At 43.6% G+C, this 57,671-nt stretch carries 49 protein-coding genes (2 of these 49 cut by a window edge); 27 read left to right on the top strand and 22 right to left on the bottom strand.

Annotation, left to right across the window (positions count from 1 at the left end; all coding sequences use genetic code 11):
• From EO95_RS09480 to EO95_RS09460, 5 genes are all read left to right on the top strand, one after another.
• A protein-coding gene (locus EO95_RS09480; protein ID WP_048134185.1) for an MBL fold metallo-hydrolase crosses the window boundary here: on the top strand, nucleotides 1-306 show its 3' end. It extends 435 nt beyond the left edge of the window; 306 of the gene's 741 nt are visible here — the last part of the coding sequence; the start codon falls outside the window, past its left edge; it ends in the stop codon at nucleotides 304-306.
• Between the two features lie 174 nt (nucleotides 307-480).
• Nucleotides 481-1,596 carry an IS200/IS605 family element RNA-guided endonuclease TnpB gene (tnpB, locus tag EO95_RS09475; RefSeq protein ID WP_048134183.1) on the top strand — a complete coding sequence of 372 codons (1,116 nt, stop codon included), beginning with the start codon at nucleotides 481-483 and terminating at the stop codon, nucleotides 1,594-1,596.
• 146 nt (nucleotides 1,597-1,742) lie between these two features.
• The gene (locus EO95_RS09470) at nucleotides 1,743-3,173 is read left to right on the top strand and encodes a deoxyribodipyrimidine photo-lyase (RefSeq protein ID WP_235282945.1); all 1,431 of its coding nucleotides are present in this window, start codon (nucleotides 1,743-1,745) and stop codon (nucleotides 3,171-3,173) included.
• A 297-nt stretch (nucleotides 3,174-3,470) separates the two neighbouring features.
• Nucleotides 3,471-3,797, top strand: coding sequence for a hypothetical protein (locus EO95_RS09465; protein ID WP_048134179.1), 327 nt, complete (start codon nucleotides 3,471-3,473; stop codon nucleotides 3,795-3,797).
• A 525-nt stretch (nucleotides 3,798-4,322) separates the two neighbouring features.
• Nucleotides 4,323-4,556, top strand: coding sequence for a DUF378 domain-containing protein (locus tag EO95_RS09460; RefSeq protein WP_048134177.1), 234 nt, complete (start codon nucleotides 4,323-4,325; stop codon nucleotides 4,554-4,556).
• Nucleotides 4,557-4,805: 249 nt separating this feature from the next.
• Here EO95_RS09460 and EO95_RS09455 read toward each other — a convergent pair whose 3' ends face one another.
• Both EO95_RS09455 and EO95_RS09450 read right to left on the bottom strand, forming a co-directional pair.
• Complete coding sequence (locus EO95_RS09455; RefSeq protein WP_048134175.1) at nucleotides 4,806-5,288, bottom strand: peroxiredoxin; 483 nt, start codon at nucleotides 5,286-5,288, stop codon at nucleotides 4,806-4,808.
• A gap of 156 nt (nucleotides 5,289-5,444) precedes the next feature.
• A complete protein-coding gene (locus tag EO95_RS09450; RefSeq protein ID WP_048134173.1) occupies nucleotides 5,445-6,470 on the bottom strand; it encodes a hypothetical protein in 1,026 nt (341 codons plus the stop codon).
• Nucleotides 6,471-6,609: 139 nt separating this feature from the next.
• Between EO95_RS09450 and EO95_RS09445 the strand changes: the two genes are divergently transcribed.
• The 6 genes from EO95_RS09445 (at nucleotide 6,610) to nikR (ending at nucleotide 11,129) form a co-directional block, all read left to right on the top strand.
• Complete coding sequence (locus tag EO95_RS09445; protein ID WP_048134170.1) at nucleotides 6,610-6,939, top strand: pyrimidine dimer DNA glycosylase/endonuclease V; 330 nt, start codon at nucleotides 6,610-6,612, stop codon at nucleotides 6,937-6,939.
• 328 nt (nucleotides 6,940-7,267) lie between these two features.
• A complete protein-coding gene (locus EO95_RS09440; RefSeq protein ID WP_048134168.1) occupies nucleotides 7,268-7,864 on the top strand; it encodes a hypothetical protein in 597 nt (198 codons plus the stop codon).
• A gap of 51 nt (nucleotides 7,865-7,915) precedes the next feature.
• Complete coding sequence (locus tag EO95_RS09435; protein ID WP_048134166.1) at nucleotides 7,916-8,245, top strand: carboxymuconolactone decarboxylase family protein; 330 nt, start codon at nucleotides 7,916-7,918, stop codon at nucleotides 8,243-8,245.
• Nucleotides 8,246-8,264: 19 nt separating this feature from the next.
• Nucleotides 8,265-8,663 carry a hypothetical protein gene (locus EO95_RS09430; protein ID WP_048134164.1) on the top strand — a complete coding sequence of 133 codons (399 nt, stop codon included), beginning with the start codon at nucleotides 8,265-8,267 and terminating at the stop codon, nucleotides 8,661-8,663.
• 214 nt (nucleotides 8,664-8,877) lie between these two features.
• On the top strand, nucleotides 8,878-10,236 hold the full coding sequence (gene ftsA, locus EO95_RS09425; protein WP_082105997.1) for a coenzyme F390 synthetase: 1,359 nt from the start codon (nucleotides 8,878-8,880) through the stop codon (nucleotides 10,234-10,236).
• Between the two features lie 470 nt (nucleotides 10,237-10,706).
• The gene (gene nikR, locus EO95_RS09420) at nucleotides 10,707-11,129 is read left to right on the top strand and encodes a nickel-responsive transcriptional regulator NikR (protein WP_048134162.1); all 423 of its coding nucleotides are present in this window, start codon (nucleotides 10,707-10,709) and stop codon (nucleotides 11,127-11,129) included.
• Nucleotides 11,130-11,232: 103 nt separating this feature from the next.
• Here the strand turns inward: nikR and EO95_RS09415 are convergent, their stop codons facing one another.
• The 3 genes from EO95_RS09415 to EO95_RS09405 form a co-directional block, all read right to left on the bottom strand.
• Nucleotides 11,233-11,589, bottom strand: coding sequence for a helix-turn-helix transcriptional regulator (locus tag EO95_RS09415; RefSeq protein WP_048134160.1), 357 nt, complete (start codon nucleotides 11,587-11,589; stop codon nucleotides 11,233-11,235).
• Nucleotides 11,590-11,674: 85 nt separating this feature from the next.
• Entirely contained in the window at nucleotides 11,675-13,405 is a 1,731-nt protein-coding gene (locus EO95_RS09410; protein WP_268767896.1) for a flippase-like domain-containing protein, read from the bottom strand.
• A gap of 370 nt (nucleotides 13,406-13,775) precedes the next feature.
• Nucleotides 13,776-15,941, bottom strand: coding sequence for a DUF2298 domain-containing protein (locus EO95_RS09405; protein WP_048134156.1), 2,166 nt, complete (start codon nucleotides 15,939-15,941; stop codon nucleotides 13,776-13,778).
• A gap of 388 nt (nucleotides 15,942-16,329) precedes the next feature.
• Here EO95_RS09405 and EO95_RS09400 point away from each other — a divergent pair, with 388 nt between their 5' ends.
• Nucleotides 16,330-17,769, top strand: a complete 1,440-nt coding sequence (locus tag EO95_RS09400; protein ID WP_048134154.1) for an aldehyde dehydrogenase — start codon at nucleotides 16,330-16,332, stop codon at nucleotides 17,767-17,769.
• A 210-nt stretch (nucleotides 17,770-17,979) separates the two neighbouring features.
• Here the strand turns inward: EO95_RS09400 and EO95_RS09395 are convergent, their stop codons facing one another.
• Nucleotides 17,980-18,249, bottom strand: coding sequence for a DUF3303 domain-containing protein (locus tag EO95_RS09395; protein WP_048134152.1), 270 nt, complete (start codon nucleotides 18,247-18,249; stop codon nucleotides 17,980-17,982).
• A gap of 861 nt (nucleotides 18,250-19,110) precedes the next feature.
• Between EO95_RS09395 and purL the strand changes: the two genes are divergently transcribed.
• From purL to EO95_RS09365, 5 genes are all read left to right on the top strand, one after another.
• Nucleotides 19,111-21,258 (top strand): phosphoribosylformylglycinamidine synthase subunit PurL, encoded by a 2,148-nt coding sequence (purL, locus tag EO95_RS09385; RefSeq protein ID WP_048134148.1) that lies wholly within the window; start codon nucleotides 19,111-19,113, stop codon nucleotides 21,256-21,258.
• A 354-nt stretch (nucleotides 21,259-21,612) separates the two neighbouring features.
• Entirely contained in the window at nucleotides 21,613-22,749 is a 1,137-nt protein-coding gene (locus tag EO95_RS09380; protein WP_048134146.1) for a glycoside hydrolase family 57 protein, read from the top strand.
• A complete protein-coding gene (locus EO95_RS09375) occupies nucleotides 22,746-23,936 on the top strand; it encodes a glycoside hydrolase family 57 protein (RefSeq protein WP_048134144.1) in 1,191 nt (396 codons plus the stop codon). Before EO95_RS09380 ends, EO95_RS09375 begins: the two co-directional genes overlap by 4 nt.
• A gap of 44 nt (nucleotides 23,937-23,980) precedes the next feature.
• On the top strand, nucleotides 23,981-24,787 hold the full coding sequence (locus EO95_RS09370; RefSeq protein WP_048134142.1) for a V4R domain-containing protein: 807 nt from the start codon (nucleotides 23,981-23,983) through the stop codon (nucleotides 24,785-24,787).
• Nucleotides 24,784-26,760, top strand: coding sequence for a glycoside hydrolase family 15 protein (locus EO95_RS09365; RefSeq protein WP_048134140.1), 1,977 nt, complete (start codon nucleotides 24,784-24,786; stop codon nucleotides 26,758-26,760). Before EO95_RS09370 ends, EO95_RS09365 begins: the two co-directional genes overlap by 4 nt.
• Before the next feature lie 172 nt (nucleotides 26,761-26,932).
• Here EO95_RS09365 and serS read toward each other — a convergent pair whose 3' ends face one another.
• Both serS and sppA read right to left on the bottom strand, forming a co-directional pair.
• On the bottom strand, nucleotides 26,933-28,198 hold the full coding sequence (gene serS / locus EO95_RS09360) for a serine--tRNA ligase (protein WP_048134138.1): 1,266 nt from the start codon (nucleotides 28,196-28,198) through the stop codon (nucleotides 26,933-26,935).
• Between the two features lie 139 nt (nucleotides 28,199-28,337).
• On the bottom strand, nucleotides 28,338-29,567 hold the full coding sequence (gene sppA, locus EO95_RS09355) for a signal peptide peptidase SppA (RefSeq protein ID WP_048134136.1): 1,230 nt from the start codon (nucleotides 29,565-29,567) through the stop codon (nucleotides 28,338-28,340).
• Nucleotides 29,568-29,900: 333 nt separating this feature from the next.
• Between sppA and metG the strand changes: the two genes are divergently transcribed.
• Nucleotides 29,901-32,036, top strand: coding sequence for a methionine--tRNA ligase (metG, locus tag EO95_RS09350; RefSeq protein WP_048134134.1), 2,136 nt, complete (start codon nucleotides 29,901-29,903; stop codon nucleotides 32,034-32,036).
• Nucleotides 32,037-32,196: 160 nt separating this feature from the next.
• Here the strand turns inward: metG and cyaB are convergent, their stop codons facing one another.
• The 5 genes from cyaB to EO95_RS09325 all read right to left on the bottom strand — a co-directional run bounded on the left by cyaB (nucleotide 32,197) and on the right by EO95_RS09325 (nucleotide 36,246).
• The gene (cyaB, locus tag EO95_RS09345; RefSeq protein WP_048134132.1) at nucleotides 32,197-32,730 is read right to left on the bottom strand and encodes a class IV adenylate cyclase; all 534 of its coding nucleotides are present in this window, start codon (nucleotides 32,728-32,730) and stop codon (nucleotides 32,197-32,199) included.
• A 90-nt stretch (nucleotides 32,731-32,820) separates the two neighbouring features.
• Nucleotides 32,821-33,219 carry a Zn-ribbon domain-containing OB-fold protein gene (locus EO95_RS09340; protein ID WP_048134130.1) on the bottom strand — a complete coding sequence of 133 codons (399 nt, stop codon included), beginning with the start codon at nucleotides 33,217-33,219 and terminating at the stop codon, nucleotides 32,821-32,823.
• A gap of 6 nt (nucleotides 33,220-33,225) precedes the next feature.
• Nucleotides 33,226-34,398 (bottom strand): thiolase domain-containing protein, encoded by a 1,173-nt coding sequence (locus tag EO95_RS09335; RefSeq protein ID WP_048134129.1) that lies wholly within the window; start codon nucleotides 34,396-34,398, stop codon nucleotides 33,226-33,228.
• A 15-nt stretch (nucleotides 34,399-34,413) separates the two neighbouring features.
• On the bottom strand, nucleotides 34,414-35,463 hold the full coding sequence (locus tag EO95_RS09330) for a hydroxymethylglutaryl-CoA synthase (protein ID WP_048134126.1): 1,050 nt from the start codon (nucleotides 35,461-35,463) through the stop codon (nucleotides 34,414-34,416).
• Between the two features lie 42 nt (nucleotides 35,464-35,505).
• Nucleotides 35,506-36,246 (bottom strand): helix-turn-helix domain-containing protein, encoded by a 741-nt coding sequence (locus EO95_RS09325; RefSeq protein WP_048134125.1) that lies wholly within the window; start codon nucleotides 36,244-36,246, stop codon nucleotides 35,506-35,508.
• 142 nt (nucleotides 36,247-36,388) lie between these two features.
• Between EO95_RS09325 and EO95_RS09320 the strand changes: the two genes are divergently transcribed.
• From EO95_RS09320 to EO95_RS09305, 3 genes are all read left to right on the top strand, one after another.
• Nucleotides 36,389-37,207, top strand: a complete 819-nt coding sequence (locus EO95_RS09320; protein ID WP_235282943.1) for a Dna2/Cas4 domain-containing protein — start codon at nucleotides 36,389-36,391, stop codon at nucleotides 37,205-37,207.
• Nucleotides 37,208-37,534: 327 nt separating this feature from the next.
• Nucleotides 37,535-38,902 carry a YncE family protein gene (locus EO95_RS09315; RefSeq protein WP_048134123.1) on the top strand — a complete coding sequence of 456 codons (1,368 nt, stop codon included), beginning with the start codon at nucleotides 37,535-37,537 and terminating at the stop codon, nucleotides 38,900-38,902.
• 547 nt (nucleotides 38,903-39,449) lie between these two features.
• Entirely contained in the window at nucleotides 39,450-41,354 is a 1,905-nt protein-coding gene (locus EO95_RS09305; RefSeq protein ID WP_048134121.1) for a phosphoadenosine phosphosulfate reductase family protein, read from the top strand.
• A gap of 13 nt (nucleotides 41,355-41,367) precedes the next feature.
• Here EO95_RS09305 and EO95_RS17600 read toward each other — a convergent pair whose 3' ends face one another.
• The 3 genes from EO95_RS17600 to dinB form a co-directional block, all read right to left on the bottom strand.
• A complete protein-coding gene (locus EO95_RS17600) occupies nucleotides 41,368-41,532 on the bottom strand; it encodes a hypothetical protein (RefSeq protein WP_156164029.1) in 165 nt (54 codons plus the stop codon).
• Between the two features lie 409 nt (nucleotides 41,533-41,941).
• Entirely contained in the window at nucleotides 41,942-42,196 is a 255-nt protein-coding gene (locus EO95_RS09300) for a protease inhibitor I42 family protein (RefSeq protein WP_048134120.1), read from the bottom strand.
• 592 nt (nucleotides 42,197-42,788) lie between these two features.
• Nucleotides 42,789-43,886, bottom strand: coding sequence for a DNA polymerase IV (gene dinB / locus EO95_RS09295; RefSeq protein WP_048134118.1), 1,098 nt, complete (start codon nucleotides 43,884-43,886; stop codon nucleotides 42,789-42,791).
• Nucleotides 43,887-44,153: 267 nt separating this feature from the next.
• On the opposite strand from dinB, the gene EO95_RS09290 reads away from it, so the two are divergent.
• Both EO95_RS09290 and cbiQ read left to right on the top strand, forming a co-directional pair.
• Nucleotides 44,154-45,137 (top strand): energy-coupling factor ABC transporter ATP-binding protein, encoded by a 984-nt coding sequence (locus EO95_RS09290; RefSeq protein WP_048134116.1) that lies wholly within the window; start codon nucleotides 44,154-44,156, stop codon nucleotides 45,135-45,137.
• A 36-nt stretch (nucleotides 45,138-45,173) separates the two neighbouring features.
• Nucleotides 45,174-45,980 (top strand): cobalt ECF transporter T component CbiQ, encoded by an 807-nt coding sequence (gene cbiQ, locus EO95_RS09285; RefSeq protein WP_048134114.1) that lies wholly within the window; start codon nucleotides 45,174-45,176, stop codon nucleotides 45,978-45,980.
• A gap of 74 nt (nucleotides 45,981-46,054) precedes the next feature.
• Here the strand turns inward: cbiQ and EO95_RS09280 are convergent, their stop codons facing one another.
• The 3 genes from EO95_RS09280 to EO95_RS09270 all read right to left on the bottom strand — a co-directional run bounded on the left by EO95_RS09280 (nucleotide 46,055) and on the right by EO95_RS09270 (nucleotide 48,779).
• Nucleotides 46,055-46,876 carry a nicotianamine synthase family protein gene (locus EO95_RS09280; RefSeq protein WP_048134112.1) on the bottom strand — a complete coding sequence of 274 codons (822 nt, stop codon included), beginning with the start codon at nucleotides 46,874-46,876 and terminating at the stop codon, nucleotides 46,055-46,057.
• Entirely contained in the window at nucleotides 46,869-47,741 is an 873-nt protein-coding gene (locus EO95_RS09275; protein ID WP_048134111.1) for a nicotianamine synthase family protein, read from the bottom strand. Before EO95_RS09275 ends, EO95_RS09280 begins: the two co-directional genes overlap by 8 nt.
• Before the next feature lie 303 nt (nucleotides 47,742-48,044).
• Nucleotides 48,045-48,779 (bottom strand): class I SAM-dependent methyltransferase, encoded by a 735-nt coding sequence (locus tag EO95_RS09270; protein WP_394297364.1) that lies wholly within the window; start codon nucleotides 48,777-48,779, stop codon nucleotides 48,045-48,047.
• Between the two features lie 683 nt (nucleotides 48,780-49,462).
• On the opposite strand from EO95_RS09270, the gene cbiM reads away from it, so the two are divergent.
• Both cbiM and EO95_RS09260 read left to right on the top strand, forming a co-directional pair.
• Nucleotides 49,463-50,128: a cobalt transporter CbiM gene (gene cbiM, locus EO95_RS09265; RefSeq protein WP_048134106.1), complete on the top strand. Its 666-nt coding sequence runs from the start codon at nucleotides 49,463-49,465 to the stop codon at nucleotides 50,126-50,128.
• Nucleotides 50,125-50,430, top strand: a complete 306-nt coding sequence (locus EO95_RS09260; RefSeq protein ID WP_048134103.1) for a PDGLE domain-containing protein — start codon at nucleotides 50,125-50,127, stop codon at nucleotides 50,428-50,430. Before cbiM ends, EO95_RS09260 begins: the two co-directional genes overlap by 4 nt.
• Nucleotides 50,431-50,586: 156 nt before the next feature.
• Here the strand turns inward: EO95_RS09260 and nth are convergent, their stop codons facing one another.
• Nucleotides 50,587-51,291: an endonuclease III gene (gene nth / locus EO95_RS09255; RefSeq protein ID WP_048134101.1), complete on the bottom strand. Its 705-nt coding sequence runs from the start codon at nucleotides 51,289-51,291 to the stop codon at nucleotides 50,587-50,589.
• 404 nt (nucleotides 51,292-51,695) lie between these two features.
• On the opposite strand from nth, the gene purH reads away from it, so the two are divergent.
• Both purH and EO95_RS09245 read left to right on the top strand, forming a co-directional pair.
• The gene (purH, locus tag EO95_RS09250; protein ID WP_048134099.1) at nucleotides 51,696-53,312 is read left to right on the top strand and encodes a bifunctional phosphoribosylaminoimidazolecarboxamide formyltransferase/IMP cyclohydrolase; all 1,617 of its coding nucleotides are present in this window, start codon (nucleotides 51,696-51,698) and stop codon (nucleotides 53,310-53,312) included.
• 823 nt (nucleotides 53,313-54,135) lie between these two features.
• Nucleotides 54,136-54,921 (top strand): winged helix-turn-helix domain-containing protein, encoded by a 786-nt coding sequence (locus tag EO95_RS09245; RefSeq protein ID WP_048134097.1) that lies wholly within the window; start codon nucleotides 54,136-54,138, stop codon nucleotides 54,919-54,921.
• A 321-nt stretch (nucleotides 54,922-55,242) separates the two neighbouring features.
• On the opposite strand, the gene EO95_RS09240 is transcribed toward EO95_RS09245, so the two are convergent.
• Complete coding sequence (locus EO95_RS09240; protein WP_048134091.1) at nucleotides 55,243-56,166, bottom strand: UbiA family prenyltransferase; 924 nt, start codon at nucleotides 56,164-56,166, stop codon at nucleotides 55,243-55,245.
• Between the two features lie 699 nt (nucleotides 56,167-56,865).
• Nucleotides 56,866-57,671 carry the 3' portion of a class I SAM-dependent methyltransferase gene (locus EO95_RS09235; RefSeq protein ID WP_048134090.1) on the bottom strand. 34 nt of this gene lie beyond the right edge of the window, so 806 of the gene's 840 nt are visible here — the last part of the coding sequence; the start codon falls outside the window, past its right edge — the gene reads right to left on this strand; the stop codon is at nucleotides 56,866-56,868.

The raw sequence follows: 57,671 nt of genomic DNA, 5'->3' as shown, positions 1-57,671 counted from the left end.
ACCCCTGCGGGCGTTGTTATCCAGGAGGGGAATACCCGGGTTGTGGTCACCAGTGATACGAACCCGGAGATTCCTGAAAAAAGCCTGGAGTTTATGAAGGAGCCGGATCTTCTTATTGCAGATGCTATAGTTCCTCCGCAAATCCATATCAAGAAACACATGAACTCGGAAGAAGCTATGGCACTTGCACAAAAACTCAATGCAAAAGAAGTGGTCCTGACCCACCTCAGCCATCTCTACCGCCCGCATAATATCGAATCGATGTTTTTGCCCCTGGGGTATGACGGGCAGGTCTTTGAGTTTTAATCTTTTTAACTTGGGAGCGCAGAGGCACAGCGTGAAGTCCCCTTCCTCGGAGGCATCAGCCGACAGGTGGGGGATGAAAGCGCAGCCTCGCACAGTAGTAAATATAACTTTATAACTTAATAAACTACATTTTAGCGAAATGTACATATATCTTTAAAAAGTATAAACTATATTATGTTAAAAGCCTATAAGTACCGAATCTACCCAGACAAAAACCAAGAAGAATTTATAAATCTTCATTTTGGTGCATGTAGATTCGTCTATAATTGGGCTTTAGAACAGAAAATTAAAACTTATCAGCAAACTAAGAAATCAATATCAAGGTTTGACTTACAAAAGATTTTAGTTCACGAAGTAAAACCTTCTAATGAATGGCTGAAAAAAGCTAATTCTCAGGCTCTACTTGCTTGTTTAGTAAACGTAGAATCCGCTTTCACTAAGTTCTTTAGAGAAAAATCTGGATTCCCTAACTTCAAATCAAAGAAAAATCCAGTTCAATCTTATCAAATGCCACAGCATTATACAGTAGATTTTGAAAGAAATGTTATCAAGCTTCCAAAAATGGGTGAAGTTGAAGCAGTTCTTCATAGAAGGTTTGAAGGTACTATGAAGACTGCAACCATTTCAAGGTCATGTACTAGAAAATACTTCATATCTATTCTTGTAGATAATGGAGTAGAACTTCCTGATAAACAAGAAATATCAGAATCTAACACTGTAGGCATTGATGTAGGTATCAAAGATTTTGCAGTTCTTTCTACAGGTGAAAAAGTTGAGAATCCGAAATACCTTAAAAATTCTCTAAAACGAATGAAATGTTTGCAGAAAAGAGTTTCAAAGAAAGTAAAAGGTTCTAATAACCGTACTAAAGCAAGACATCATCTTTCAAAAATCCATGAAACTATTAGCAATCAGAGGAATAATTTCCAACACCAACTCTCTTCTAAACTTATCTGCGAGAACCAAGCTATATCGTTGGAAACTCTGAATGTTAAAGGCATGGTCAAGAATCACTGTCTGGCTCAATCTATTTCAGATGCAGGTTGGAGCAGTTTTGTAACCAAATTAGAATATAAAGCTGATTGGTTAGGTAAGACTATTCTAAGAATCGGTAGATTTGAGCCTTCTTCAAAGATATGTAATGTTTGTGGTTATCACAATTCTAATCTTACCTTGAAAGTTAGAGAATGGGTATGTCCTGATTGCAAAACACAACATGATAGAGATATAAATGCTGCAATCAATATCAAAAAATTCTCTCTTCAAGAACAAAATCTTATAGTTATCTGACACCTACGGAACGTAGGGGATGGGCTTGTGGACTTGCGAACAGTAGTTCGGGGGATGAAGCAAGAAGCCCCTTCCTCGCCATCAGGCAGGGAGGGGGTAGTTCACAACCGGAACTTCTTTTTAAACGCAATTTCTATTTTTATTATTTGGATGTTAGTTCTATATATCCCGGAACTCCAAAACTGGGTATGAACCCTAAACGCATCAGGACTCTTAAACCGGGGAAATCAGGGGAAGGGCCTGTTGTTTACTGGATGAGCCGTGACCAGAGGGTTGAAGACAACTGGGCTCTACTGTTTTCCCGGGCAATAGCACAGGAGGCTGATGTACCGGTAGCCGTGGTTTTCTGCCTGACAGAAGAGTTTTTGGGGGCTGGAAGAAGGCATTATGAATTCATGCTCAAAGGGCTGCAGGAACTTGAGGTTGCCCTTTCCCGGAAAAAGATTCCCTTCTTCTTCCTGGAAGGAGACCCCGGGCAAAGAATTCCTCATTTTGTAACTAAATGCGGAGCAGGGACTCTTGTTACTGATTTCAGCCCGCTTCGCGTAAAGGCTGAGTGGATAGAAAAAGTTCGTTCCGAGATCAAAATTCCATTTTTTGAGGTTGATGCCCACAATGTCGTTCCATGCTGGGAAGCTTCTCCAAAACAGGAGTATGCTGCGCATACTTTTCGCCCTAAACTCTATGGGCACCTCTCCGAGTTTCTGGAGGAATTTCCAGAACTTGAGCCGAACTCCAAATCTTCTGAGATCTCATCCTGCAACGGTATGCAGGAAATTTTATCCAACATACAGGATTCCGGAATTAAAGCCTTTCTTCCTGAGGAAATCTCTGGCAAAGATAATGATTCCCTCTTTGAGCCTGAGCATTTCAAGCCCGGGGAAAAAGCTGCAAGAAAGGTAATGGAGAGTTTTCTTGCAGAGAGGCTTGACTCTTACAATGCCCTGAGGAATGATCCAACAAGGAATGGGGTATCGGGCCTCTCCCCTTACCTGCATTTCGGACAGATTTCGGCTCAGAGAGTTGCACTTGAGGTTGAAAAGGCAAAAACAGACCCAGAGTCTAAGAAAGCTTTCCTGGATGAGATCCTTGTATGGAAGGAGATTGCGGACAATTTTTGTTATTACAATCCTCTGTATGACAGCTTTGAAAGTTTTCCTAACTGGGCAAAGGAATCCCTGAATGCGCACAGGCAGGATAGGAGGAAATACCTCTACACTCCGGAAGAATTCGAAGCCGGGAAGACGCATGACCCCCTCTGGAACGCAAGCCAGATGGAACTTCTCCGTACCGGAAAAATGCATAGTTACATGCGCATGTACTGGGCAAAAAAAATTCTGGAATGGAGCGAATCTCCCGAAAAAGCCCTTGAAATTGCAATCTGCCTGAATGACAGATATGAACTGGACGGAAGAGACCCCAATGGCTATGCTGGAATTGCCTGGAGCATCGGGGGAGTCCATGACCGGGCCTGGAAGGAGAGAGAAGTGATCGGAAAAATCAGATATATGAGTTATGAGGGCTGCAAAAGAAAATTTGATGTTAATTTATATATTGCAAAATATTCAGTTCTGTAGAAATCCTCAATTTTATCTATATAAATTCTTCCAGTTTTTTGTTTATGTTGTATACTATGATTTTAACTTTTACCGATATGCATACAGGCATATTAAAGCTTCAATTTGCGTTTTTCCCCGATAATTGTAGTGTTTTGCCTGCTACCAGACACAGGGATTAAAATGGATCTATTTCTTTAGATAGACTGGCCTTTAAACCTGCCAATCAGCAGATAAACATAATTCGCATTGAAGCATTAAGTTAATATTTATCTTGCCATTTTTATTTTATAAAATGAATTTATACGGTGTACAGGCGTGAATCAGCATTATTTTTCTTTGGCTAATTATTATAAGTATTTCATAGGGCTTGACGGCATTATACTTACTTTCTTAATAATAAAGAGTTATCCAGCTGTTGTTAATTTAGAAACAAAAGCTAGCTTTTTTATTATGTTAGTAGGAGCATTTTGTGTGTTCATTGATAATTGGAACCGAAAATCAATAGCTTACAGATTATATGTTGAACTATACGAAAATGAATATCAAGCTAATTCTGACTACAAAGCTGGTAAAATATTTATAAACTTAATTTTTTATGTAATCTCTATTTATTTAATATCTGGTGTATTCGGTGCTCTCTGACACTCGCCCGTAGGCTTTTTCATGAAGGGCTTATTTAACCTGGGCGGGAGGTGAGAAACCCGCCCGCCAGGTTCGACGAGAGGACAGGCTTATCATACTTTTTTTAATATAGTTTTAAAATCCAACCCTGCTTTTTATAATAAATCTTTGAGAAATTAGAGTAGAATATTAGAATTTAAAGGCTTATTACATCCAACAATGTTTCATGCAGTTGGCTGATATGAAGGAGTTTTTATTATTTCTCTAAGGACTAAAACAACCGTTTAATACAAAATAACCTTTTAACTGAAAGTAGTATATCTACAAATTACTTGAGTTGTCTCAAAATACCCGGTTAGAAGGGTGCTGAAAAATAATAAATTCCTGTACCAAAATAACTATTTATTTTTTATTTTTTCTTTAAGAGGTTCCGATTTTTAGATTAGTCACATATAAATACAAGTACACCCAATTTTAATACAGGGATTTTTATATTTATCCCCGTTATAGAAAACCGGAATATAAAGTAAAAAGGGAGTGATACTTATGGCAGTAAGAAATCCTGTTGACCTGATCGCCCTTATACTTGTTATAGTGGGCGGATTAAACTGGGGGCTTGTAGGACTCTTTGATTTTAACCTTGTAGATACTATCTTCGGGGCAGGGAGCACTCTTTCGAGAATTGTGTACATGATTGTTGGGCTTGCAGCGCTTTATATGATCTATTTCACTGTAAGAGCTGAAACATATCAAACTCATGAGGCCGCAGTACGTCACTAAGGAAAAAAGATTTTAAAAGCTCCTTTCCGGGGTAATACTGTGAAAGGGCCTTAACCAGCAACAATTTTTTTTCAGAAAGCTGGACATAAAATTAAGATAAGGTTATTTTTTCTTCTTAGAAATTTTATTTTTATTTCTTTTACCTTTATTTTTAATATAATTTTTCGATTATACTAAATCTCAGGTTTTACACATTTCAACAAATTTTGATACATTTACTGATATTTACTTTTATGACTTATTCTCATTTCACTTCTCTTTTAGTTTTTTCAGTTCCGAAAGCACCTTTTCGGCGTGCCCTGCAGCTTTAACGTTATCCCATATCCTGACAATCTTTCCTTCCGGATTGATAAGGAAAGTTGTCCGGACAACGCTTATAACATCCTTGCCCCTGAAATGTTTGGGGTGCAGGACATCATATTTTCCGTGGACTTCCGCCTGCTCGTCAGAAAGCAGTTTTATTTTAAGTTCTTTTATTTCTATAAATTTCCTGTGAGATTCCTCACTATCCCTGCTGACTCCCAGAACAACTGCGTTTTCAGCTTCGAAATCTTTTCTCAGGCAGCTGAAATTTTTGGCTTCCAGGCTGCAGCCCGGAGTGTTGTCCCTCGGATAAAAGTACAGGACTACCCATTTTCCCCTGAGGTTCTCAAGGCATGTCCGATTCCCTTCCTGATCAGGAAGACAAAAATCAGGTGCAAGTTGTCCTGATTCCAGTGATGTCTTTGCCATATTTTTCCCCCTGGTAAGTCCGTGCCGCTTATATGCGGTTACTAAATAAATATTTTAAAATCATAGAACCTAATCTTATCATACAAGTTATATTTTTAATAGATTATTATTCTTACTCTGGTTCTCTTATATCTTTTGTTTGCCCCTGCTCTCAGCTCATCTTTTTCTCTTCCAGGGCAGGACTGCCGCTTCAAACGCCAGAATCGGTCCTATGAACCAGCCTGCCCAGAGTAAAAGCCCTGCAAGCCCGAGCCCGAAGAAGTAAAACTGTTTTCGTGTCGATTTTATGCTATACCCTTCATCTTTCAGACTCAGGGCCAGAGCTGTAATTCCAAGCCCAATGCTGGCAAGAGCCAGAAAGACAGTAATGATTACTTCGGGAGAATACGAGCTTCTGCTCAGTGAAACCAGCATCTGTAATATTAATGATAAGCCTGTGCCCAGAAAGAAAATACCTGCAAAAATCCCCGACCAGCGTGCCGGATTGAACCCTGCTGCAGCTTCCTTTTTAAGTGAAATTGCCAGAATTCCGGCTGCAAGAGTTACTCCCAGCGGGAAGAAGATAAAAGGCAGGCTCTGTCCTTCCCAGCGGTAGGTCCTTATCTGGTTTAGAGGAATTAACAGCCACTCGATAAGGGAAAAAATTTCCCTGTATCCCAGAATAACTCCATAATTGCCTCCCCCCTCAATAGAACTCACTGCTGCATAGTATGTGCCGCTTTCCGGGGCCTGGAGGTCTGCTCGGGCAAGGGAGTAGAAGGCGCTCGGTGTAAATCCTTCATATGTTGCGCTTTCAGGTATCTTTCCCGAAAAGACCTTTGCTCCATACCCTTCAGGCACTTCTGCGGTTTCTGGCACTTCTCCTTCTTCAGCAAGCCCGGGTCCCATAAGGAGCAGGTCCGGAGTATAAATCTGGCCGTCCTTCCCGGCAGGGACAATAAGTCCAAGTACGATCCTCTCCCCTTTTTCCATCTTAAAACTGTAGTACTGAACATCTGCGCCTGAAAGCTGTCCGTAAAGGACTCTGGATTTTGTAGGATTTTCTACGGAAGTTGCGGTTTCAGGGCTTTTGCCTCCCTCTCCGAAGGTCGGAACATGAGCAAGCACAGGAGTGAGCAAAAAATACATTCCCGCCACTAAAATAACTATTAAGGCATAATATCTTAATCTCCCTCGTTTCATAGACTATATTCTCACATGCTGTCAGTAAATAGGTATCAGAATCTGGAATAAGAAACAAACCCCCAGACTTAAGTTCAGGCTTAAAAGCTTAGAATTTCCTGCCGAAAGCCCTTTTTAAAATGCATTCAAAATTCATCTTATGAGAATCTGGGACATCCCACCTGAGAACATGTGCAGGCAGCATCTTCTCGGGGAACACCGTGAATTGCACGCCCTGTGGTCCATAATTACCAATAACAAAAAAGCTTATGCCCACCATCCCGAGACCCTGCGCTGGAAGGGAAAACTAAAAGCTCTCTACCTGAGACATGAAGCCCTTGTGGAAGAAATGCTGAGGAGGGGGTATAAGCATCATACCCCTCTTGATCCTGTTCTTGCGACTGGAAACGCTTTTCAGGACGAATTTGTGAATACCTATGAGGAACAGGTCCGGATCCTGAAAGAAAGAGGGTGCGAGTGCAGGGTCTGACTGTAAGCTTCAGAAAACTCGCAGGTCACTTCCCATAAAACACGTAAATCCCGGATTTTCGTCGAGGTTTATCCCAACTTTATTTGAGGATTTCTATTCTTTTTTCTCTAAACCACTGATAATACAACGTTTTTTCTATCCATAACTACATATATAGTTATCGACAATTTTTTATACTATTAACTCATAAGTATAGAGAGACAACCCCTATTCTGAGAAAGGCTGTTCGAGAACGCATGAAGAAGTGAGATCGTGAAAATGTCAGGTGTTGAAGCAGTTCACATTAAAAATGCTAATTCTGGATCAGACGGGGATCTAAGGAACTTCAATGACTCTTGTGCTGAATGAAGAGGAAATATGGGTTCTTGAATGTATAAAAGAGGCCCATATAGACCGGGGCTTTCATATTCGGGACGTAATCAAAAAAGCAAAAGCCGGATATGGGTTATCAAGGTCAACAGTTTACGAAATAGTGGGCTATCTGGAGTTTCACGGCCTTATAAAGACAAATAAAGCCGGGAACAGGGAACTTGACAAGTCCATAGCTTATTTTGTAACGTGCCCGGGGTGCGGGAAGGAAATTCCGGGAAGTGAATACATCAGAGAGAACGGGGGAGCAATCTGTGAGGACTGTTATCTGGAAGGGCACCAGAAAATTAAGTTTGCAGACCCTGTGGCAGTGCGTTCCAAAAAGCTTTTCAGAAAACAGCATGGGTTTGAAGGAACCGACGGACTGACCGAGCTGCAAAAAGAAATCTATAATTTTATCCTGGAGGAAGGAGGGGCTACCCCCGAAAAGATCTCGAAGCTTTTCGAGCTCACCTTACAGGAAACCAGGAACCAGTTTGCAATACTGCGGCACTGTGAGCTTTTGAAGTGGAGAAAAATGGGGGAAGAAATGTACATGGTGCCTTTTGATTCTTAAATTTTTTCATATGATTTATATCTATGAGCTGAAGCACTCAGAGGTGAGAGGTTGACAGAAAAAATCGATATGAATGAAAGGCTGGAAGCAATGGCCGGGCAACTCCCTGAAGTAATGAACGCCCTTATGGGACTCCATTCCGAAGTCGTCAAAGACGGGGCTTTAAGCGCCAGGACAAAAGAGCTGATGATGGTAGGGATTGCAGTTGCCCTGCGCTGTGAGTACTGTCTCTGGAAGCACGTTCCTGAGGCTGTGAGGCTGGGAGCGACCCGTGAAGAGGTTCTGGAGGCTGTAAGCACTGCAATAGTGATGGCTGGAGGGCCTGCCGTAGCTTACGGGTCAGTAGTTGTTCTCAAAATTCTGGATGAACTGGATGTCTGAAACTCCGGAGGGATAAAAGATGGCAGAAGAAATAACCAGTCCTGTCGCGTGTGCGGTCTGTGGGCGTGAACTGGCAGGAGAAGACAGTATCAAAGAAGGAGATCAGGTTTTTTGTGAGGATTGCTATATAGAGGGTCACCATAAAATTCAGGCATGTAATCCCTGGGCAGTCCGTTCTAAAAAAATCTTCAGGGAAGAAGCCGGGCTTGAAGGTACTGATGGCCTTACAGACCTGCAAAAAGCCATTTATGAATTCATTGTTTCCAGGGGTGGGGTAAAAAAGGAAGAAATTGCAGAAAAATTTGGGATATCTCCCCGGGAAACCGAAAACCAGTTTGCTCTCCTGAGACACTGCGAGCTGTTAAAAGGACAAAAAAGGGCAGATGGCGTATATCTTGTGCCTTTTGGGGACAAATAAGTTAAGAAATGTGTGAATTATTTATTTTTTCGTTTTAAACAAATAAGGGTCTCTCTGCATTTATTCTTTATGTGCCCCCTGCTCATGGCTGTGTGCCTGCCCAAAACTGTTTCTTGATTGAAGACCAAATTCATATTTGAAACCAATAAAAAACAGGTTTTATATGGTTTACAAATTTTTGCGTGGTTAAAGGCTACAGCCGGGGTGTTTTATATTGGATAGCTCAAAATCTTACTTTAATCCGGAAATCGAGACCATGAACAGGGGAGAACTCGACGCTCTCATCGAGGAACGAGTGCGATATACGGTAAAATATGCGGCTGAAAATTCTCCTTTTTACAGAAAATGGTTTGAAAAGCATGGGATAAAGCCTGGAAACATCAAAGCCCATGAGGACCTCCTTGAACTTCCAATCATATCCGGAAAGACTATCCGGGAAAACCAGCCTCCTGATATGAAGGATTTTATGTTCAGGAGTGTAGGCTGGGAAGATGTTTTTACCATTCATGAGACCAGTGGCACGAGTGGGACCCCAAAGAGTTTTTTCCTTACCTGGGAGGACTGGGAACGCTATGCAGAAAAATACGCCCGAATTTTCAGGTCTCAGGGTTTCGGGCCTGGAGACAGGGTCGTTGTCTGTGCTGCCTACGGCATGAATGTGGGGGCAAACACCATGACCCTTGCTGCCAGGCAGCTGGGTATGAGCATTATCCCCGAGGGCAAGTGCACTTTTCCCCTGCGTGTTATTGAAGCCTACAGGCCGACAGGCATAGTAGGCAGCGTATTCAAGCTCCTGAACCTTGCCCGCAGAATGCAGGCTGAGGGAATCGACCCCCGGCAGTCAGGTATTAACAAACTGGTTGTGGGAGGTGAAGCCTTTGCTGATGAATCAAGAAATTATCTCTCGGAAATCTGGGGTTGTCCTGTGTATAATACCTACGGGAGCACGGAAGGGACGATGTGCGGGGAATGCAGTGAAATTACAGGGCTGCATGTTCCTGAGGATTTTATCCATCTTGATGTTTATGACCCGCACCTTGAGAATTTCGTGCCTGATGGGGAATGTGGAAGAGTCATCCTGAGTACGCTTCTGCCTGTTGGAGCAAAAGCAGGCAACCTTCTCTTAAATTATGATACTGAAGACACAACTGTCGTCCTTACGCGCAAAACGTGCTCCTGCGGAAGGACCCACATGAAAATACTCACTCCCCAGAGAGAGGCAGAAACAGTATGGGTTGAAGGAACTCCTTTTAATCGCGTTGATGTAGAAAGGGGGGTCTTCCAGAGTGGGAACATGGACTACCTGACAGGAGAGTATGAGGCTTTTCTTTACGGCGGAGAAGATGAGGGAGAAACCGTACTGAGGGTCAGTATGGAATGCGAAAACCCCGATACCTGTGACAGAGACCTTATAATGGAAAACTTCATCCACTCTTTCCTTAAATATAAACATCCCCTCTCCAGGGCTTATGAAGACGGTACTTTCAAGATCCTTTTCAACTTCACGGATCCCCGCGGGCTTGAGCTGTACAAAATAAAAGGAAGACCGAAGAGGCTTGTGGACAGACGATAACTGTAAAGAGCGGGCAAAGTGATAAGTCAAAAGGATGATGACTAACTGGAAGTATAGGGAATAACGGACATCAATAGTTAAAAGGAAAATAAAACTGTTTATTCCCTGATTCTCTATTCCCTGATTCTCTTGTTTCTTTTAATTTATTTGGTTTGATTGGTTTAGTTTTTATTCCTCTCCCACTGTATTGCTTTTTTTACACACTATTGATTATTTATTTTTTTTGAATTCTTTTCCTTTTGTTTTTATTTTTTATTTATTTTTGTCTCTGTTATTTTTTTATGGCCGGTTTGACCCTTTCATATATGCTAAGTTTTATAGTTCCCAAACATTAATATACTGAGGGATGAATTAACATATGAGAACAACTCTTTTATATTAATGGACAAGTGAATAAAACATATATAGTAATACTTACAATAACTTAATGTATTATCTTTCGGATAAATTGCAAATTACTTGGTGATACGATGGAAACAGAACTTATGAGGATAGGGGTCTCCCTGCCCGATACCCTTCTTAGTAAATTTGATGAGATTATTGAAAAAAGAGGTTACTCTTCCCGTTCGGAAGGCATAAGGGACGCCATCAGGAGTTACATTTCTTACTACGAGTGGATGGGCGACATTAAAGGTCATCGTGTCGGGACTGTTGCTGTTATATATGACCACACAAAGCGTGGGCTTTCAAACGCCCTTGCAGATATCCAGCACCACTACTCTCCCCTGATTAAGTCCTCCGTGCACATCCACCTGGATCACGATAACTGTTTTGAAGTAATCGTTCTGGATGGGGACGGCGAAGAAATTAAAGAGCTTGCTGAAGCTATAATGTCCCTTAAAGGAGTGAAATTCTCAAAGCTAACTACGGTATCCTCAAACGAAAAAATCTAATTTTATCCTTCCGGGATACGAATCCACATACAGATAGTATTAATTGTGAGTGTTGAGGGTCTCCAGACTTATTAAATGGGACAAAGTCCCTCAATTCCTTCAGTTAACTTTTTTCAAAGTGTTTTTCAATGTGCTTCAGGAGCAGGGTTCCAAATTCCGTAAGGTCGTAGATCTGGAAACTGCGTTCTCTCCTTGAATCAACGAGCCCTGCTTCCTTTAAGAGCTTGAGGTGGTAAGAAAGGGCAGAGTGCTTCTGGTCCGTAGCTTCAACAAGGACACAGACGCAGAGGCTCTGGACTTCGAGAGCTTTAAGAATTCTCAGGCGGGTCGGATCTGCAAGAACCTTGAACAGACTTACGATTTCTTCTACGTCTTCATTCAGTGCCGTGTGAACAGCCTCGAGCACATCTTCCGGAAGGGAATAAGCATCCCGGACTTCGATTATTTTTTTCTCAGACATTTCTTCCACTCAGACATTTTTGCGCTTTTTTCAATCTTGAAGAATTTTACCGGCCACATTTTTGCTGATTTTTCTTTTCAGGCTGTCACATCCCTTTCAGCGTATCGGTACTCGTTGAAAGGACCTCTTTCCACCTGAGCCCGAGTCCCGATAGGGCGAACCCGCCTCCAATCAATGTGATCGAGTTCTTTATTATGTGATCAAGTACAGCGACCGTAAACCCGAGTTCTGGCCTGATTCCTCCAAGCCCGAACACTGCAGTAAGGGCAACCTCATATGTCCCTATAGCTCCGGGAGTAATAGGGAACGTTTTTGCAATGTTTCCGAGGGCTACTGCCAGGAAGATCAGAGATATGGTGAATGCTGAAGACATATCTACCCCGGCTGTCGGAAAGGCTTTCAGGACCAGAAAGCAGGTAAGGATATCCATACCCCATATCAGAAGAGAGGAGGCAACCACTGCAAGAAAAGCTCCGGGCCGGACAGCAACTACGCTCATCTGGTGGATAAACGTGGATGCAAATTCCTTTATTTTATTAACATGTTCGCTGGAATAACTTGCCGAAGCCTTTTCCTTAACTCCCTTTTTCATGCGGCTTTCCCTGAAAGATAATGCAAAGAGGGCTGCAAAGAAAAGGAGAACTGCAACCCCTGAAAACTTAATAAGGGACTCCATCCAGGAAGCAAGTTCAAACCTGGCAGCCACACCTGAAGAAGCAAGTGCGGCAATGAATGTAATTGCAATTATGTCAAAGACCCTTTCTACGGTCAGGGAGGAAAGGCTCGTTGTAAAGGCAAGGTCCTTACTTTTTTTCAGGATATACATCCTGCTCAGGTCTCCTATTCTTGCAGGAAGGATCACATTTGCAGATTGACTGATGAAAATACTACCTGTAAGAAATCTAAGCCCATAATGGTTTCCGAGTCTTTTAAGGATCTGCTGGAAACGGATTCCCCGGAGAGGCCAGGAAACACAGTAAACAAGAGAAGCAAGAGCCAGGGTGCCCGGAGACACCTGCTTGATATTTTCCAGAACATCGGAAGCTCCCAGAAAGGTTGCAGCAAGTGCGAGAATTATAAGTGCAAGAAATGCTGTTAAAAAAATTTTCCCTTTCCCTGAAAAAATACCCGGTAAAAAGAGTTCCCACCAGAGGCGGAAAACCTCAGACCCCATTCCAAGAATATCCTTTGCGAAATTGACCTTGCTTGACCCTCCATGCCTCCAGTAGACAGGGAACTCCAGAACCCTGTATCCCCGGTGCTGAGCTCTTACCAGCAATTCAGTGTCCCAGAACCAGTGCTGATTCTCAATTTCATCGAGCAACTCAAAGAGAGCCCCTCTCCTGAAAGCCTTAAAACCGCACTGGTGGTCATAGAGTTTTGAATGCAAAAATAGCCGTACAAGGGAGTTGTATCCTCTGCTTGCAAACTCCCGCTTGAAAGGTCTTTTTGCATCGCTTTCGGGCATTATTCTCGAACCGGTGGCAAAGTCATAGCCATCCGTACTTACGGCTCTGACCAGTTTTTCCAGATAGCTCATATCTGTTGCAAGATCCACATCAATATAGCAGAGCACTTCTCCTGAGGCTGCCTTAAAAGCTCTGTTCAGGGCTCTCCCCCTGCCCTGTCGCTCATCGGAATGCAGGTGTTTGACATAAGAGTACTGTCCCGAAAGCCTTGAAGCTATCCGGTCCGTACCGTCCGTGCTCCCATCCTCTGCTATGATGATCTCAAAAGAATCCGTTATCTTTGAAAGAGTCTCTGCTGTTATCGAGACCGTATTTTCTATTCTGGCGGCTTCATTGTAAGCGGGCAGAACTACCGAGACGCTGGTTATACGAACAACCTCTTAATGTTTATGATAAATTAATAGGCTTTTATGCTTACTGAATTCAAATGTATTTTCACATATTTGAATAAATTCGATTTATAAAACGTATTTATAAAACGTATTTATAAAACGTATTTATAAAACCTGTTTTGAAGCATATTTATGAAAAGTATTTATGAAACAATGTTTAGAATACTGAAATAAATGATATATTTGGTCTAAACAGCAATTTTTTTGCCTGAGCCAGTTTTTCTCTGAAAACAGACAACTATAATAACGGACAAATAACAACGGACAAATTACAACGGACAAATAACAACGGAAAAGTAATAACCGACAACTATAAGATCCTTTTTTATGGGCTCTTCTTTAATTTATATATTGTGACTGTATCCCGGTAAACCGGTTCAAAATATGTTTCATTCTCAAATTTATCCAGTTTTATGGAATACATCTGCCGTTCAAGCTTACCGATATACACATAGCTTACGTTATATTTATCCATAAGCTCCAGGGTTTTCTTTTCATCGCCAGTGGAATAAATCGAACGGACATCTGTGATTCTCTTTCCCACTTCTTTGTGGTTTCTTCCCCAGAACCGCTCGTGCCTTGCCCACCCGATAACTGTAGGGAGCCCGGTATTTGCAGAGACCCTGGATGTATAACTGTAACTGCTATCATCTTCAGAAGCTTCAAGAACTACCGGAGAGCCTTCAATATTTTCCTGCATCCATTGTATAGCATTGTAATCTCCCCTGTCCAGTTCCTTCATGTATTCCATTCCGTCAAGGGCAGGCTCGGCATTCATATCAATTATTCTTGTAATGGTTGATACTACAGGAAAAAAGGCACAGGAAATAACCAGTAGCACAAGTACAGCTGCCCATACTTTTTTTACATAGGCTCCTTTCAAAAGCATTCTATTTCCGGACCTGTTCCCGTAAAAGGAACGAAGTTCATAGTACGAATATGAGGCTGCAATAGCAAGGAAAATCCATAAATGCATATAAAATTTGAAAACCGTGTTCATACGGGCAAAATCGCCTGAAATGGGATCATCAAGGTAAATAATTTCGCAGAGAAGGGCAATGAAGGCAGCTGTTGCTATTAGAAGAAATACAAATCCTGTCGAGCTTCTTTCCGGAAGATCCTTCAGGAATAAAAACAGGGGAAGTGCAAGCAGGGGAAAAAGAACCGCAAGCAGGGGAATAGACCATGCCGCAGAAAGCAGTGTTGAGGCTCCAGCAAAAAGGATAAAAAATCCGATTTTTCGCCTGGAGTCAAGGCGAGTTACAAGGAAAGAGAAGATCAAAAACAGGAAAAGTCCGAAAAGGATCAGGAATTTATCAAGCGTTGTCCTGAGTTCCGGCACAACAAAATCAAATCCTCCTGCCGCCTGAGGGCTAAAGGACAGGTAAAAGGGCAAATATGGCAGAAAGCTGAAGACCGATACAAGAATGACTGATTTGGAAAATTCAGCAACAGAACCGAATAAATTTCTATTATGAATATAACGCCCGTAATAAAATGCAAAGATAATAAAAAGGGCCAGGCCGAAGTACACCGGAAAGTCCCAGGAATTGGATGGGAATAAAAAACCCAGAGATATTGAAAATGTAATAAATGCCAGGCTATTTTCAAAGATTGAGTTCTCACTTTTCCTTAAATATATATTCAGGAGAAATACAAGCACAAGCAACTGAAACGGGATTGCAAGCATATGAGAGTGCAGGTCCCCATGTATGAAACTGAAATACGGGAACTCGTTTATCGTAAAAGGAATAACCCTCGAACTGCTCCAGTAGTATCCCCTTGAAACCTGCTCCTTGAGGACATACATGGATACGAATTCTATAAGTCCCTGCAAATTTCCAAGCAGCATCCCGGATCCCGCAGTAAGGAGTCCATACCTTATTTTCCCATGAGTCAGGTTATACCCGATGCCGAAAAAGATGTTGAAGGAAAGAGCAAAAGTAAGTGCAACTGCCAGGTTAAAAAGTATGGTAGGTTTTACAGCACTGAGTTTTCCCAGAGCACCCACGGAAAGATACCCGAAATAATAGTAAAAATCCAGAAACCCGCCCGCAAACCAGGGATCTGCCGGAGGAAAAGAGGAAGTCTTTATTACTGCATTTAAAAAAGCAAAGTCCATAAATTTCTCGTGCATGTATATTTCCGGAAGGTGCACGCGTACAAGTAAGAAAAAAAAGAACCCTGTGAGGAACACGAGTTCATTGACGAGCAGAACCTTTCTTTCGGGAAAAATCTTCTGTTTCCGATAAAGGCCAATTGAAAGCAGGCAAAGAACAAGGAATGAGATCAGGATTGTGTTACGGTTAAAGCCCCACATGTAAGAAAAGATCCAGGAAAAATAGGCGACAAGTATAATTCCCAGAGGTTTTGCTGCCGAAATGCCTCTATCAGCCAGCCTGTTTCCAGCATTTCCAGCAAGTGGAATCGCAATCAAGCCCAGGATCTCTATAATAAAAAACCATAGAATTACTTGAAGGTAATCTGACACTGTTCTCTGTACCTGCCTGTGATATTCATTCTTTTAGCTACTGAAAAATTGCAGTTCGTAAAGTAAACTCACACGTCATATCCTGAAAAATGCCGTTTCTGAAGTATCTTTATCCCCATAAAAGCTTATCTGGAGTCCCACTTCTATTCTCCAGAAGAGTCTCAAAATACTCCATAACTTTTATACTAAGTGACCCACAAATCCCGTTTTTTGAGTCTGTCAGACGATCCTGTATTGATACTATGCAATTCGTAAATATACTTATATTTCTGTCGAACGGGAATTTGTTTTTCGTTTAACTCTCACTATATTCTTTGCATTACACTTCCAAACTATTAATTTACAGATATAAAACTCTTTGTTAGCTTAAAATAGGTCTTTGCAAATAATGGTAGCTATGAAAATGCAGATCAACGGAAAAGCTGTAGAAGCATGTGGCAGCGAGTTTTTTGATGTGAAAAATCCTGCAACAGGTGAACTTCTCGAACAGGTTCCCCAGGGCACAGAAGAGGACGTAGCTGCGGCGGTTGAAGCTGCTTCATCAGCTTCCGCGGGCTGGGCTTCCACATCTCCGCAGCAGAGGGGAGGAGTTCTTTACAGGGCTGCAGGAATTGTCCGGCAGAGGAAGGATGAGCTTGCTGCCCTGCTTACGCAGGAACAGGGAAAACCTCTTGCAGAAGCCAGAAACGAAATAGAAGGTTTTGCCAGCGTCCTTGAATATTACTGCGGACTTGCAGGCAGTCTACGAGGGGACTTCATTCCGGTCCCGGGAAATGGGTATGCTTTTACCGTAAAAAACCCTATCGGGGTCTGTGCAGCCATAATTCCCTGGAACATGCCTGCTCTGATTATGGGCTGGAAAATTGCCCCTGCTCTGATTTCCGGGAATACTCTTGTGCTGAAGCCGGCAAGTAACACTCCCCTTACAAACCTTACTCTAGCTTCGATCCTTAGTGAAGCCGGGCTGCCTGCAGGTGTGCTGAATGTGGTTACAGGGCCGGGGGAGACAGTAGGAGAAAGTCTTGTTCGCAGTCCGGAGGTAAGAAAAATATCTTTTACAGGAGAAGCCAGAACCGGAAAACGAGTAGCTGAACTTGCAGCCAGCGGGATGAAAAGGGTTACTCTTGAGCTGGGGGGAAGTGACCCAATGCTTGTGTGTGACGATGCCGATCTCGAAAGTGCTGCTGCCGGAGCTCTGAGAGGGAGGTTTTACAACTGTGGTCAGACCTGTACTGCTGTCAAGAGACTTTATGTTTTTGAATCCATAGCTGAAGAATTCATACAAAAGCTTGAAACCGGCGTCAGGAACTTAAAAATCGGAAATGGGCTGGACAAAAATACCAGTATAGGACCTCTTAACAATCGCCATCAATGGGAATATATAAAAGAGCTTGCAGCTGAAATCGAGGAGAAGGATGCAGGCAGGATAATTACCGGAGGAAAAGTACCTGCATTCAAGGGTTCTGAGAAAGGGTATTTCTTTGAACCTACCCTTGTTTCAGACGTACCCGGAGACTCCAGACTTTTGAAAGAAGAGGTTTTTGGTCCTTTACTGCCCGTGGTGACGGTAAAAGATCTGGATGAGGCAATAGAGGAGGCAAACCGTACCAGTTACGGGCTTGGTGCGTCTATCTGGACAAAAGATTTAGACCGGGCACGAGCAGGGTGTGAACAGTTAAATGCAGGGATTATATGGGTCAACCAGCACATGAAGATAGCCTCCGAAGTTCCTTTCGGGGGAGTTAAGGAGAGTGGTTTTGGAAGAGAAAATGGACCTGATGCTCTTTCTGAATATATGGAGACAAAAACAGTACTGTTAAAAACCTGAATGTTAAAGCTGAACGTTAAAGCTGAATGTTAAAGCTGAACGTTGAGTGTTAAAAGGTCCGGTGTTAAAGATTTTAAGGTTAAAAAGTTGAAAACTAAAGACCTTACAGACGAAGCAAAAACAGAAACTATAAAATAAAGATTTTCGATGAGCCTTAATCAGCTGGCTCACCGAGTTCCTTTAAGTAAACTGATGTATAATCTTTGCAGCTTACTTTTTGTACTTGGGCAGAAGCTGCATGAATTCGGAAGCTTCCATTACAGGGACACTGTCAATCATGCAGATATCGGACCAGGGCAGATTGAAGGCTCCGTAAGCCTCGGAACTTTCTGCTTCATAAAGAATGTAATAGCGGTTTCCGGAAAGGTCAACCCACTGGTTGATAACATCAATTCCGTCAGGAATTTCCAGTTTCTTAAAGTGTTCAAGGATCTTATCGCGATCCGAAGGGTCCCAGGTACTAACGTCCATGAATAACATCTTTTACCACTCCTTTTATTTTATGCCGCCCATACCCCTTCCCGGAAGCTCAGGCAGCTTCTGTTCAGCATCCGGGTTCTTTTTTGAGAGCTCAGCCTTAAGGAAAACATTTGTATGGTCCCCTCTGCCATCCCCTTACGGGTATGACCTGTGTGCCCCCAAAAAACCGGTTTACGGCAGAAATTCAGAACGTTTTTTAAGTTTTCTCTGCCTCTCCTTAATCTGCCACTCCCAAATCCCCATGAGTGACAAATCCGGTAAGGCAGGCAGCCATGCAGAAAGAAGTTCTGCAGGTACAGACAGTATAATATCATCCCTTAGGCTATATAATAGTTCGTCCGAAGGGATTGTTTTGACAGAAGGATCGCAAATTAGCTCTTAAAATCCCTTATCTAATTTGACACCTATTTCTTTAAAAGTATCTCCCAAATGAATTCTTATTTCCAACTTTATTTTGCATTTCTGTCAGTACCAGCAGTCGATAAAAGACTCGTCTCTGATGTTCTGGTTTCTCAGGGACATTCGACCTGTTCTTTCCTCTCATTCTCATATGAAATTTGAGTTTGTTTTCCATTGGGGCATGAACATCTCCGCCGATTCTCCACTTTTTATTTACCCAGCGATTGATTCTTTCCTCTTCATCTCAATACTTTACAGTGTTTATGGCTGACAGCTACTTATTTTGCAGAACCTTTTTCCTCTCCGGCTTAAAGAAATATTTATCTAATCCCTGTCCCTTTATGTCCGCATAGTCTATTAACGCTACATTAACGCTACATTGAAACCCCTGATATTTCAGGGAAATTATAAGAAACTAAAGCTTCGGCATCCAAATGAGGCTTAAGAATCAGAGGCAAGGCAATGTTACCTGAAGAAGACCTGAAGATTATTAAAAAAGAACTTGGGAGAGAGCCTACCCTGGTAGAGCAGGGCTGTTTTTTGAATATGTGGAGTGAACACTGTTCCTACCGCTCAAGTGCCCATCTCCTGAAAACCTTCACAACCACGGGCGAAAACGTTCTTATCGGTCCCGGAGATGATGCTGCAATCATTAAATTCGATGACGAATATGTGCTTGCCATAGGCATGGAAAGCCACAACCACCCTTCATATGTAGATCCATATAACGGGGCAGCTACCGGTGTGGGAGGGATCGTGAGGGATATTATATCCATGGGAGCCCGTCCGATAGCCCTTATGGACCCGCTTTATTTCGGGCCTCTGGACACTCCGAAAAACCTCTTCCTTTTCGAGCAGATCATTAAAGGAATCGCAGGGTACGGGAACTGCATAGGAGTGCCCGTTATCAATGGCGAGACGTTTTTTGACCGAAGATACAGCGGAAACCCGCTGGTAAATGTTGTTGCAGTCGGGCTCTGCAAGGAAGAAGAAGTAATGACCGCCCGCTCCCAGAAAGCCGGAAATCAGCTCGTGCTTGCAGGTTCTGGCACCGGGAAAGATGGACTTGGTGGAGCTTCCTTTGCTTCCAGAGACCTTTCCGAATCAGCTGAAGCCGACGACCGTCCGAGCGTCCAGGTCGGAGACCCATACACCGAAAAGCTTGTCATGGAAATGACCCTGGAAGCCATAAGAAAAGGATATGTAAAATCCTGCAAAGACCTTGGTGCTGCCGGTCTTGGGGGAGCAAGCTCGGAACTGGCTGTGAAGGGCGGACTGGGAGCACGCATTATTGCAGATGCGGTTCCGCAGCGCGAACCTAACATGAATGCATATGAAATCCTGCTTGCCGAGTCCCAGGAGCGCATGCTCTTCGAAGTGGCTCCTGAAGATGTCGATGCAATACTTGCCCTGGTCCAGAAATATGACCTGAATGGGGCTGTGATCGGATACCTTACAGAAGAGCCCACATATACGGTAGAGTTCAAAGGGGAAATCGTTGCCGACATCCCAATTGGTTTTCTGACCGGAGGAGCTCCGACCTGCGCGAGTCTCGTAGAAGCCCCCACACGAAGGGAAGAAGGCAAAAAACCGGAAACTCCAGAAGACCTTAAAGCGGTTTTCCTGAAGGTCCTGTCTTCCTACAACATTGCCTCAAAGGAATGGATCTACAGGCAGTATGACCACGAGGTTCAGCTAAGAACCGTTGTCAAGCCCGGAGAAGATTCCGGAGTGCTCAGGATTACCGATACAAAAGGAATTGCACTTTCCTGCGGTTGCCAGCCCAGAGCCACTCTTCTTGACCCCTATACCGGAGGAAAGACTGCAATTATCGAAAACGCCATGAATCTTGCAGTAAAAGGTGCAGAGGGCCTGGCTATTGTAAACTGCCTTAACTTTGGAAATCCGGAGCGCCCTGAAATCTACTGGCAGTTCAAAAACGCCGTACTCGGGCTTGGAGACGAAGCCAGAAGGTTTTCAATCCCGGTGGTCGGAGGGAACGTTTCTCTCTATAACGAGAGCGATGAGTTCAAAACTGCAATACCTCCTACTCCCTCGATAGGTATGATAGGGAAAGTGGATCTCGAAACGCCTCTCCCATCAAGTTTCTTTGCGAATACCGGAGACAGCATTATCCTTGTAGGAGAGACAACCCCTGAAATGGGAGGCTCCGAATACTATGCCTGCATGGGATCTGAAAATGCCGGAAAGGTCCCCGCAGTCCCGGAGAACTCCCCTGATGTTATAAAAGCCATAATCGAAACTGTTAAAAGCGGAAAACTAAGTTCTGCACATGACCTTTCCCTTGGAGGGATCGGTGCAGGGCTTGCAAAGATGTGCAGAAATCTGGGTGGAAAAGTAGACCTCAGCGAAGCTGCAGGAGAAACGCAGGCGGAAGAATTCCTGTTCTCAGAAGCTCCCGCAAGGGCACTGCTTGCAACTCCCGAGCCTGAAGCTGTACAGGAACTTCTTAAAGGCGTGCCCCACGCAGTAATCGGCAAAGTGGGAGGCGAAACCCTTGAAATCAAAGGCAAGAATTTCGAGGTTTCCCTTTCCTTAAATGAAATCGCAGAAGCTTACGGCAGCCTTACCAGATTCATGATGGGATGATTACTTCATCCCCTCTTTCTTTTTAGTCCGGTGCTTTTATTGATTTGTTGTATGCTGTTTTTAGCCTATTGTCTGTATATTGCTACGATCTACGCAGGAATCCCTTCAATATACTATCTCTCTTAATTGCGTTACTGGCTTGTAAGTTGTTTTTAATCTGGTTGGCAGGCAGGCCCTAACCCCCGTACGGCGCAGGAAGAGAAAACTGAGAAATTCCTTCTCCGGGTTCCGGCTTAGATCCCCCCAATTAACCAGGAATCAGCTTTTTTGAATCTGATCAATAATTCCGTTATTAGGCAAAAGACTGAAAGAAACAATAGTTTTTAGTAGGTTTCCGCACAAGATTCTTTTGTTATGAAAGCCGTGTGCATGTGTCTGGGAGTACATCTGCCTTACAGTCCCAAATGGTACTGGCCTGTGGAGGGTTTTTCCGGAGTGCCTGAAATGGACAGGTATTTTGACCGAAATCAAATTTTTTCAAGGCTCTTGAAAACAGGGAGAGAATTTCTGCGCCTTAATGATTTTTTTCTAGAATCCATTGAAAGGGGGGGAAGCTATGCCTTTGACCTTTCAGGTCCTTTCCTGGAACAGTGCAGGTGGGACCCTGAACTTCTTGAATCTTTCAGGGAACTTTCGGAGAGTCGAAGGGTAGAGTTTACAGGAAGCTGCAGTTACCATTCCCTGAGTGCCCTTTATCCTGACCTTTCCTGGTTTAAAGAGGAAGTAATGAGTTACAGGGAAATGCTCAGGGAACTGTTAGGAGTAAATCCCAGGACTTTCGTGAACACAGAACTTCTGTACACGGAAAGAGTAGGAAGTATACTTGCAGATATGAGTTTCAGGTGCCTTATTGCCGAAGGGTCAAGAAACATTCTGGATGGATGCGATCCTGTCCGTGTTTTTGAAAACCACCTTCCGACTCTTCTCAGGCATATAAACCTCAGTGAAGACCTTGAACTGCGCTTTTCCGAAAAAAACTGGGAAGGTTATCCTCTGATCCCGGAAAAGTTCGCAGACTGGATTGCAGGCATGGAAGGGGATGTCCTGACCCTTTATTTAAATTACACAAGCCTCTGCCTTCACCACAGGAGCAAGAGCATGATAGCCGATTTTATACGGGCTTTTCCGGAAGCCCTGAAGAGCCGGGGCATTGAAATGATCACACCTTCGGAAGCAGTAAGCAGGTTCAGTCCTTTGAGACTTTCTACCCTTGGGACAGAACAGACAATCCGTTACGGAATGCACAATGCTGTCGGAAATCATGCGCAGCAACTCTACCTGAGAGAACTGGTAAGGGTAGGGGAAGAACTTGCAGAAATTAAAGAAAAACCGAATTACCAAAAGTTGAAGCATCTTTTCGGCTACCTCCAGCAGAGTGAAATCCTTTTTTCAATGAATGCTGGAAACGCCCGGGAAGGGTCTGAAAGGGCTGTGAACTACTTTTCCATTCTCTCTGATTTAAGAAGAGCCATTCTGGAGGAAGGGGCATGACCTCTCTCTGCATGTACTTTCAGGTGCATCAGCCTTTCAGGCTGCGCAGGTTCTGGCCTGATGACAGGTCTGGTTTTTTCCGCTACTTTGATGAAAGAAGCAACAGGGAGATTTTTGAAAGAGTGGCCCATAAATGCTACATCCCTACAAACAGGGCTCTTCTGGACTCTCTCGACGAGCATAAAGGAGAGTTCAGGTTTTCCCTTTCGATTACTGGCACACTGCTCGAACAATGCGAACTCTGGGGAAAGGAGGTGCTTGAGAGTTTCCGGCAAATGGCAGAAACAGGGGCTGTGGAGTTTCTGGATGAGACCTGTTATCATTCTCTCTCAAGCCTTTTTGATGACAAAACAGAATTTATTGAAGAAGTGAAGGAACACCAAGAAATGGTTTTCGACCTCCTTGGAGTTAAACCTCAGGTATTCAGAAACACAGAACTTCTTTACAATAACTCCATAGCAAAGGTAGCTTCCGAGCTGGGTTATAAGGCAATTCTTACGGAAGGTGCAGACCACATGCTTGAGGGGAGGTCTCCTAACGTACTTTATAAGGCAAAAGACTCAGGGTTACCCATTCTCTTCAGGAACTACAAGCTGAGTGACGACATAGGGTACCGTTTTTCGGCAAGGTGGTGGGAAGGATATCCACTTACTGCGGAGAAATGGGCCTCGTGGGCTTCAGGGGTTAAGGAGGATTGTATCAATGTTTTTATGGACTACGAGACGTTCGGAGAACACCAGTGGGAAGAAACCGGAATTTTTAATTTCCTGGAAAAACTGCCTGCAGAAGTCCTCAAAAACGGTCTGGAATTCAGCACTCCTGTAGAGGTTGCCAGAAAATATTCCCCTGTAGCCGAGATCGATATTGGGGACTTTTCGACGATTTCCTGGGCTGATATGGAACGCGATACCAGCGCATGGCTTGGAAACGATATGCAAAGGCGTTGTTTTGAAGAGATGAAATTGCTTGAGCCTTTTGTGAAAAAAACAGGAGACCCCGAAATCCTGCGTATATGGAAGCACCTGTTGACTTCGGACCACTATTACTATATGTGCACCAAGTGGCTCGGGGATGGAGACGTGCATTCTTATTTCAGTGTTCACTCCACACCCTTCGAGGCGGCAGTAAACTTCATGGCAGTACTTATGGACTTCAAGGCTCGTGTATTCAGGAGCTTAACGCAATAACTTAATGAAATGTATACATATAGGTTCATGGGAGTTTGAGTCACATGGTTAGGGACTTATGCATGTTTGCAGGATTTAATGAAGATTCGCAGATTGTATGGTTCAAGGTTACTTATTCGAAAGAGCCTGGTTCTTTATCTTTAATAACTGATTTTCTTGAAAAAGAGAATGCATTCGTTATGTTTGGTCACATTGACAACATTACACAGGAGACTGGAGAATACTCCATATTTACAGAGCTTAAGAAAGATATGGATATAGAGAATCTTGCTCGAAAAATAGGAGAACTGGAAGTTGTAATTGCAGTGGAACACGGGATTTCAGAATTCGGGATGATTTACTCTGTTGATTTCCCCCTGAATGTCATAGGTGTCAGGGGAGTTATGGCAAGGGCACTCACAATTGTAGATATCATCAAAACTCTTAATCAGAGTGTGCCACATGCAGAAGGGCTTCTTACCCTATCCGGACTGCGGGGGGGAAGTCATGCTGCAAAATATTTCAAGAGTATAATGCCTATTAATAACAGCAATTTCGCAAGCATGCTTGCAGAGTTGTACAGAGCTGTGGGCTGGGGAATCCTGGAAATTGACTGTAACCCCGAAACCTATGAAGGAAAAATCATTGTTAAAGACTCGTTTATAGCCGATGTTTACGGAGCATCGGACCAGCCGGTATGTGCCTTCATGAGCGGATACTTTGCGGGTTACCTTACCGAGTATTTTGGGAAGAACATAAGTGTGAGGGAAGTCAGCTGTAAAGCCACAGGAAAGAATTTCTGCGAACATGTAATCTCACTGGCTCCCTCCAGCGCAAGCCAGGAATACCAGCTCAGAGGGGACACACGGTGATCAGACAACCGAATGTCATTCTCGGAAATGACGAACTGCTTGTGACAATGGGCAGAAAGGGAGATATTTTAGGCTTATTTTATCCCCGCAGAGACCATGCCCAGCACGTAGAAGAATCCCTTGCCTGTATCCATACAGGGGAAAAACTTCTCTGGACAAACGATAACGACTGGCATTCTATTCAGAACTACATAGAGGATACAAATATCGTATCCACAAAACTCTACCACGACTCCGGAATAAGGATCTCGATTCTTGACCTTGTGCATCCTGAAGTGCCCGTCCTTATCCGCAGGTTTAAGGTGCAGTCCCAGCAAAAGATGTCGGGAAAATTCTTTTACTATTCGAATTTAAACGTAGGGGAAACTTCCAAGAAAAACTCCGGATTTTGCGATACGGAAGCTCGCCTGCTTGCACAGTACTGGCAAAATTACTATATAGGAATCTATGCCCTGCCGGAGTTTACGGAATGGCAGATCGGAAAGGCAATGGATACCATATGGTGGACAAATTCCAAATACGATATGGAAGACGGAAAGCTGCAGCGTAACAAGGAAGATATAGGGAATATCAACAACGCTGCTGGCTGGGACCTTGAACTGGAAGCTGACGGGGCAAATGAGTTTGTAATCTTTATTGGAGCTGCATCTTCCCGGAGCCTCCTGTATAAAAGAATGTATGAGTTATCCAAAATGCCCCTGGAACACATCTTTGAAAAGACACGGGAACACTGGGTGATGTGGCTATCAAAAAAACACGTGCTCAAGATGCCAGGACTTGAAGGGCATAATAACCTGCGCCAGGAGTTATTCAATGCATATAACCGGGCTCTTCTCATGCTTTATCTCCTGAACGACCGTGAATATGGGTCTTTCGTGGCTGCTCCGGAGTTTGACTCCAATTTCGAGAAATGCGGAGGATACGGGTTTTGCTGGAACAGGGATACCTCGGAGGTTGTGCTTGCTCTCAAGCATTCCGGATATCCCGAGTATTGTGACAGATTTTTCAAGTGGTGTATCCGGGCCCAGCTCCCCGATGGTTCATGGTTCCAGCGTTACTGGCTCAACGGAGACATAGCTCCTTCCTGGGGTAATTTTGACTATTCAACCCAGATAGACGAGACCGGGTCCACACTTCATGCCATGGATGTGTATTACAGGATTCTCGAAGGCCTCAAAAAGGTTGAATTTCTGGAAGAGGTCTGGGTCTCCGTGCTCAGGGCTGCCGAATACCTGATGAAGAGGACCAAGTCCGGGCTGCATGAAAGCTGTATGGACCTGTGGGAGACTTATTACGGAGTTTTCACCTATACCAATGCCTCGATCTATGCAGGGCTCATGGGCGCCTCTCACCTTGCGGAAGAAAACGGTGAGTCTGGCATGGCAAGACGCTGGAAGAAAAGGGCGGAGTTCATCAAGCAGGCTACAATTGACCGGTTCTGGCTTCAGGAAGGCTATTTTGCAAAAGGAATCATTAATGAAAAACTGGATAAAACGATTGATGCAAGCGTTCTTGGAGCTTATATGCCCTTTGGAATGCTCTCCCCGAAAGACCCTGTGGAAAGGGATATGATTCTTTTCCTGATAGAAAATATCCAGAAAAAGCTCTCAATTCCTATCAATGCGGGTAATGGAATCAAACGTTACGAAAATGACAGTTACATCGACGGAAATCCCTGGATAATAACCACTCTCTGGCTTTCGGAGGCTATGTTTGCCTTTGTCCTCGATCTCCCCAATGGAAAAGAGGGACCTTATGCCGAAGATGTGAAAAAATTGACCGATGAAGGGGTTAAATGCCTGAGATGGGCTCTGGCCGGAGCAACAAGCACAGGGCTTCTCCCTGAACAGGTGGACAAGTCTACAGGAAAACCAGCATGGGCAATTCCTCTTGGCTGGAGCGGTTCTCTCATGCTTGACAATATCCTTCTCCTTGATAAGATTTGCAGAAGAAACGCAGGAAATCATGAATAAGGCTGAATATATGAAAAAATAAGTACTGGAAAAAAGAAAGTAAGGGAGTCCGTTAATTACTTTATAAAGGCAAGGATTTGCTCCTAAGAACGTTCCTCAAAGTAATTGACGAGCTGCCGGCTTTCTCATCGAATTCCGGATTATATGGTTTTTTTAAAAGTAATCCACAAGCTCAAACTTTGCTGATTTCTTCGGCCCCTCTCATGTACGGCCTGAGGACTTCCGGAATCTCTACGCTGCCGTCCTCACGCTGGTAGTTCTCCAGTATCGCAACGACGGTCCTGCCGACAGCAAGGCCTGAACCGTTAAGCGTGTGGACGAACTGAGGACCTTCAGGGGTTCTGAAACGGATATTGGCTCTTCTGGCCTGGAAGTTCTCAAAATTCGAGCACGAGGAGATCTCCCGGTACTTTTTCTGTGCGGGTACCCATACCTCTATGTCGTAAGTCCTGGCCGCCGAGAACCCTATGTCGCCAGTGCAAAGGCTTATGACACGATATGGTATCTTCAGGAGTTTGAGAATCTCCTCAGCATCGAGGGTGAGTTTTTCGAGTTCTTCATAGGATGTTTCCGGCTTCACGAATTTGACAAGCTCAACCTTGTTGAACTGGTGCTGGCGGATGATGCCTCTTGTATCCTGACCATGTTTCCCTGCCTCACGCCTGAAGCAGGCGGTATATGCTGTAAGTAATACCGGCAGATTTTCCACATACTCGTCCATGAAGAGGTTGGTCACCGGGACTTCCGCGGTCGGTGCAAGATAATAGCCGTCAGCGCTGCATACATACATGTCATCTTTGAACTTTGGCAGCTGCCCTGTGCCGGTCATGGCTTTTTCATTGATAAGCACAGGCGGCAGAACTTCGAGATAACCCTGATCGGCGTGTACATCAAGCATGAAGTTTATGAGAGCTCTTTCAAGTTTCGCGCCCATGCCTTTATAGACTGTAAAGCCCTGGCCTGCTATCTTTGTTCCTCTCTCAAAGTCGAGTATATCCAGCGCCTCCCCTATCTCCCAGTGAGGCTTTGGAGTGAACGTAAATTCTCTTGGCTCTCCAACTACCCTTACAACCGGATTGTCATTTTCATCCTTGCCTATAGGCGTCATGTCAGAAGGGATATTGGGGATACTGAGCATTATTTCATTTATTTTTGATTTATAGTCGCGTATCTTATCATCTATTTCTTTAATACGATCATTGATGCCCTGCATTTCGTTTATTTTTGATAAAGCATCTTTATTTTCCTTCTTAAATTGCGCTATCTCGCGGGTGACCACATTGCGTTTATGCTTCAGGCTATCACCCTCGGTGATACAGTCCCTCCAGGCCGCGTCATATTCAAGAAGGCTATCTATAAGCTCGGTGCCCATATTCCTGTTAATAAGAGCACGCCCAACTATGTCGGGGTTATTACGTACAAATTTGAGTTCCAGCATGTTAAGCCCGAGATATCCTGCATGTTAGCTAATATATATTTTGCTATTTTCAGGCTGTAAGCCTGTCTAAAAAACAGAAAACTGAATTAATTAAGAAAAATGAATAACGGAAAAAAAGGAAATAGAGGGAATCCGATAATTAACTTATACAGGCAAGAATCTTCCCATAAGGGCTTTTCTCAAAGTAATTGACAAGTTGCCTGGTTTCCTCATTGGAATCCCCGGACTCCGAACCGAGAAGTAACCTTGAAATGCTTGCCCTGTTCATATATACAACTCTTGGTTCACCCTGAATGCCTCCAAGTTCCGCAGCTTTATCAATTGCGTCATAGAGGTTTCCAAAGTCGTCCACAAGCCCAAGTTCCTTTGCTCTGGACCCTGTATATACGCGTCCGTCTGCAAGGTCTTTTACTTCACTCCGGCTCATATTTCGCCCTTCTGCAACCTGAGTTACAAAGTTTTCATAACTCTCCATGACAACGGTATCAGCGTATTCTTTTTCGTCGTCCGTAAGCCCTCTCCAGGACCCTCCCATATCTTTGAACTCTCCGGACTTTGAAATGTAATAATCTATACCTTCCTTTTCGTTGAAAGAAGACATATTCTCAAAGACCCAGATAACTCCTATGGATCCCGTACTTGTGGAGGGATTTGCAAATATGTAATCTGCAGGCGCAGAGATATAATATGCAGCGCTGGCCGCAAGATCTCCCATGGAAACAATAACAGGGATGCCCTGTTCCTGAGCTTTCTCGATCTCTATTGCAATCTCCTGGGCGGCTGCAGGAGACCCTCCAGGACTGTTTATCCTGAGCACGATTGCCCTGACGTTTTCATCTGCTACAGCGGTGTGGATGTTTTCAGAAATCTCTTCTGAGGTTGCATAGCCGAACCCTGAGGGAACGTTTCCAGTGAGCATGGAGCCCTGTACATAAATTACCGCTATCTTCTCGGAGGTCCCTATATTTCCTCCAAAACCGAGGCCGTAGAATATAGCAGCCATACTGACCGCAATAACAGTAATCAGAGCCAGTAAGATCACAACATAGGACGTACCGCTGCGTTTCTTTTTATGTACGGAAGGAGAAGAGCCTGAATTCATGCTTAAACTCTCATTTTCAATTATTTTCTTCTCAGGGTCCCGGGGAGGAAGTCCCTGATCATCCGTTTTTGCCGATCCCTGTTTTTCAGGAGCAGAATCGGAATCTGAGGAATTTTCCTTGATGGTAATATCTGAAATATCCTCCTCAGGGATAATAGTCTCTTTTTTATTGAAAGCACTACTTCCCGAAAGGTCGTCTCCGGATGCCTCTTCCGGATTCATGCTTTCTGAATCCGTACCTTCTGAGTTTACATTTTCATCATTCATATCTGACAGGACCGCACTTCCTGGATTTGTTTCTTTAATTTCCGGTCTATGTTTATTTACTGCTGAAAACTCCAGTTAAGGGGACAGGCAAATTCTCCTGGTAGGGGAACTGCCAGAAACATATTTTTCAAAAGCCCGCAAATAAAAGGGTCAATTCAACAGGTCTGAATTGTCAGAGCAACTATTTATGTTTCTCTGCGTTCCACCCCTCTTTTATATATGATTATCAACTATCCCTCAAATAAGTTCCCTTGTACATACAATAAGCGAAATATATTTCAGAATTGCAGTCATCCAGAAGAGATACACTTATAAAAATATATGGAGATAAGAATGTCAAAATCATCCAGTAAACCCGTACTTGTCACCTGTGGCCTACCCTATGCTAACGGCAAGGCACATATCGGGCATCTCCGGACCTATGTGCCCGCTGATATTTTTGCCCGCTCCTTGCGGAAGGAAGGGAGGGAGGTTACCTTTGTTTGCGGTTCGGATACCCATGGAACCCCCATTGTCGTAAACGCCGAGGAGCTTGGGATCACCCCTAAAGAACTTGTAGAGGTCTATCATAAACACTTTGATGAAACTTTCAAGCAGCTTGGAGTTTACTTTGATGCTTTTGGGACAACCGATGACCCTGAAAATCATAACCGGACCCTTAATATTGTAACCAGGCTGATTGAAAAGGGCTATGTGTACCCGAAAATCATCGAAATCGCTTACTGCCCAAAGTGCAACCGCTTCCTTCCTGACCGCTATGTGGAAGGAGCCTGCCCTCACTGCGGAGAAACAGCCAGAGGTGATGAATGTGACCAGGGCTGCGGAAAACACCTTGAGCCTGGGGAGCTTCAGAATCCTGTATGTACTATCTGCGGAGGACCTGCAGAGTACCGCCAGCAGGAACACTTCTTTTTCAAACTTTCCGAGTTTAGCGACTACCTGCTGAATTACCTCTCTAATGACCTGGGAGGCACCACCAATGCTATCAATTACGCACTTGGCTGGGTAAAGCAGGGGCTTACGGACTGGTGTATCACAAGAAACCTTGAATGGGGAGTTAAATTCCCGGGGCATGAAGATCTTGTGGTTTACGTCTGGGTGGATGCCCCCATAGGATACATGGCTTTCACCGAGGAATGGGCTGCAAAGACAGGGGATTCCTGGGAAAAATTCTGGAAAGAGGACGGGGAGATAGTCCACTTCATTGGAGGGGACATTACCTACCACCACTGCATTTTCTGGCCTGCCATGCTTAAAGGTGCAGACTATTCCGTGCCTACAGCTGTTGTAGCATCAGGCATGGTCAAAATAGAAGATAAAAAGTTTTCCAAGACCAGAGGTTATGTGGTCTGGGTAGGGGAAGATTATCTTGACCACGGCTTCCATCCAGACCTCCTCAGGTATTACCTTGCAAGCTACACCTCCCATACTAAGGAACTGAACTTCTCCTGGCGCGTGCTTCAGGAAAAGATCAATACCGAACTGGTGGCTGTATTAGGAAACTTCCTGTACAGGACCATGCTCTTTGCTTTCAAGAACTATGGAGAAGTCCCTGAAGGGAAACTCGAACCTGAAGTAAGCGCAGAAATAGAAAAGGCTCTAAAAGAAATAAAAGCTGCAATGGCTGAGTACGAGTTCAAAAAAGCTGTCGATTCTGCCATGACTCTTGCGTCTTTCGGGAACATTTACTTCCAGTCCCACGAGCCCTGGAAACTTCTTAAAGAAGATCGGGCCGCTTGCGGACAGGTCCTCTACAACTGCCTCCACCTGGCAAAAGCCCTGAGCATTATATTTGAACCCGTGCTCCCGCTGACCATGGAAACAGCCTGGAAAGGACTCGGACAGGAAAGCGATATACATGCCGTGCAGTATGAAGAAGCCCTCGTGCCCCTGAAGGCAGGCACAAAACTTGCAAAGCCTGAGCTCCTCTTTACCAAGCTCGAAGATGACAGGATAGGAGAGATGGACGAGATTGCAAACCAGAGGGTAAAAGCTGCAGATGCAAAGAAAAACGCGGCAAAGGGGGGTGAAAAGGAGCCTGCCAAATCTGATGGAATGGGCCCTGTAGAAGAGGCAAAACCAGCCGAAAAAGCCGGAGATGCAGCAAAAACAGAAGAAACAGAGCAAATAGAAACCCTTCCCCAGATAGATTACGAGGACTTTGCAAAACTTGACATCAGGGTAGGAAAAGTTATCTTTGCTGAACCTGTAAAGAAGTCAAAAAAGCTCCTGCGGGTTGAAGTGGATATAGGAGAGGAAAAGCCAAGACAGCTTGTAGCAGGCCTATCTTCATATTATACTCCTGAAGAACTCACAGGTAAATCCGTAATTGTACTAGCCAACCTGAAACCCGCCAAACTCTGCGGAGTTGAGTCAAACGGCATGATACTTGCAGCCGATGACGGTGGAGCGATTGTAGCAGCTCTGATGCCGGATAAAGATCTAAAGCCCGGCTCCAGAATAAGGTGAAAATTAAGAGTAAATTAAAATCAAAATTAAATCAAAATTTGACAGTTGTTTTCATGTCCGTGCATGATGCGGGCATGAACAACTTATTGAGCCGATCCCAGGGTTCATTTTAGTATCAATAAAAAATAGTCGGGAAAATTATTGAAATTGAACCGGTAAATTAATCATTGCTTTTATCCAGTACCATTTCAAGGTAAGAAGTCCGAATAGAGTCTTTTTCCTCGGCGCCAAACTGTTTTAGCAACTCGAATAATTTTTTCCTTGAAATTTCAAGATCTTTTTCATCTCCAGCTACGATTTCGACTTCCAGGAATTCTCCGAGCCCTTCGACTGCGTCAAGACAGACAGTTATCTCTCCTGCCCTGAAGACTTCCCTTTTTTTGCGGACGATTCCGGCTTCCGAGAATCCAAGGGCACGTAGTATTCCTGTGGTAGTGGCCTCATCCACAGAAGTTTCGAGCTCTTCTCTGGTTTTGGAGACTTTATCGAGTTTGGGACCTTTATAGGTCAGCACGGCTTGACCGTCCAGGGAACGAATCCTGAGCGCCTCGTCAGTTTTTGCAAAATCCCTATAAGGAGCTGCAAAATAAGTATCTGACTGATTCTCTACCCCTATTTTTATTGCCCCTAATTTCTGAAGGATGAAGCGGACCTTTGAATGATCCGCTCTGACCTTTACTTCCACTTCAATCATAGTTTAAAGACATCTCCAATTTGATCCGGGAGGCCCCGGAAAATCCTCACTTTAGAATCATTAACGGAATCCGGAAGAATCCAGATCCGATCATGTATCTGCAGGGACGAATTTGGTGCCGTAGTAGATCATACCGTGCTCGCCGTCTTCCCCGAGCTTCCTGAACACGGATTTAACCCGTGTTCCAATCTGGATTTTTTCAGGGTCTCCAATCACCTGGGAGGTTAGACGGGGCCCTTCATCCAGTTTAATAATTGCAAGGGTATAGGGAGTCTGGTTTTCAAAACCTTCCGCAGGCGTGTGAATCAATGTATAGCTTACGATTTCGCCGGTGCCTTTGAATTTGAATGATTCGAGCTCACCCATGCGCCTGCAGTTTACGCAAACATTGCGCGGGGGATAGAAATATTCCCCACATTCCTTGCAGCGGGTCCCTTCAAGGTTATACCTGCTGCCCAGGTTTCTCCAGAATCTTGGTACAGAAGACATCGAATATCACCTCTCCCTCGAGAAAATGTGTATTACTGCGGTCGCTCCTGACCCTCCTACGTTGTGGGTCATTCCATACTCGGCTCCTGCTACCTGGCGCTTTCCTGCATCCCCGCGAAGCTGGGTTACAATTTCCACAGCCTGCTTTATGCCTGTTGCTCCCACTGGATGTCCGCAGGCTTTCAGGCCGCCGGAGGTGTTGACAGGGATCCTTCCGCCTATCGCAGTTTCCCCATTTGCTGTGACAATTCCGCCTTTCCCTTTTTCTGCAAATCCCAGGTCTTCAATTGCGCAGATCTCAGCAATGGTAAAGCAGTCATGTACCTCGACAAGGTCGATATCTTCAGGTTTCAATTTTGCCATGGAATATGCTCTCTTTGCAGCCATTACGGTTGCGTCCAGGGTTGTGATATCCCTTCTGTCATGCAGGGCAATTGTGTCACTTGCCTGGGCTGTTGCCTTAATGTAAATGGGCGTATCAGTATATTTGTGGGCAACTTCCGCAGGAGCCAGAACAAGTGCAGATGCTCCGTCTGTTATAGGGGAGCAGTCAAAGATATGTAACGGGTCGGCTACCATTATTGAATTCAGTACGTCGTCCACGCTAATTTCATTCTTGTACTGGGCAATGGGGTTAAAACACCCATTTTTGTGGTTTTTTACGGCTACTTCTGCAAGCTGTTCGCTTGTAGTTCCGTACCTGTGCATGTGCAGCTTTGCAATCATTGCATAAAGCCCGGGGAAGGTTGCTCCTGCCATGCCTTCCCATTCCCGGTCAGCAGCTGCTGCAAGAGCTGAAGATGCCTCTTCAGACCCGACATCAGTCATCTTTTCTGCTCCTGCTGCTACTACGATGTCGCTGTAGCCTGAAGCCACAGACATTATAGCCTGGCGCAGGGCAAGCCCTCCGGATGCACAGGCAGCTTCTACTCTGGTAGCCGGGACATGAAGGTTTCTCGAAAGACCGGAATAGTCTGCGATAAGGGCACCTATGTGCTCCTGATCAATAAAGCGGCCTCCACTCATGTTTCCTACATACAGAGCGTCAATCTCTTTTCCACTAACGCCTGCGTCCTGGATTGCTCCGATCCCGGCTTCTACGACGATGTCTCTCAGGGAACGCTCCCAGAGTTCCCCGAATTTTGTATTCTTTATTCCGATAATTGCTACGTCTCTCATGTATTCACCCCGTTTTCAGGCCAGGCGGATTTTACCTTTATGTCTGGCATACTTTGCGTAGTCGATGTATATAGGATCCTTGATAAGTTCGGAAACCGTCGGAGCCAGGTTTCGAATTTCCTCAATCCTGTCAGTAACTGTTATGCTGAATGAATCGGACCCTGCTCCGGACCCGAAGGCGGTTGCAAAAATCCGGTCCCCGGGTTTTGCCTGGTCAAGGGTTGCGGCGATTCCCATAAGGCAGGACCCTGAATATGTATTCCCTATTTTTGGAACTACAAGTCCCGGAGTTATCTGGGCTTTTGTGAACCCCAGCATCTTTGCAGCTTTGGTAGGGAACTTCCCATTTGGCTGGTGGAAGACTGCATAATCATAATCTTCAGGCTTTGTCCCTAGTTTTTTAAGCAGACCTTTTGCGCCGTTTGTTACATGTTTGAAGTACCCCGGCTCTCCTGTAAACCGGCCTCCATGTTCGGGGTAAGGCATTCCTTCCCTTCTCCAGAAGTCAGGAGTATCTGTTGTAAAAGAGTACGTATCTTCAATGATTGCTGCAAGTTCGGATTCTTTTCTCCCGATGAGGCAGGCGACTCCTCCTGCTGCGGCAGTGTACTCAAGGGCATCACTGGGGGCTCCCTGGGAAACGTCTGCTCCTATAGCCATGCCAAGGTCAATCATTCCGGAACCCACCAGTCCCATACATGCCTGAACTGCAGCTGTTCCTGCCTTACATGCAAACTCAAAGTCTGCTGCGGTCATTTCAGGGGTTGCGCTGATAGCCTGAGCTACGATAGTGCTGGTCGGTTTTACAGCGTAGGGATGACTTTCTGAACCTGTATATACCGCCCCAATTCTGGAGGGATCGACGCCGCTTCTTGCTATTGCGTATCTTGCAGCTTCCACTGCGATCGTTGCTGCGTCTTCATCTACATCAGGTACGGATTTTTCGTACACCATGAGGCCATTTTTAAGAGCCTCTGCGTCATCACCCCAGAGCCGGGCGATTTCTTCAATTTTTATACGGTATCTCGGGACGTAAGCACCGTATGATACAATTCCAATAGTCATGTGTTCACCTGTTTTTGAGTGTTTAGGGCATCTTCCAGGGGGTCATTCCCTTGCATAGTATTGACTGTATTTTTTCAGTAACTGTACAATCTGGTCGAGGTCCATTGTAGTTGCGACCAGGGGTACACGGTCTACTTCCGCCATCTTGACTGCAACAGGTTCGACCTCTTCTTTACAGAGCCCGTGAAGCACAACGGCTCCGGGTTTCAGGTTGGTGACTCGGATAGCTACCATGGGGGATTTCCCGGTACTGACCTTCGTAAAGATCATGGCTCTGTCCGTACTCCAGCCGTAGAGCTTCTGGAATTCGTGGGAGGAAAGTTCCAGGACTGCCCGCTGGCTGTCGATGACAGAAAAACCATATAGAGGTCTTTCAGCTCCTTTGTAGACAATCTCGCCTTCAATAAGGTTTACCAGTTTAGCAAGCTGTATCGGGATAGTATACTCGTAGGTTGAGTAGATTGATTTTGAGCCGCATTCGGCGTTAAGTATCGATTCGTAGGTGTGAATCTTTTTGCCTCCCCGCTCTATATCAACTTCAAGCAGGGATTCCACGATCTTCCGGACGATCATTGTCCCTGGAGACTTTCGCCTCCCGCTTTCATAATCACTGATAACAGAGGGAGAAACCTTCAGGTAATTTGCAATATCGGTCTGGGATATCTCAAAGTTTAACCTCCACTTTTTCAGTGACTCTCCGGGTTTTTCTGAGAGTGTGATATCTCCAGCCATTTTTTCTGCCAGGCGGTTGCGCAGATTTTCTGAGGAATCGTTGGATGTCATGACTTACTTAATCTAAGAGGAAACGTTCCCTTATATATTTAACGAATGCGAGTTCGGCAATTGTCGCAGAAGCTTGACTACCGTGTAAGGGCGAGATCTTATCCAAAAAATTTATATCAATTGTAAAAGAAATTCTAATGTGATGCCTGCAGATTCACGGAATCCTGAGATAAGCGTTTCTGATCTTCTCCTATATATCAACTGCCCGCGACGCGTATACTTTGTCAGCCGGGGTTTTGAACTGTTTCCTGAAATAAACGCTTCAAGGCTTGAAAGAATGCTCCTTAAAGAGCTTTCTCTGACTTTTCCTGAAATTGTGAGGGAATGTTCGTTAAACGCCGATAACTTGTGCAAAGAACTTGAAACTGCTTTTCTCCAGGTATGTGAAGATCTCCCTCTTATGTTTCCAACAGAATTCGCATGCATTGAAAAGGAAGTCCTTGAAGAAGGGAAGACGCGGGCAAGAGCTAAAATTCCTGAAATTGCGGCTAACCTTCTCAGAGGACTTGAAGAATTCGGAAAAGATCCTATGCTTGCGGCACTTACTCCTGTTAAAACCGAGCCATTTCTTTCATCGGAAAGGCTTAACCTGAAGGGTGTTCCGTCCAAGCTTGTCTGTTTCGAGGGCATGAATGTCCCCTCTATTCTAAAACCGGGAAACTGCCCTCTACAGGGCGTGTGGGCATCTGACAGGATGCACGCCGCATCACTTGCCCTTCTCCTTGAAGCCGAATCCGGAACAGAGATCCCCTTTGCTTTTGTTGAATACGTAAGTTTTGGCCTGATTCGGAAAGTGGCTATCCGAAGCTCGGACCGCAGGGAGGTATTAAAAATCTGCAGGCGTGTGGAGAAAATAAAAGCTGGATTCATGCCCGAGAAAACGGAAGAAAAGTTCTGTCCGGAATGCACTTTTTCAGAGCACTGTGTTTCAAATTCGTCCCTGATGTCAAAGTTTTTCTAAACCTGGAGTGGACGGAAAAGATTACAGATCAATGAAAAAAGCAAGTTCGTACATTTCTTAAAAACAAAATCTTTCATTTTTTAAGTTTAAAAATGCACTTGCGTTGTGGATGAGTATATAATTTTTCTAGCCAAATCATCAAACTATTCGTCCTATTAAGTAATACTTCTGTAAAAAGTAATCCTAAATTCAACGTCCTTTTTTATTGTTTGATAACCTGGCCGGAAAACTTATAAGGAGTTGGCTAAAAGGAATTGATGGAGTTCAAAAGTATTTTTCCACCTAACCCGAACTCCATAACACACGCCCTAAAAGGCATGATTAGCAATGTCTAATAAAGAACATAGAGAAGATACCTTCACAAGAGCTTTGGGGATAACAGCACTTGCGATTTTAATATTGGTGAGTTTAGCAGGTGCAGCTCCTTTTGCATATGTGACGAGTATAGGTATCGACACTGGCACTGTTTTTGTAATTGACACAGCAACTAACAATCTTACAGCCGTGGTGCCTATAGAAGGCTGGGCTGGAGAAGCCGCAATCAACCCTGCAGGAACAAAGGTATATGTGACAGACATATCCGGATTAAGCACTACTGTTTCTGTAATTGACACAAAGACAAATACTGTTGATGCCGTAGTGGATGTGGGAGGTTATCCTCGGGGGGTTGCAGTTAACCCGAAAGGATCAAGGGTTTATGTGACTCTTCGTTACAGTAGGGTGGATGATGACAGCAACAATATCTCTGTAATTAACACTGTAATTGGTACATCTACAAACACTGTAATGGATCCGGTTAATGTGGGACTGAGTACTTATCACGTTGCATTCACACCTGACGGGAAAAAAATCTATGCTACGAACAGTCGTAACAACACTACTTCTGTAATTGATGAAACTACAAAAAAAGTTACAGCCACTGTGCCTGTAGGAGACTATCCTACTGATATTGCAGTTAGCCCTGATGGAAATAAGGTTTATGTGATTAATTCAGGGAGCAACAATGTTTCTGTAATTGACACAGCTACAAACAATGTTACAGGAACTGTACCTGTAGGGGACAGCCCCGGTGATATCGCAGTCACTCCTGATGGAAAAAAGGCATATGTGACAAACTCCGGTTCCTACAAAGATCCCGGCAACACTGTTTCTGTAATTGATACAACAACAAACACCGTTACAGCTACAGTGTATGTAGGAACTGCTCCGAGGGGGATTGCAGTCACCCCAGATGGAAAAAAGGCATATGTAGCGATCTCCGACAGCCACTCCAGCGACTACAAGGATAACGTCTCTGTAATTGATACAGTCACAGACACTGTTACAGCGACTGTGAATACAGGGAAATATACTATGAACTATCCTGTTGGAGTTGTCATTGGACCTTTTAGAAGTTCTGATATGACTGATCAAAGCATAAAGGCAACCTACAATGAAACTGACCAGAGTACAATGGCGAATTTAAACGCAACTGAAGATATAGGAGTTGAAGAAACTAACTTATCATCGTCTGAAGACAAAAGTGCTGTTGAACTCAATAATTCAAACAATAATACTGATACTAATAATTCTGAATCTGATAATGGTAGTAGCTCAGGTGAAAATGAATCGAGCAAAAATAACGCTACTCCGGGCTTCGGATTATTGGGGAGCTTGACCTGTATTTATGGAGGATGGATACTCCGGAAAAAGTAATGACGGCCCTGGATAACCGGATCGCTGGCAATTGGTAATCTGTAGCCTGTTGGATCTGGCAAATGAAGCATAGAAACCTGATGTATCGAAGCTTCACGTATTTTAGGGAGTTTACATGAATGCAAAATCAGCTAACATAATATCACGTATATTAGCACTGATAGCTCTTATTATAGCACTATATAATGCATATCTTGGATGGTTAGACAAATCAAAAGACTCTTACCTATTTCTTGTATTGATATTTGTTATGCTATCGGTACTTGCCGCAGAATATTCTAAAAAACAAAATCGCTAAGATTCGGGCTTAAAATTTATACTATTCCTGCAATTGGATAATGGGCAAGGTTAACTTTTGAATCGAAAAGTAAGTTTTTCCGAAATTATGGTCTAAATTCACATTTTAAACATTGAGTAGTTTTATGCTGCTGTTTTCCAGTTCAAATGCGTAAGTCCTATCCCGGTTGTAAAATCAATTTGATTTTTAGACCGGTTCTTAGGAAAAGCCAAAGCCTTTTAAAGGTGAACCTCGCTCAATCTGCATGACATGTCCAAACCAGTATACCTTGGCAAAATGCTCCTGCACTGGTGCGATGCCTGCAATGTGCCTGTGCTCGGAAAACAGTGTGGTTGCGGCAATAGAGCAAAAAAAGTTGAGGTCACTCCTCCCGGCGATATTCGTCCGGCTTTTGATTATGATATAAAACGCATAAATTCCGTTTCTGAAAAACAGTTCAATGCCTCCCTTATCCCCGAAGGTCACCTTGTGGTGCTTAACAAAGCCCCTTATGAAGACCGGATGGATGAAATTATAGTGGACGGGGAAGTCCTTGCATCTATCAGGTTTGAAATCGAAAACTGCACATGGGTCCTGCTCCCCAGGCTTGAGGGAGCACGGCGGCTTTTTCAGGGCAGGGACAGGAAAGAGCTTAAAAAATGGGTTGTTATCGAGCCGGAAATTATGCCCTTTATCCTGAAAAAAGGGGCAAGTATTCTTGCTCCCGGAGTCCTTGATGCAGACCCGGAAATCGAAAAAGAGGACGAGGTTGTTGTTCTCCTTCCTTCAGGAGAGGTAGTTTGCTGCGGGAGAGCCCGGCTGACAGGCAGGGAAATGATTGAAGAAAAGCGCGGGAATGCGGTAAAGCCGCGCTGGAGTGCAGAACCCGTGGCTGCAAAAATCCTCCCCCCGGAAAAGAGCTGGGATGATGCCGTAAAAGCTAATGAGAAAATTCTTGACTCAATGATAGAGACGGCTCATTCTTTCATAAGAAACGTTTCCGGAAGTATGGACCTGAAAGTCAGCGTATCCTATTCCGGGGGCAAGGACAGCCTTGCAGTGCTGCAGCTTGTGGATGAAACTCTGGACGATTATGAATTGATGTTTGCAGATACAGGGATTGAGTTTCCGGAAACCCTTGAAAACGTCCGAAAGGTTTCCGAATATTATGGAAAAACCCTCCGTACAGCGAATTCAGGAGATTCTTTCTGGGAGTCTATTGGAGTTTTCGGGCCTCCTACAATGGATACGCGCTGGTGCTGCAAGATCTGCAAACTGGGGCCCATTACCAGGGTTATTGACGAAAACTATGAGGGAGGTTGCCTGAGTTTCATAGGCCAGCGCCAGTACGAATCCCATGCTCGCTCCATCAGTAATAAGGTCTGGAAAAATCCCTGGGTTGGAAATCAGGTCGGAGCGTCTCCCATACAGGAATGGACAGCTCTGCATGTCTGGCTTTATCTTTTCAGGACAAAAGCTCCCTATAATCCGGCTTATGAGAAAGGGTATGACCGAATGGGATGCTGGCTCTGCCCCTCCTCCTCACTATCCGACTTTTTCCAGCTTAAGGAAAGCCATCCCGAACTTGCACAAAAACTCAACTCCCACCTCCTGGCCTACGCAGAACGGATGGGGCTTTCCCCCGAATGGGTAAAATACGGCTTATGGCGCTACAAACGCTATCCAAAAGTCCTGCAGGAGCTTGCGGATAGAAAGGGAATTTCCCTGCTCCCTACTCAGGAAGCTCCCGGAGAGCTCCATTTTGAAGTTGCCACAGGATACAGGCCCTGCAAAGCAGGAGGGATTTCTGCGGATGGAAGTTTCGGACAGGCGATCGATATCGAAACTCTTAAAGAAAGCGGAATGCTTAACCCGGTAGGGAAAGTTTCCTTCATAGAAGGGGCTGCCTCTGTTGCCCTGGGGGAATCCAGAGCTCAGGTCTTTGCTTCAGGAAATGTAAACGGAAGAAGTGAAAACGAAAAAACACTGAAAAAGCTCATGCGAATGGTCGAGTTCTCGGTAAGAAGGGCTATTCTCTGCCAGGGCTGTGGAGTCTGTGTAGGACACTGTGAGCACAGCGCGATTGAAATGAAAGAAAAGAGAGCCTGGATCAAGGAGAGCTGCACTCACTGCGGAGCCTGTATAGAGGTCTGCCCGCTTGTGAAATTCATGTAAGTATTATCCAGTGTTAAATGTTCAGGTTGTCCATAGTTAATCTCTTGACATTATTCCGGGCAGCCTGACCGACATCTCCTATTTTTTCCTGTCCTGTACCTGTGCGGCTGGTTTCGTTTTTCTCTTCTGCATTGTGCAGAGCCGTAGCTGGCTCGCCATCCAGAGAACAAACGATCATGAGGGGGCTGCACTGTTGTTAAAGAGGCCTGATCTCAAAATTCCTTCGCTAACCTCAACTAAGAGATGAACCCTGGAAAACACTACAGAAGGACAGGGAAAAGCTACCAGTATTTTTTAATTAGTCCTCTTGAACAAAACTAACTGCTAAAACCCATAAATTAGACATGTTTGTCCTCTTGAGCGAAGTGAAAAGGACTGCGGGCTGTTGCGATTACATTGCAACTCCCCGGAAATCTCCGATTTCCTGTGATCCCGACTCGCAATTCGGGAAGCGCAACTAGGGTGGCACAACCAGGGGAAAAAGCAGAAAAAAAGTAAAGTGAGCCCACGGCAAGGCAGGGCGGATGGACTTAAACCAGAGAAGGTTACCTTGCCAGGGCTCCAGGTCCCGTGACCTGTAAGAAGTATTATTCGGCATCAATATTGATCTCAAAGCAACTTGCTATCTGGTTACCCCTCCGGTATGTGCCTGTTATCTTTTGACTTCCCTGGCAAGTTACCTGAATATCCCATACACGGTATCCCCCGCTGCCAGTCTCTTCTTCATCTTCAGGGACAAACCTGTCCCTCATTATCTGTAGGCCGTTACTGGTTGCGATATCCCAGCTGAAGCCGCTGACTGGATTTTCCGGAAACTGGATTGTAAACGGTTTTTTAATCATATTGTCCCTCTCCTAACCGTCCTTATGCAGCCGTCCTTCCTTTCCCACTTTTAATATTTTTCGCCATTTTTTGTGAATTTCAGCTAAAGTGCCGTTTTGAAGAAACCCACATGCAGAGGTGATCTTCATAAAAAATAGCCTCTTTCAAAAAATGGGGTAGGAATTCAGGTTATGGAAGCAATTTCAAAATGTTATCCTTATTATTATTGCATTTCTTGTTTGATAAATTTTATGAAAAAATTCTCTCCCGGGTTAACAATAAAGTGGTAATCACAATAAAATAATTCCAACTAAGGCAATGGTCATTTATATACTGGTGATGTATATAAATTATGTAGGTAGATAAAATCCTGTACATCTATAATAGAGTAAACATAACTCTCATAGAGTAAACATAACTCTCATAGAGAAACATAACTCTCATAGAGAAACATAACTCTCATAGAGTAAACATAACTCTCATAGAGAAACATAACTCTCATAGAGTAAACATAACTCTCCTAACCTGTATAAACGACCAGGCAAACATAAAATCTAAACATACACAAACAGTAAGGTAGACATACTCCCAAACACCTGCACAACACAGGAGTCAATAATCAAAAAGGCTTTTCTGACCCTTTCTTTTCTGGAGCCCTTCTACTTTTATCCCCACGCGCCGGAGTTCAGTCCTGTTTTCCGAAAGGAATCCGCCCAGGATTTCCCGGGATACTTCAAGAAGTATTTCCTTTGAAGAGACTGCATGGTTGAGTGTGTGACTCCTGGTGTACATCCTGAAATTCGAGTTTATGGCTGTAACGGTTACAACCCTGAAGGAGAGTTCCCTTGAGTCCAGTTTTTCAATAACGTCTCCTGCTAGCCTATCCAACAACGGAAAGATCAGTTCCGGGTCCAGAGTATCCTCAGACAGGGTTGCAATCCTTCCGATCTGCTCTGAGCCGTCCCTTTCCTTAAGGGGGGAGTCATCAATTCCTGCAGCAGCTTGTTTAAGCCACGTACCCCGGGATTTTCCAAAGGTGGAAATAAGTTTGATAACATCATACTCTGCAAGGTCCTTTACTGTAACTATGCCCATTTCCTGCAATTTTCTTGCAGTTATATCTCCGATTCCCCAGAGTTTGGACACCTTCAGCGGCCAGAGAAAAGCTTCCAGATCCTGCGGACTCGCGACCGTAATTCCATCAGGTTTTTTTGCGGAGGAAGCCATCTTGGCAATAAGCTTATTTGGTCCGATTCCTATAGAGCAGGTCAGGTTCTCCTTTTCTTTGATTTCCTTTTTAATCTGCATCCCGATCTCAAAAGCAAGGTTAAAGTCTCCCCCCGTCCTGTCGGTAATATCAAGGAAAGCCTCATCAATACTTATCTGTTCAAAGGAATCCCCGTTTTCTCCGGGGTCTGCATAGTTGCGGAGAATTTCCATGATCCTGTCTGAAACTGAAGTGTAAAACTCCTTCCTTACAGGCAGGAAAACGGCTTCGGGATTGAGTTTCTTAGCCCTTGAACAGGGCATCCCTGATCGGACTCCAAACTCTCGTGCAATGTAATTACATGTGCTTACAGATCCGCTGAGTTCGCTTCGCCCGGAGAGCATGCAGACTACAACTGCTTTTCCGCGGAGTTCCGGCTTTTCCCGCTCCTCAATGGCTGCATAAAAATAGTCCATGTCTATGTGAAGAATGACCCGCTGCATCACAGTAAAAGATGCGGGGAAGATTTGTATAATTATCTCTCAAGCTTTGAAACAGGAAATCTGACAATGGAGCACAAACTTAGAATAAATCTAAAAAATAAAGCACAAGCAACAAAATGAAATCAGGAATAATTTACATAAAATCGAAAAAATATAAAATAAAAACCATAACACATAAAAAAGATAACTTCATTAGATGTAACACGATTTTTGAAAAAATTATTTTTCAGCAGTTAAACACGATCTTCATACAGGACGTTTTCAAGTATGAGTATATCGAAGCTCCCACACACCTCAGAAGAAGCAACATCTATCCCGAAAGAAATCGCAGGCCGGAGGAATCTTAATACAGGGGTCAGCTCCGAAAAAGCAGACCGGACCTCTGAAATAAGTGGTATTCCTATCCTTGAAGTCAAAGACCTCTGTCATAGATATCCTCATCTTGATTCAAACGCCCTTGATAATATCAACCTGAAAGTCTTCAAAGGGGAAAGGGTTGCAGTGCTTGGGGCTAATGGGGCAGGAAAATCAACTCTTTTTAAGCACCTCAATGGGATCCTTCGTCCTCTTTCCGGAGAAGTTCTGGTAAAAGGAGAAACTGTTACTAAAAAAAATGTCCGTATGTGCAGGGAGGCAGTGGGGATAGTTTTTCAGGACCCCGATGACCAGGTGCTTGCTCCAAGTGTTGAAGAAGATATAGCTTTTGGGCCTATAAATATGGGTCTGTCCAGAGAAGAGGTAGAAACCAGAGTTAAAGAAGCCCTTGAAATGGTGGGCCTTACAGGTTTTGAAGAGAGAGCTCCGCACCATCTGAGCGGAGGGCAGAAGAAACTTGTGGCAATTGCAGGCATCCTTGCCATGCGTCCGGAAGTTATTGTGCTTGACGAACCCACAGCAGGGCTTGATCCTTTGAGTTCAGCCCGCATCCTGGAACTCATCATGAAAATGAACCGGGAACTTGGAATTACCCTGCTTCTTTCAACCCATGATGTGGATGTTGTCCCTTATTTTGCTGAAAGGGTATTTGTGCTTCATCATGGGAGACTTGAGGCTGACGGAAGTCCGGAGGGGATATTCAATGACCCCGAACTCCTGAAGAAAGCTCACCTTAGACTTCCGAGAGTGGCTGAAGTATTCGAAATGCTCCGGCAAGAAGGACTCGATGTAAACATACAGATAACAGCCGAAGCGGCCAGAGATGAAATACTGCGGCTCATAAACTCTGGACAGCAAAAATCGGGGAATGAGTGAAAGCCGGAAAGAAGGCTCCTGACAGGAGATTATATAATGGTAACTCTCACGGATATCGAACGCGAATCATATAAAAACAGTCCCATACACAGGCTTGACCCCCGGGTCAAATTACTCTTTGCGCTCGCGATAATCATTTATGTAGTTAGTCTGCCCCGGATTCACGAAAAAAATATGATTCACCTTTTTGCCATAGAAGTTTATTTGCTGCTTCTTGTGCTTGTTTCCGGGCTGGATTTAAGATATTTTTTCCTTCGCATTGTTGCGATTTTACCTTTCGGACTCGGAATTGCCCTTATCCAGCCTTTCCTGAGACCTTCCTTCATTGAAAATTATACTCTTTACCCAGTTGACCTGCCTTTAGGGCTAAGTATAACATACGAGGGACTTGCTTTTGGGAGTACATTGCTTGCGAAATTTCTGGTCTGCATAACAGCCATCGTCCTGCTATCTTCCACTACACGGCTGAGAGACATGGTTTCAGCAGCAGATAGGATGGGCATTCCAAGGGAATTTACTTTGCTCCTGAGCATGATGGTGCGTTATCTCTTTCTGTTCTGGGCCGTCCTCAAAAGGATAAGAATCGCACAGCAGACCCGGCTCTTTGATATCTGGAACAAAGATGTGCCGAGGAGATGGGCCATCGAGCAGGTAGGAAACAGTATGAGCGCAATTTTCATACGCTCCTACGAGCAGGGAGAAAGGACCTATATCAGTATGCTTTGCAGAGGCTATGGAAGAGGGTATGAAAAAGCATATTATCGGACAAAAATAAGGATTCCGGATATCTTTTTTTTGCTCCTGAGCGCATGTTGCATATTATATATCCATCTTTATATCTGAAAGATCTGCTGCCTGAAAAGAGGCTAGAGTTGTATCGTTTTTGAAACTCGTTTTCTGCAGATCTCCAGAGGTTTTCATCTTTTTTTCAGAAATACAACCGTATTATTAACTGGAGGTTCCGGCTGAACCCTGAGATATTCTTCAAATCCTGAAGGCAGCTCAAAGAGGGAACTATCGTCCAGAACTCTCCGAAGACCTTTTTCGTAGAGGCGGTAGGAGACTTTGCTCCCCTCAGGAATGACTTTTGCAAGGTGTTCGAATACCTCCTTTTTGGGTTCAGCCTGGGCAGCGACCATGTAAAGGTCACAGCTGATTTTAAGGGGCAGGATGAAGTGGTTTCCTTCTATTATCTTGATGCTTTCGGAAAGACCGAGGCGGGCAATTACCTCTCGGGAGAGGCTTGCCCTTTTTCCATCCTGCTCAATTCCTATTCCGGAAAGGCCGTATTCGCTGCAGAGCACTATCAGACTCAGGGGGAGAGGGCCGCTGCCAAGAAAAAGAACACAGTCTTTGGGTTCCAGGTCGGAACCTGTATATTCGGTCCTGGCAAGCTGCAGGTAGTTCGGGTAAAATGTAAAATTCCGGAGAGTTTTCCACGGATTCGAGCTTTCAAGAAGGCTTTTTGCTTTTTCAATCTCAAGTTTCAGGTTATATAAAAACCGAAAGCGAGAGATCGCATCCATTAGATAATTAAAATCCGGGCTTTTAAGGATTGCATCAGTAGACTTTTCATCTACATTTAGGGCTGCAAGTTCATCCAACCTTATAAATATGGAATGCAGTTCTTCAGAGGAGCTTTCCAGAATCTCTTCCTCTCCAAGATCATTTACCATAACCGAAATCTGCCTAAGTTCGGCAATTAAGGGTGCGGTATCGATTTTCGGGATGTTATTCACACTCCATGAAGACCAGGGTGTTGTTTACCTTGCCAGAAGGGTAGATTTCAGTTATTTTTCGAAAACCCGTGGTCTGGTCCGGTTGGACTGGCCAGTAGAGCAACTGCCTCATTCCGCTATAGTTACGGTAGCACACCGAGGTTGGATTTTCAGGTTCCGACTTTCGATTTTTTATAATCGAATGGAGGTTCCTAAAGATGCGCTGTTTGGGTTCAGCGAGCCCTGCTACAAGCACAGAGTCCCAGTCGAGTTCTGCAAGTATATTTTCATCTCCCTCGACAATACTGATTTCTTTTTCGAGGCCAAAGTGCTTTACACAACTTTTTGCCAGTACCACTGCTTCGGGATCCTTATCTACGCCGATGCAGCGGATGCCGTATAGTTTACTAAAAATTAGCAGGGTAACAGGAAGGGGGCCGCAGCCTATAAAAGCCAGCACTTCAATTTTGGGGGAATTCTGGACATGGGTTTTAATCATATCTTCGTATCTGGAATACAGGGGAAAAGACTCCAGCATTTCCCAGGGTTCTTTGCAGTCCAGAATTTTTCGTGCAAGATGGGTCTCGTGCAGGCTGAAAAAATGGGTGTAACTGGTGTAGACAGCGGGAAGTAAGGATCTGATCAACGGGTCCCTGAGTAAGGCCTGACAGAGATCTTCAGCAACATCCCGATGCCCAAGTTCATCCAGTTCGGAGAAGATTTCATAAAGGTCGGAAAGATTCGCCTCTGCCTTTGTACTTAAATCCAGATCTTTAATATTGCTGTAAAAATGCAATATGTGAGACCTTATGTCGTATAATTGCGGCTCATATTCCTGAAATTTGAATGGAAAATTGTTGTCTTCAGCACTCAGTAAGCTGTTCATGAGATTAGATCCCTCGTTATTCCTCAACAATGAATTACAAAAAATATAATATGTACATATTTTATAGGCAGTTTTCAAGATCCACATATAAAGTTTTGCATATTTTTCGACAAGTAAGTATGATAAAAAGTTTTGTTGTATTATGTAAAAAATATGGGGAAAAATGTAAGAGATCTTAATAAAACTCATAAATATAATAAGAAAATACAAAAAAATAGATTGTTAACGGAGTGATAATAAAAATGTGGGGGCATTTTAGGGAAAGTTTTGACTAAAAAATGCCGGGGTCAGAGAGGCTTAACCTCACTTTTTCTGCCCTGATATCAAAAAAATGGAGTTATCCCCCAGAAGCCTCTGCGAGAATGAGTGCCTATTTTTTTGAAACTCCTGGACCTCCCGGAGAGGATTGATTGCAGTGTTCACAAATCCGGTTTCAGAAAAGAGAAGGGAAGCATTCTCCGGACTCATTTTTTCATAGAGGGGAAGGGAATTCCTTATTGGACCGTAACAGTCCTTGAAAATCAGATTGTACTGGTTCTTTTTTACAAACCTTGCAGCAAACTCGGAAAGCCTTCTTTTGATACATTTGTCTGGTCGGGGATCAAACCAGTTGCCATCGATGGCAAAAATCATGCCTTCCGGTTTAAGGACTCTTTTCCATTCGCGAATTGCACAGGAAGGCTCCGGGAGGGTCCAGAGCAGGTATTTACTCACAACCAGGTCAAAATGACCGTCCTCAAAAGGCAGATTTTCCGCGTCTCCGTGGAATAAATCAATTTCAAGACCCATATTATCTGAATTATTCCTTGCTTTCTCTAACATGCCTGCGGAAATGTCTATGCCTGTTACCTCATGCCCCATCTCGGCAAAAAGGAGTGCGAGAAAACCAGTGCCTGTTCCCACATCCAGTACTTTTAAACGCTTGCCGGAATCCAGGGAATTTTCAAATATTTGTTTCCAGACAGTGCGTTCTTCTTCATCAAAGCCATTTACCCCATTTTTGTAAGTGGAAGACCTGAAATTCCAGTAATTGGCAATAACTTTCTTGCAGTCTATAAATACTCCTCCATATTATACAAATCTGGCAATATACCAATGTACTTTTTTTTCACAACAAATATTACTAAAACTTTAAATCGAATGAGTATATATTACTTAATGGCATAAAAAGGCAACTATGCAAAAATCAAAAATACATTGAAAAATGGGGGCTATGTAAATTAACACCAACTTTTTTTCTGCGAATATATATTCGACTTGGTGGGTAATATGGGAATATTTAATCTGATTTAAAAATAAAAACACAGGTCCTGAAGATGACTTCCCTAAATAATTGTCTAAAAAAATAATACCAAAATGTATATATGTAATACTGAATTATCTAAGATATAGGAAAATCTTTAAAGAATTTGTTCCAAAATGAATGACAGTAACAGTAGTAATAGATTAATAAACTGATCTTTATTCACATTATAAAATTCTACAAATTTTGTTTTATGGGATTTTTATCCTCATCTGAAAAATATTCTTAAAAATATTTTTTGGATGTACGCCGTGAACAAGGAGGAGCCTTTGTAATCTCTTCTGAGTTTTTGATCTATTACGGTCACAAGATACTGAAAACAAATCTAAATTTTGATGATTCCAGAATATATTAAAAAGTCTCTAAAAAGTCTCAAGTGGGTAAATTAAAATTTAAATATAGAAAGAGGAAATGAAATATGCATATACCTGATTCGTTTATACCTTTAAGCCAGGCAGTTATTTACTGGGTTATTGCCCTTCCTTTCATTATAATGTCTATGAGATGGGCACGAAAAGAGCTTGACGAGATGAAAGTACCGATTCTCGCTGCCCTTGCAGCAGGAATCTTTGCTATCCAGGCAATGAATATTCCTATAGGGATGGGGACTAGCGGACACATGGTCGGGGCAGCCCTTGTGGCAATTGTTTTCGGAAGCCCCTGGGCAGGAGTTCTCGTTCTAACGCTTGTGCTGCTCGTGCAGGGTTTTGCCTTTGGTGACGGTGGGATCACCACAATGGGTGCAAACATCCTGAATATGGGCGTTGTTTCCGGGTTTGTTGGGTATTATACTTATGCTGCCCTTCGCAAGAGTGTGGGCACAAGTGTCGCAGCTTTCGGGGGCGCCTGGCTCGGGCTCTTTATCTCTGCAATGGTCTGTGCTGTTCAGATGTGGCTTGCGGGCACCTTCCCCCTGGATACGGGACTTATGGCAATGGGTACCTATCACCTGATAATTGGTTTTATTGGTGAGGGACTGATCACTGCAGTTGTAATCACCGCGATTGCAAAATCCCGCCCTGATCTCCTTGAGGATAGTTTCACTGTCAAATCGGATAAGTCTAAGAAGGAGGTTCACGCATGAGCGGAAACTCTAACCTGAAATTCTTTTATGCTGGAATTGCAATTGCGCTTCTGCTTTCGGTTCTGGCTCCCTTCCTCGCATCTCCAGACCCCGATGGGCTTGAAAGTGCAGCAGGTGGCATTATTGAAGAATCAAAGATGTCTCAACTTGAAGAAATGGAACCTGCAGTAAGTTCTCCAATGCCTGACTATTCAATTGAAGGTATGGGCAAAAGTGGAGAAGTTATGGCGATTGCCATAGGGACTATAGCGGTACTGGCAATCAGTTTCGGGTTTGGAAAAGTGTTCAATAGAAAGGCCTGAGCAAAAAATCGTTATCCTTTTTGAAAATCCGCCCTTCTTTCGGGTAGAGGCGGTTTTTCATTGTAGTTTTTCATAAGTCCTGTATTTCAGCAGGCTTCTTTCCATATTCTCTTCAATCAATATATTTTTGTGTCCCATGAACAAAACTTCCACTGGTTACTCATCAATAAATATTATACTGGAAGGACACAGCTCTTTTACAACACAAACATGGCATCTGGGTTTTCTTGCCTGGCAAACTTTCCTCCCGTGATAAATAAAGGTCATGGAAATTGAATCAAGATCTTCTTTTCGGGCAAGTGATATAAGGTCCTGTTCAATTTTTACCGGGTCTGAGTGCCTGGTAAAGCCCAGCCTCCCTGATACTCTTTTTACGTGGGTATCGACGGCAATCCCTTCTATTACTCCAAAAGCCCTGGCAAGCACTATATTTGCGGTTTTTCTTCCAACACCGGGAAGGGTTACCAGTTCTTCCATGGTCTCCGGGACTTCTCCACCGTAGCGTTCGACAATCAATTGCGCAGTAGCTTTGATATTTTTTGCTTTGTTTTTGTAAAATCCTGTGGAATAAATGTCAATTTCAAGTTCCCTTATGTCTGCGCTGGCATAGTCTTCGGCAGTCCTGTATTTTTTGAACAAATTTTCAGTTACCCTGTTAATCTGGACATCCGTTGACTGAGCAGAGAGCACGGTTGCTACAAGAAGTTCCAGCGGGTTGCTGTAGTTAAGAGAAGGTTTTGCATCCGGGTACTCTTCCTTTAAAAGCGCCCATACCCGGTCAAAATTATGCCTGTTGTCAGGAATATCATACTCCTGCAAGGGCTCATTAGGTGTCAATTTCTTCGGTTTTTTCTCCGGCATCAAAGAACTCCATTACCGTGTTTATTTTCCCGGCCTTAACCACAAGAACAGGTTTCTTAAAGGCATCTGGATCTCTTTTTATTTGACCTTTTCCGGGTCATGACTCTGTACCCCTATCCCCCTATACCACTTATTCTTTCTATTTCCAGGCAATAAGAATTTCATCTGAATTTTTCCTGAAAGAAGTTCCTGATGGTAGAGGGGCAGAAAAGATAGTTCCAAAATACCAACAACTTAAAGAACTAGAACCTCAAGAGATTCATGATTAAATGTTAACCGAAATGTTGTATTTGAGGAATTAAACTCTGATTTTTTTCAAAAAAAAAGTTTCTTATTAATAAAATAATATGTAAACCATAAGTTTTATAGCTAATAATTTTTAAACCAAATATATTGGTGATTTTTTGGTAAAAAGGGCATTGCTCAGCGTTTCAGACAAGACAGGAATTACGGAATTTGCACGCGGGCTTGAAGCACTCGGCGTGAAGATCATCTCAACAGGCGGGACTGCGAAAATTCTTCGTGATGCCGGTATCGAGGTTACTGATGTCGCGGAAGTCACAGGCTATCCGGAGATGATGGGGGGAAGAGTCAAAACTCTCCACCCGAGAATTCATGGTGGGCTCTTATGCCTGCGGGACAGCAAAGAACAGATGGCGGAGGCCGCAAAAGAAGACATTTCCCTCCTCGATCTGGTGGCCGTAAACCTGTACCCCTTTGAAGTAACGGTTTCCAAAGAGGGTGTGGAACTTGAAGAAGCCATCGAAAACATAGACATCGGGGGTCCTACCCTTCTCCGCTCGGCAGCCAAGAACTATCGCTCGGTAACGGTGATATCTGACCCTTCGGACTACGGGCATGTCCTTACGGAACTGCGCTCAAGCGGAATTATCTCCGACAAAACCCGTGCTGATCTTGCGGTTAAAGCTTTCAGGCATACGGCTGATTATGATGCAGCCATTGATACTTATCTGAGCAGGACCCTGCTTGGAGAAGATGTACTGCGCCTGAAATATACCAATGGCGTAAAACTTCGCTATGGGGAAAACTGGCATCAGGAAGCCTCTTTTTTTAAAGACCCTAAAATTGAAGGTCCGAGTCTGGCAAAAGCTGCCCAGTTGCACGGGAAAGAACTTTCCTACAACAATTATGTAGACGCCGACAATGCTCTTCAGACGGTCAAAGAACTGGGAAATACTTCTCCTGCTGTGGTAATTGTAAAACACAATAACCCATGCGGACTTGCTACTGGAGGCACACTCTTGCAGGCTCTGCAGGCTGCCTGGGACGGAGACCCGATTTCGGCTTACGGAAGCATAATCTGTACAAACGAGACTTTTGACCTTGAAGCTGCAACTTTTCTGAATGGGAAATTCGTCGAAATCATCCTCGCCCCTGACTTCAAGCCTGATGCCCTTGAATACCTGAAAAATAAAAGTGAAAATCTGAGGCTCCTGAAACTTCCGGAACTCAGAGAGGTTTTCGGGACGGAATACACCTACAAATACGTAATCGGGGGCATGCTTAAGCAGAGCCGTGATATGGGGATCTACGAAAAATGGGAGTATGTTACTGAAATCCCCTATCCTGAGGACAAACGCGCCCTCTCGGAGTTCTGCCTTAAAGCCTGCAAAGCTACAAAATCCAATGCTGTGACCCTTGCTCACGAATACGAACCTGGATACTTCATGGCACTGGGTATGGGAGCAGGGCAGCCTAACAGGGTGGACTCGATCCGCAAACTGGCAGCTACAAAGGCAGTTGAAAATCTAAAGGTAATCTATGAACGTGAGCAGCCTGCTGCACCCTTCGAAGAGTACTGCCAGAAGATTATGTTAGAATGTGTAATGGCATCAGACGCTTTCTTCCCCTTTGATGATAGCGTAGTCTATGCAGCAGAAAACAACATCCGCTATATTGTTTCCCCCGGTGGGTCGATCAGGGACAATGAGGTTATTGCTACTGCAAACCGACTTGGAGTTTCCCTGGTTTTTACAGGCATGCGGCATTTCCTTCATTGAAATATCAGTAAAGACAACGAAAAACTCAAGGTATACACTTGAGCTCAATGTAAAAACTCGAGTACCCTGCATTTAAGGGCAGGGTACATTCTCATTTTAAGCTTATTTTTCAGAATCTCATTTTAAGCTTATTTTTCAGAATCTCATTTTAAGCTTATTTTTCAGAATCTCAGTTGAAGCTTATTTTTCAGAACGGCAGTTTAAGCTTATTTTTCAGAACAGCATGATTTTAAAGATAATAGCTTTGCCGGAGTTGAAGTTTTTATCTATTCTTACTTAAGTGTGCTGTATATGAGGGTTTAATTAACCAATTACTTTTTTAATTAATTAATACACTTGCGTACACATTTATTTCACTGCTGGATTTGCGTACTTTCATTAATAATTTCTCGAAAGGCTACATCAAATATCAATTTTTTATCCATGATTTTCAGCCTGCTGGCTGAATATGTACCTTTAATCCGTATATTAGTAGAATCATTTTATATCATTATCACACGAATATTTTTTGTAAAGTGTTAAATATTTCCCAACTGGATATCTTACGTTTTCGAAAGACTGGTACATATAATCTCTAAATATCATCAAAAATTATTAAGAATCAAGTCTACTCTTGAAAAAGATAATATATCTTGAATTCGTATACCATTCTAGCAATATTATATCACCCTGATATAACTGCCACCTCAATTCAATATAAAAGATGATAAAAATTAAAAAAATCAAATTACCTTCGCTTCAAATCAAAGTCGGAGAACTTATTTTTCCATAATAACTCTCCAATTTCTCTAAATACATTATAAAAAATCACGGGCTGATATGTGTGAAATCAACTGGACTTTTAAGCATTCTAACCTTTTCTGAAAAACGAAAAGATATTTTATTTCTACTTCAGGGGAGCCCAAAAACCCTTTCGGAGATCAGGGACTACTTCGATGTAAAATCACCGGAGATTCTACCTCGCCTGAAGGAAATGGAAACCGCGAATTTAATTGTCAGACAGGAAGGACTGTATCAGCTGACTTCTCTGGGGAAAGTTGCAGCTATATATTACAAACCTTTCCTTGACACTCTGACAGCTATCGAAGCAAACGAAGACTTCTGGAGAGAACATGACCTTATAGCAGTTCCTGATATGTTGCTAAATAGAATTCAAGAGCTAAAGGAGTGCAGAGTTATAAAGGACGAACATGAACATATTTATGATTCCCATAAGGCGTTCATGGAAAATGTCCTGACTTCCGGTCGTTTTATGGGGTTTGCATCCATTTTTCTTCCCAGCTATCCATCGATGTTTCTTGAGATGGCCCGCAGGAACATCCCGATCTCCATAATTGTTACACCAAATGTCTTTTTTAAAATAAAAAGCGAGCATAACGCTGAAATTGAAGAGTTTCTTAAGTACAAACACACAAGTTTCCATGTCTACGACAGCGCAAAGGTAGCTTTTGTCGTAACAGACAGGTTTATGTCGCTCTCACTGTTTTTCAAAAATGGAACCTTTGACCCGAGAAGTGACCTTGTGGGTTTTGACTCTTTATCACTTAAATGGGGAGAAGACCTTTTTAAACATTACAAAGAGAGTGCAGTCGAGATAAAGAGTCTGTAAACTGAAGGGTTGTAATGTCCTGAGGTAACAGATCTTCCGAGAGTCTAAAGAGGAAAATGCTGAAAAACAGAATTGGAAGTATGGCTGAAGACGTTTGATCTTCAGTCTAACCTGTTTAAAGCCTATTTAAACAGGCTTTCGACAGATCTTTTTTACTAATACTTTTTGTAAAAGTTTTATATTACTTCAGGCTCCAGATGTATTCTCAGATCAAGTATCAGATCAAGTATCAGATCATGTATCAGATCATGTATCAGATCAAGTATCAGATCGAGTCTTTTATCATAGTTTTTTTATTAGAATCTTTTGTACAGTCAGGTCTTATGCAATCAGAGCGCTTGCAATCATCCTGAGTCCAAGAATCGAAGTTGATTCTCCGTCCACAAGAAAAGTCCTTTCAAGTTTTCTGGAAGAAAGTTTCTCATCCTCAGAATTTGTAAAGTTCTGGATGCATATCAGCCCGCAAATGAAACTGTAGAGAACTATAAGGGGTTCGAAAGCAAGGACTCCATGGATAAGGGCAATCCCGAGTGCCAGGTGGGAGAGAAGGTGCATGGCAGTGAGAAGATTGCGGGTTTTCTGTGTTCCGAGGCTCACGGGAAGGGTCTTGATACCTGCAAGAGTATCTCCTTTAATGTCCTTGAAATCATAGATGGCAGAGTTAATAAAGAGTTTGACTCCAAAGAAAATAAAAACCAGAACAATAGGGACCAGATTCCCACACCCACTGCCTGCAAGGCCTGCAATAAAAATACCCCATGTAAGCCCCACAACAATATTCTTAATTCCAAGTCCTCCTTTGAGTTTCAAAGCGAACTTGCCGATTTTTATGCCTTTACTGTAAAGATAGCCAGTTATGAAAGGTATGAACGCAAGTGTAAGAATTCCCTCTTTTGCCAGTATATAAGTTCCTATAATAAAAGCCAGCAGTGAAATCGCGAGTCCAACTTTTTTATTCGAGCCATTCAGTTCCGTCCGGTTTACGGTGTCTTCTTCGGCTCCCAAAGCTCTGTCAAGTGTGTATACAGTATAAATTATTAGACCACCTGCAATGCAGGTTAGTATACTTGATTGAATATGGAGTAATAGAAATGCGAGGTGTATTCTTAATGCACCTGAGAATGCAACTAAAATAGAACTTTTCAACAGTTCAATGGTGGCATTTTCCTTTTTACATTCAGGGTTAGTCGTTCTACGGTACTTGAAAATGTGTCCAAAACTTCCAGAAAATTCATTGGAGCTCATGAAACTAATACAGTCTGACTTTTAAATATAATTATTTCACTATAATATGGGCAGATCTGTATAATGAATAAACCATTAAACAATTTGTATCTCATTGAACTAACAATTGTGTGGATTAACTATCAATTATATTTATACAGATAAACTATTCGATCAGAACTTTTTAAAAAAAGCAACGGGATACGTTATTCTAAAAACTTGAACGCGCAAAAAACGTGTAATTCTACAGGATCAACCCTGTACTCTGAGTGTCGACGGCAAATTTATAACGAATATTTAATCTTCGTGAAAACAAAAATGACCCAAAATGAGGTTGTCGCCGGATTGACAATTTTCCTAACGATAACATACATAATTTTTGTGAAACATCAGATCCTGAGTAGCACGGGAATGGATTTCGGGATCTTTATGGTTGCGCTTTGTATCTCATCTCTTTGAGCAAGCGCCAGAGTTCGGGAAAAAATACAGGCAAAAATATGCAAAAACACAAGCAAAAGAGGGCATGATAACTTTGCCCTCCCTTTTTTTATGGAGGGCAAAAAGACCTTGTCTGAACCTTATATGTGGAAGTTTTCACGGAGGGCGCACGTGAAATACTACTATATCTCAGTTTCGTAAACTATTTTTAGTAATAATATTCACATATATATTTTATCCCGCAAGGGACATTTGAATTATTGTACTCGAAATCTTTTTCTTTTAAAAGGCAGAGACTTTCCACCACATCTTTACCCTTGTACTCCAGCCCTTCTGTACGAGAGCCCCATTCTCTTCCTCAAGTACTTCCTGAAGGTAAGACCTGAGAATTTCTTCCTGCTCAGGTGAAAATGCGGCATATTGAGGCTTAAAGTGCTCAAGAGCTTCTTCGAGATTTTTAAAGCGGTTTTTGTGTTCAAAAGGAAATACCTTCACATCTGGATAGATTCCCATATCGTAGAGTACGTTGTAAAGAACGTCTGCCTTTGGGCCCTGCCTGTACTCACACTCGTGCAGGATGGGCCAGAGTTTTCGAGAGTGTATGTCCCAGGACGTATCTCCTGCAAACCAGTAAAGGTAAACATATCCTGAAGACACGTCAATCATTTTTTGGATTGAGGCCCGGATATCTTTCATGCCCAGGGAGTAAGATGCAAACACGACATCATAAGGGGGGCAGAGGTCAGGCTCTGTATCAACAGTTTCCCAGTCTTTATAGACGCAATCGATATTCCTTATTCCGTAAGTCTCGATATTTTGTTTCAGAATCTCCATCATCCCTTCTGCAGGCTCGACTGCTGTTACATGTGCAACTCTCTCCGCAAGAGGAATTGCCAGGCTTCCGGGGCCTGCCCCGATGTCAAGGACTCTGGACTCCGGGGAAAGAACCATCCCAGTCAGGGTTTTTTCAATCCTATCCTTATTTTCCAGAGACATTTCCCAGAAACGTCTGGCGTTCTCTTTCCTTTTCCACATGTTTGTGCAATCAGTATTCATCTGCGTTTTACTCTGCAACTCCATTCTTTCTT

The sequence above is a fragment of the Methanosarcina sp. 1.H.T.1A.1 genome, assembly GCF_000979295.1.
Lineage (GTDB): Archaea > Halobacteriota > Methanosarcinia > Methanosarcinales > Methanosarcinaceae > Methanosarcina.
Note: the sequence above shows the minus strand (reverse complement) of the source record. Positions and strands in the feature narration are given on the sequence as shown.

Bases quoted from the DNA above. Each gene is read 5' to 3' on its own strand.
- EO95_RS09375 (WP_048134144.1), top strand. From the start codon at position 22,746: ATGACCTCTCTCTGCATGTACTTTCAGGTGCATCAGCCTTTCAGGCTG.
- EO95_RS09325 (WP_048134125.1), bottom strand. From the start codon at position 36,246: ATGACATCCAACGATTCCTCAGAAAATCTGCGCAACCGCCTGGCAGAA.
- EO95_RS09395 (WP_048134152.1), bottom strand. From the start codon at position 18,249: ATGTTATTCATGGACGTTAGTACCTGGGACCCTTCGGATCGCGATAAG.
- EO95_RS09315 (WP_048134123.1), top strand. From the start codon at position 37,535: ATGTCTAATAAAGAACATAGAGAAGATACCTTCACAAGAGCTTTGGGG.
- cyaB (WP_048134132.1), bottom strand. From the start codon at position 32,730: ATGATTGAAGTGGAAGTAAAGGTCAGAGCGGATCATTCAAAGGTCCGC.
- EO95_RS09455 (WP_048134175.1), bottom strand. From the start codon at position 5,288: ATGGCAAAGACATCACTGGAATCAGGACAACTTGCACCTGATTTTTGT.
- EO95_RS09330 (WP_048134126.1), bottom strand. From the start codon at position 35,463: ATGACTATTGGAATTGTATCATACGGTGCTTACGTCCCGAGATACCGT.
- EO95_RS09430 (WP_048134164.1), top strand. From the start codon at position 8,265: ATGGCAGAAGAAATAACCAGTCCTGTCGCGTGTGCGGTCTGTGGGCGT.
- EO95_RS09450 (WP_048134173.1), bottom strand. From the start codon at position 6,470: ATGAAACGAGGGAGATTAAGATATTATGCCTTAATAGTTATTTTAGTG.
- EO95_RS09440 (WP_048134168.1), top strand. From the start codon at position 7,268: ATGACTCTTGTGCTGAATGAAGAGGAAATATGGGTTCTTGAATGTATA.
- EO95_RS09380 (WP_048134146.1), top strand. From the start codon at position 21,613: ATGAAAGCCGTGTGCATGTGTCTGGGAGTACATCTGCCTTACAGTCCC.
- EO95_RS09320 (WP_235282943.1), top strand. From the start codon at position 36,389: ATGCCTGCAGATTCACGGAATCCTGAGATAAGCGTTTCTGATCTTCTC.
- EO95_RS09335 (WP_048134129.1), bottom strand. From the start codon at position 34,398: ATGAGAGACGTAGCAATTATCGGAATAAAGAATACAAAATTCGGGGAA.
- cbiQ (WP_048134114.1), top strand. From the start codon at position 45,174: ATGGTAACTCTCACGGATATCGAACGCGAATCATATAAAAACAGTCCC.
- sppA (WP_048134136.1), bottom strand. From the start codon at position 29,567: ATGAATGATGAAAATGTAAACTCAGAAGGTACGGATTCAGAAAGCATG.
- EO95_RS09370 (WP_048134142.1), top strand. From the start codon at position 23,981: ATGGTTAGGGACTTATGCATGTTTGCAGGATTTAATGAAGATTCGCAG.
- EO95_RS09260 (WP_048134103.1), top strand. From the start codon at position 50,125: ATGAGCGGAAACTCTAACCTGAAATTCTTTTATGCTGGAATTGCAATT.
- EO95_RS09460 (WP_048134177.1), top strand. From the start codon at position 4,323: ATGGCAGTAAGAAATCCTGTTGACCTGATCGCCCTTATACTTGTTATA.
- EO95_RS09340 (WP_048134130.1), bottom strand. From the start codon at position 33,219: ATGTCTTCTGTACCAAGATTCTGGAGAAACCTGGGCAGCAGGTATAAC.
- nikR (WP_048134162.1), top strand. From the start codon at position 10,707: ATGGAAACAGAACTTATGAGGATAGGGGTCTCCCTGCCCGATACCCTT.
- nth (WP_048134101.1), bottom strand. From the start codon at position 51,291: ATGCCGGAGAAAAAACCGAAGAAATTGACACCTAATGAGCCCTTGCAG.
- serS (WP_048134138.1), bottom strand. From the start codon at position 28,198: ATGCTGGAACTCAAATTTGTACGTAATAACCCCGACATAGTTGGGCGT.
- tnpB (WP_048134183.1), top strand. From the start codon at position 481: ATGTTAAAAGCCTATAAGTACCGAATCTACCCAGACAAAAACCAAGAA.
- EO95_RS17600 (WP_156164029.1), bottom strand. From the start codon at position 41,532: ATGATCGTTTGTTCTCTGGATGGCGAGCCAGCTACGGCTCTGCACAAT.
- EO95_RS09290 (WP_048134116.1), top strand. From the start codon at position 44,154: ATGAGTATATCGAAGCTCCCACACACCTCAGAAGAAGCAACATCTATC.
- EO95_RS09445 (WP_048134170.1), top strand. From the start codon at position 6,610: ATGAGAATCTGGGACATCCCACCTGAGAACATGTGCAGGCAGCATCTT.
- EO95_RS09305 (WP_048134121.1), top strand. From the start codon at position 39,450: ATGTCCAAACCAGTATACCTTGGCAAAATGCTCCTGCACTGGTGCGAT.
- EO95_RS09300 (WP_048134120.1), bottom strand. From the start codon at position 42,196: ATGATTAAAAAACCGTTTACAATCCAGTTTCCGGAAAATCCAGTCAGC.
- EO95_RS09240 (WP_048134091.1), bottom strand. From the start codon at position 56,166: ATGAGCTCCAATGAATTTTCTGGAAGTTTTGGACACATTTTCAAGTAC.
- EO95_RS09415 (WP_048134160.1), bottom strand. From the start codon at position 11,589: ATGTCTGAGAAAAAAATAATCGAAGTCCGGGATGCTTATTCCCTTCCG.
- dinB (WP_048134118.1), bottom strand. From the start codon at position 43,886: ATGCAGCGGGTCATTCTTCACATAGACATGGACTATTTTTATGCAGCC.
- metG (WP_048134134.1), top strand. From the start codon at position 29,901: ATGTCAAAATCATCCAGTAAACCCGTACTTGTCACCTGTGGCCTACCC.
- EO95_RS09400 (WP_048134154.1), top strand. From the start codon at position 16,330: ATGGTAGCTATGAAAATGCAGATCAACGGAAAAGCTGTAGAAGCATGT.
- EO95_RS09275 (WP_048134111.1), bottom strand. From the start codon at position 47,741: ATGAACAGCTTACTGAGTGCTGAAGACAACAATTTTCCATTCAAATTT.
- purL (WP_048134148.1), top strand. From the start codon at position 19,111: ATGTTACCTGAAGAAGACCTGAAGATTATTAAAAAAGAACTTGGGAGA.
- cbiM (WP_048134106.1), top strand. From the start codon at position 49,463: ATGCATATACCTGATTCGTTTATACCTTTAAGCCAGGCAGTTATTTAC.